This is a genomic window from Nonomuraea purpurea (genome assembly GCF_042650645.1).
Taxonomy (GTDB): Bacteria; Actinomycetota; Actinomycetes; order Streptosporangiales; family Streptosporangiaceae; genus Nonomuraea; species Nonomuraea purpurea.
Genome location: NZ_JBHSBI010000045.1, coordinates 1 through 54,823, shown reverse-complemented (window position 1 = coordinate 54,823; position 54,823 = coordinate 1). Strand labels below are relative to the sequence as shown.

Annotated in this window: 56 protein-coding genes, 1 tRNA gene, 2 pseudogenes and 2 riboswitches (1 of these 61 cut by a window edge); of the genes and pseudogenes, 27 read left to right on the top strand and 32 right to left on the bottom strand. The window is 70.0% G+C overall.

Features of this window, described 5'->3' with window-relative positions; genetic code table 11:
- The 3 genes from ACFOY2_RS50415 to ACFOY2_RS50405 all read left to right on the top strand — a co-directional run.
- A protein-coding gene (locus ACFOY2_RS50415) for a hypothetical protein (RefSeq protein ID WP_379535311.1) crosses the window boundary here: on the top strand, positions 1-826 show its 3' portion. The gene continues 143 nt to the left of window position 1, outside the view; the window shows 826 of its 969 coding nt (coding positions 144-969); the start codon falls outside the window, past its left edge; the stop codon is at positions 824-826.
- Positions 827-955: 129 nt separating this feature from the next.
- Positions 956-2,710, top strand: a complete 1,755-nt coding sequence (locus ACFOY2_RS50410; RefSeq protein WP_379535310.1) for a DEAD/DEAH box helicase — start codon at positions 956-958, stop codon at positions 2,708-2,710.
- Positions 2,711-2,855: 145 nt separating this feature from the next.
- A complete protein-coding gene (locus ACFOY2_RS50405; protein ID WP_379535309.1) occupies positions 2,856-3,236 on the top strand; it encodes an STAS domain-containing protein in 381 nt (126 codons plus the stop codon).
- Here ACFOY2_RS50405 and ACFOY2_RS50400 read toward each other — a convergent pair.
- The 4 genes from ACFOY2_RS50400 to ACFOY2_RS50385 form a co-directional block, all read right to left on the bottom strand.
- Positions 3,233-3,886 (bottom strand): class I SAM-dependent DNA methyltransferase, encoded by a 654-nt coding sequence (locus tag ACFOY2_RS50400; protein WP_379535308.1) that lies wholly within the window; start codon positions 3,884-3,886, stop codon positions 3,233-3,235. The two genes, ACFOY2_RS50405 and ACFOY2_RS50400, sit on opposite strands and share 4 nt — an antisense overlap.
- 19 nt (positions 3,887-3,905) lie before the next feature.
- A complete protein-coding gene (locus ACFOY2_RS50395) occupies positions 3,906-4,325 on the bottom strand; it encodes a hypothetical protein (protein ID WP_379535307.1) in 420 nt (139 codons plus the stop codon).
- Positions 4,326-4,589: 264 nt separating this feature from the next.
- Positions 4,590-5,159 carry a nicotinamidase gene (locus ACFOY2_RS50390; RefSeq protein WP_379535306.1) on the bottom strand — a complete coding sequence of 190 codons (570 nt, stop codon included), beginning with the start codon at positions 5,157-5,159 and terminating at the stop codon, positions 4,590-4,592.
- Positions 5,160-5,174: 15 nt separating this feature from the next.
- Positions 5,175-6,458, bottom strand: coding sequence for a nicotinate phosphoribosyltransferase (locus ACFOY2_RS50385; protein WP_379535337.1), 1,284 nt, complete (start codon positions 6,456-6,458; stop codon positions 5,175-5,177).
- Positions 6,459-6,504: 46 nt separating this feature from the next.
- On the opposite strand from ACFOY2_RS50385, the gene clpS reads away from it, so the two are divergent.
- The 5 genes from clpS (at position 6,505) to ACFOY2_RS50360 (ending at position 9,225) form a co-directional block, all read left to right on the top strand.
- Positions 6,505-6,798 carry an ATP-dependent Clp protease adapter ClpS gene (clpS, locus tag ACFOY2_RS50380; RefSeq protein WP_379535305.1) on the top strand — a complete coding sequence of 98 codons (294 nt, stop codon included), beginning with the start codon at positions 6,505-6,507 and terminating at the stop codon, positions 6,796-6,798.
- A 55-nt stretch (positions 6,799-6,853) separates the two neighbouring features.
- Positions 6,854-7,378: a DUF2017 domain-containing protein gene (locus ACFOY2_RS50375; RefSeq protein ID WP_379535304.1), complete on the top strand. Its 525-nt coding sequence runs from the start codon at positions 6,854-6,856 to the stop codon at positions 7,376-7,378.
- 9 nt (positions 7,379-7,387) lie between these two features.
- Positions 7,388-7,789 carry a Mov34/MPN/PAD-1 family protein gene (locus tag ACFOY2_RS50370; protein WP_379535303.1) on the top strand — a complete coding sequence of 134 codons (402 nt, stop codon included), beginning with the start codon at positions 7,388-7,390 and terminating at the stop codon, positions 7,787-7,789.
- Between the two features lie 214 nt (positions 7,790-8,003).
- On the top strand, positions 8,004-8,276 hold the full coding sequence (locus ACFOY2_RS50365) for a MoaD/ThiS family protein (RefSeq protein ID WP_379535302.1): 273 nt from the start codon (positions 8,004-8,006) through the stop codon (positions 8,274-8,276).
- Position 8,277: 1 nt separating this feature from the next.
- Positions 8,278-9,225 (top strand): PLP-dependent cysteine synthase family protein, encoded by a 948-nt coding sequence (locus ACFOY2_RS50360; protein WP_379535301.1) that lies wholly within the window; start codon positions 8,278-8,280, stop codon positions 9,223-9,225.
- A gap of 46 nt (positions 9,226-9,271) precedes the next feature.
- Here the strand turns inward: ACFOY2_RS50360 and ACFOY2_RS50355 are convergent, their stop codons facing one another.
- Both ACFOY2_RS50355 and ACFOY2_RS50350 read right to left on the bottom strand, forming a co-directional pair.
- On the bottom strand, positions 9,272-11,059 hold the full coding sequence (locus ACFOY2_RS50355) for a DUF3352 domain-containing protein (RefSeq protein WP_379535336.1): 1,788 nt from the start codon (positions 11,057-11,059) through the stop codon (positions 9,272-9,274).
- An 86-nt stretch (positions 11,060-11,145) separates the two neighbouring features.
- Entirely contained in the window at positions 11,146-11,472 is a 327-nt protein-coding gene (locus ACFOY2_RS50350) for a hypothetical protein (RefSeq protein WP_379535300.1), read from the bottom strand.
- Between the two features lie 109 nt (positions 11,473-11,581).
- Between ACFOY2_RS50350 and ACFOY2_RS50345 the strand changes: the two genes are divergently transcribed.
- The 3 genes from ACFOY2_RS50345 to ACFOY2_RS50335 all read left to right on the top strand — a co-directional run bounded on the left by ACFOY2_RS50345 (position 11,582) and on the right by ACFOY2_RS50335 (position 14,049).
- Positions 11,582-12,373 (top strand): thioesterase family protein, encoded by a 792-nt coding sequence (locus ACFOY2_RS50345; protein WP_379535299.1) that lies wholly within the window; start codon positions 11,582-11,584, stop codon positions 12,371-12,373.
- A gap of 102 nt (positions 12,374-12,475) precedes the next feature.
- Positions 12,476-13,300: a glutamate racemase gene (gene murI, locus ACFOY2_RS50340; RefSeq protein WP_379535298.1), complete on the top strand. Its 825-nt coding sequence runs from the start codon at positions 12,476-12,478 to the stop codon at positions 13,298-13,300.
- Complete coding sequence (locus tag ACFOY2_RS50335) at positions 13,297-14,049, top strand: MBL fold metallo-hydrolase (protein ID WP_379535297.1); 753 nt, start codon at positions 13,297-13,299, stop codon at positions 14,047-14,049. The genes murI and ACFOY2_RS50335 overlap by 4 nt, the downstream gene beginning before the upstream one ends.
- Here ACFOY2_RS50335 and ACFOY2_RS50330 read toward each other — a convergent pair.
- Complete coding sequence (locus ACFOY2_RS50330; RefSeq protein ID WP_379535296.1) at positions 14,034-15,272, bottom strand: MFS transporter; 1,239 nt, start codon at positions 15,270-15,272, stop codon at positions 14,034-14,036. The two genes, ACFOY2_RS50335 and ACFOY2_RS50330, sit on opposite strands and share 16 nt — an antisense overlap.
- A 68-nt stretch (positions 15,273-15,340) precedes the next feature.
- Between ACFOY2_RS50330 and rph the strand changes: the two genes are divergently transcribed.
- The 3 genes from rph to ACFOY2_RS50315 all read left to right on the top strand — a co-directional run bounded on the left by rph (position 15,341) and on the right by ACFOY2_RS50315 (position 18,556).
- On the top strand, positions 15,341-16,060 hold the full coding sequence (gene rph / locus ACFOY2_RS50325; RefSeq protein WP_379535295.1) for a ribonuclease PH: 720 nt from the start codon (positions 15,341-15,343) through the stop codon (positions 16,058-16,060).
- Positions 16,057-16,647, top strand: a complete 591-nt coding sequence (gene rdgB / locus ACFOY2_RS50320; protein WP_379535294.1) for an RdgB/HAM1 family non-canonical purine NTP pyrophosphatase — start codon at positions 16,057-16,059, stop codon at positions 16,645-16,647. Before rph ends, rdgB begins: the two co-directional genes overlap by 4 nt.
- Before the next feature lie 67 nt (positions 16,648-16,714).
- On the top strand, positions 16,715-18,556 hold the full coding sequence (locus ACFOY2_RS50315) for a molybdopterin-dependent oxidoreductase (RefSeq protein ID WP_379535293.1): 1,842 nt from the start codon (positions 16,715-16,717) through the stop codon (positions 18,554-18,556).
- Between the two features lie 84 nt (positions 18,557-18,640).
- Here the strand turns inward: ACFOY2_RS50315 and ACFOY2_RS50310 are convergent, their stop codons facing one another.
- Positions 18,641-19,075 carry a hypothetical protein gene (locus tag ACFOY2_RS50310; RefSeq protein WP_379535292.1) on the bottom strand — a complete coding sequence of 145 codons (435 nt, stop codon included), beginning with the start codon at positions 19,073-19,075 and terminating at the stop codon, positions 18,641-18,643.
- Positions 19,076-19,507: 432 nt separating this feature from the next.
- On the opposite strand from ACFOY2_RS50310, the gene ACFOY2_RS50305 reads away from it, so the two are divergent.
- The gene (locus ACFOY2_RS50305) at positions 19,508-20,260 is read left to right on the top strand and encodes a toxin glutamine deamidase domain-containing protein (protein WP_379535291.1); all 753 of its coding nucleotides are present in this window, start codon (positions 19,508-19,510) and stop codon (positions 20,258-20,260) included.
- Complete coding sequence (locus ACFOY2_RS50300) at positions 20,257-20,526, top strand: hypothetical protein (protein ID WP_357823469.1); 270 nt, start codon at positions 20,257-20,259, stop codon at positions 20,524-20,526. The genes ACFOY2_RS50305 and ACFOY2_RS50300 overlap by 4 nt, the downstream gene beginning before the upstream one ends.
- 62 nt (positions 20,527-20,588) lie before the next feature.
- Here ACFOY2_RS50300 and ACFOY2_RS50295 read toward each other — a convergent pair whose 3' ends face one another.
- The 4 genes from ACFOY2_RS50295 to ACFOY2_RS50280 all read right to left on the bottom strand — a co-directional run bounded on the left by ACFOY2_RS50295 (position 20,589) and on the right by ACFOY2_RS50280 (position 25,771).
- Positions 20,589-23,078 (bottom strand): ABC transporter permease, encoded by a 2,490-nt coding sequence (locus ACFOY2_RS50295; protein ID WP_379535290.1) that lies wholly within the window; start codon positions 23,076-23,078, stop codon positions 20,589-20,591.
- A 1-nt stretch (position 23,079) separates the two neighbouring features.
- Positions 23,080-23,832 (bottom strand): ABC transporter ATP-binding protein, encoded by a 753-nt coding sequence (locus ACFOY2_RS50290; RefSeq protein ID WP_379535289.1) that lies wholly within the window; start codon positions 23,830-23,832, stop codon positions 23,080-23,082.
- Between the two features lie 114 nt (positions 23,833-23,946).
- The gene (locus tag ACFOY2_RS50285; RefSeq protein WP_379535288.1) at positions 23,947-24,597 is read right to left on the bottom strand and encodes a response regulator; all 651 of its coding nucleotides are present in this window, start codon (positions 24,595-24,597) and stop codon (positions 23,947-23,949) included.
- 13 nt (positions 24,598-24,610) lie between these two features.
- The gene (locus ACFOY2_RS50280) at positions 24,611-25,771 is read right to left on the bottom strand and encodes a sensor histidine kinase (protein ID WP_379535287.1); all 1,161 of its coding nucleotides are present in this window, start codon (positions 25,769-25,771) and stop codon (positions 24,611-24,613) included.
- A 163-nt stretch (positions 25,772-25,934) separates the two neighbouring features.
- Between ACFOY2_RS50280 and ACFOY2_RS50275 the strand changes: the two genes are divergently transcribed.
- A complete protein-coding gene (locus ACFOY2_RS50275; RefSeq protein ID WP_379535286.1) occupies positions 25,935-26,411 on the top strand; it encodes a hypothetical protein in 477 nt (158 codons plus the stop codon).
- Between the two features lie 6 nt (positions 26,412-26,417).
- On the opposite strand, the gene ACFOY2_RS50270 is transcribed toward ACFOY2_RS50275, so the two are convergent.
- Together ACFOY2_RS50270 and bcp are read right to left on the bottom strand one after the other, a co-directional pair.
- A tRNA-Leu gene (locus tag ACFOY2_RS50270) sits at positions 26,418-26,490 on the bottom strand.
- 152 nt (positions 26,491-26,642) lie between these two features.
- A complete protein-coding gene (gene bcp / locus ACFOY2_RS50265; RefSeq protein WP_379535285.1) occupies positions 26,643-27,116 on the bottom strand; it encodes a thioredoxin-dependent thiol peroxidase in 474 nt (157 codons plus the stop codon).
- Between the two features lie 149 nt (positions 27,117-27,265).
- Here bcp and ACFOY2_RS50260 point away from each other — a divergent pair, with 149 nt between their 5' ends.
- Positions 27,266-27,595 carry a DUF3618 domain-containing protein gene (locus tag ACFOY2_RS50260; protein ID WP_379535284.1) on the top strand — a complete coding sequence of 110 codons (330 nt, stop codon included), beginning with the start codon at positions 27,266-27,268 and terminating at the stop codon, positions 27,593-27,595.
- A 50-nt stretch (positions 27,596-27,645) separates the two neighbouring features.
- Here the strand turns inward: ACFOY2_RS50260 and ACFOY2_RS50255 are convergent, their stop codons facing one another.
- A complete protein-coding gene (locus tag ACFOY2_RS50255; RefSeq protein WP_379535283.1) occupies positions 27,646-28,839 on the bottom strand; it encodes an amino acid deaminase/aldolase in 1,194 nt (397 codons plus the stop codon).
- A gap of 137 nt (positions 28,840-28,976) precedes the next feature.
- Here ACFOY2_RS50255 and ACFOY2_RS50250 point away from each other — a divergent pair, with 137 nt between their 5' ends.
- A complete protein-coding gene (locus ACFOY2_RS50250) occupies positions 28,977-29,576 on the top strand; it encodes a DUF6286 domain-containing protein (protein ID WP_379535282.1) in 600 nt (199 codons plus the stop codon).
- A complete protein-coding gene (locus ACFOY2_RS50245) occupies positions 29,576-30,070 on the top strand; it encodes a hypothetical protein (RefSeq protein WP_379535281.1) in 495 nt (164 codons plus the stop codon). The genes ACFOY2_RS50250 and ACFOY2_RS50245 overlap by 1 nt, the downstream gene beginning before the upstream one ends.
- 37 nt (positions 30,071-30,107) lie before the next feature.
- On the opposite strand, the gene ACFOY2_RS50240 is transcribed toward ACFOY2_RS50245, so the two are convergent.
- From ACFOY2_RS50240 to gcvT, 4 genes are all read right to left on the bottom strand, one after another.
- Positions 30,108-30,257 (bottom strand): hypothetical protein, encoded by a 150-nt coding sequence (locus tag ACFOY2_RS50240; protein WP_379535280.1) that lies wholly within the window; start codon positions 30,255-30,257, stop codon positions 30,108-30,110.
- A gap of 52 nt (positions 30,258-30,309) precedes the next feature.
- The gene (locus ACFOY2_RS50235; protein WP_379535279.1) at positions 30,310-31,686 is read right to left on the bottom strand and encodes an L-serine ammonia-lyase; all 1,377 of its coding nucleotides are present in this window, start codon (positions 31,684-31,686) and stop codon (positions 30,310-30,312) included.
- Between the two features lie 156 nt (positions 31,687-31,842).
- On the bottom strand, positions 31,843-32,232 hold the full coding sequence (gene gcvH / locus ACFOY2_RS50230; protein ID WP_379535278.1) for a glycine cleavage system protein GcvH: 390 nt from the start codon (positions 32,230-32,232) through the stop codon (positions 31,843-31,845).
- On the bottom strand, positions 32,229-33,314 hold the full coding sequence (gene gcvT, locus ACFOY2_RS50225; protein ID WP_379535277.1) for a glycine cleavage system aminomethyltransferase GcvT: 1,086 nt from the start codon (positions 33,312-33,314) through the stop codon (positions 32,229-32,231). The genes gcvH and gcvT overlap by 4 nt, the downstream gene beginning before the upstream one ends.
- A 33-nt stretch (positions 33,315-33,347) precedes the next feature.
- Positions 33,348-33,447, bottom strand: a riboswitch (glycine riboswitch).
- 21 nt (positions 33,448-33,468) lie between these two features.
- A riboswitch (glycine riboswitch) is annotated at positions 33,469-33,566 on the bottom strand.
- A 93-nt stretch (positions 33,567-33,659) separates the two neighbouring features.
- Between gcvT and ACFOY2_RS50220 the strand changes: the two genes are divergently transcribed.
- Complete coding sequence (locus ACFOY2_RS50220) at positions 33,660-34,484, top strand: hypothetical protein (protein ID WP_379535339.1); 825 nt, start codon at positions 33,660-33,662, stop codon at positions 34,482-34,484.
- Between the two features lie 32 nt (positions 34,485-34,516).
- On the opposite strand, the pseudogene ACFOY2_RS50215 reads toward ACFOY2_RS50220, so the two are convergent.
- A pseudogene (locus tag ACFOY2_RS50215) lies at positions 34,517-34,696 on the bottom strand (winged helix-turn-helix transcriptional regulator); the annotation flags it as partial.
- Here ACFOY2_RS50215 and ACFOY2_RS50210 point away from each other — a divergent pair.
- Complete coding sequence (locus ACFOY2_RS50210) at positions 34,695-34,982, top strand: DUF4287 domain-containing protein (RefSeq protein ID WP_379535276.1); 288 nt, start codon at positions 34,695-34,697, stop codon at positions 34,980-34,982. The pseudogene ACFOY2_RS50215 and the gene ACFOY2_RS50210 sit on opposite strands and share 2 nt — an antisense overlap.
- Positions 34,983-35,034: 52 nt before the next feature.
- On the opposite strand, the gene ACFOY2_RS50205 is transcribed toward ACFOY2_RS50210, so the two are convergent.
- The 4 genes from ACFOY2_RS50205 to ACFOY2_RS50190 all read right to left on the bottom strand — a co-directional run bounded on the left by ACFOY2_RS50205 (position 35,035) and on the right by ACFOY2_RS50190 (position 39,305).
- Positions 35,035-35,727, bottom strand: coding sequence for a gamma-glutamyl-gamma-aminobutyrate hydrolase family protein (locus ACFOY2_RS50205; RefSeq protein ID WP_379535275.1), 693 nt, complete (start codon positions 35,725-35,727; stop codon positions 35,035-35,037).
- A 13-nt stretch (positions 35,728-35,740) separates the two neighbouring features.
- The gene (locus ACFOY2_RS50200) at positions 35,741-36,505 is read right to left on the bottom strand and encodes a 3-oxoacyl-ACP reductase (protein ID WP_379535274.1); all 765 of its coding nucleotides are present in this window, start codon (positions 36,503-36,505) and stop codon (positions 35,741-35,743) included.
- Between the two features lie 95 nt (positions 36,506-36,600).
- Positions 36,601-37,944, bottom strand: a complete 1,344-nt coding sequence (locus ACFOY2_RS50195) for an aldehyde dehydrogenase family protein (protein WP_379535273.1) — start codon at positions 37,942-37,944, stop codon at positions 36,601-36,603.
- Positions 37,945-37,946: 2 nt separating this feature from the next.
- The gene (locus tag ACFOY2_RS50190) at positions 37,947-39,305 is read right to left on the bottom strand and encodes a glutamine synthetase family protein (protein ID WP_379535272.1); all 1,359 of its coding nucleotides are present in this window, start codon (positions 39,303-39,305) and stop codon (positions 37,947-37,949) included.
- Positions 39,306-39,425: 120 nt separating this feature from the next.
- Here ACFOY2_RS50190 and ACFOY2_RS50185 point away from each other — a divergent pair, with 120 nt between their 5' ends.
- Positions 39,426-40,130, top strand: coding sequence for a FadR/GntR family transcriptional regulator (locus ACFOY2_RS50185; RefSeq protein WP_379535271.1), 705 nt, complete (start codon positions 39,426-39,428; stop codon positions 40,128-40,130).
- Here ACFOY2_RS50185 and ACFOY2_RS50180 read toward each other — a convergent pair.
- Positions 40,110-41,441, bottom strand: coding sequence for an NACHT domain-containing protein (locus ACFOY2_RS50180; protein ID WP_379535270.1), 1,332 nt, complete (start codon positions 41,439-41,441; stop codon positions 40,110-40,112). The two genes, ACFOY2_RS50185 and ACFOY2_RS50180, sit on opposite strands and share 21 nt — an antisense overlap.
- A gap of 80 nt (positions 41,442-41,521) precedes the next feature.
- Between ACFOY2_RS50180 and ACFOY2_RS50175 the strand changes: the two genes are divergently transcribed.
- Positions 41,522-42,280: a hypothetical protein gene (locus ACFOY2_RS50175; protein ID WP_379535269.1), complete on the top strand. Its 759-nt coding sequence runs from the start codon at positions 41,522-41,524 to the stop codon at positions 42,278-42,280.
- 108 nt (positions 42,281-42,388) lie between these two features.
- Here ACFOY2_RS50175 and ACFOY2_RS50170 read toward each other — a convergent pair whose 3' ends face one another.
- The 3 genes from ACFOY2_RS50170 to ACFOY2_RS50160 form a co-directional block, all read right to left on the bottom strand.
- Positions 42,389-44,005 carry a HoxN/HupN/NixA family nickel/cobalt transporter gene (locus ACFOY2_RS50170; protein ID WP_379535268.1) on the bottom strand — a complete coding sequence of 539 codons (1,617 nt, stop codon included), beginning with the start codon at positions 44,003-44,005 and terminating at the stop codon, positions 42,389-42,391.
- Complete coding sequence (locus ACFOY2_RS50165) at positions 44,002-45,201, bottom strand: tetratricopeptide repeat protein (RefSeq protein ID WP_379535267.1); 1,200 nt, start codon at positions 45,199-45,201, stop codon at positions 44,002-44,004. The genes ACFOY2_RS50170 and ACFOY2_RS50165 overlap by 4 nt, the downstream gene beginning before the upstream one ends.
- Positions 45,202-45,415: 214 nt before the next feature.
- A complete protein-coding gene (locus tag ACFOY2_RS50160; RefSeq protein ID WP_379535266.1) occupies positions 45,416-46,777 on the bottom strand; it encodes a DUF4331 domain-containing protein in 1,362 nt (453 codons plus the stop codon).
- 222 nt (positions 46,778-46,999) lie between these two features.
- Here ACFOY2_RS50160 and ACFOY2_RS50155 point away from each other — a divergent pair, with 222 nt between their 5' ends.
- From ACFOY2_RS50155 to ACFOY2_RS50145, 3 genes are all read left to right on the top strand, one after another.
- Complete coding sequence (locus tag ACFOY2_RS50155; protein ID WP_379535265.1) at positions 47,000-48,706, top strand: ABC transporter ATP-binding protein; 1,707 nt, start codon at positions 47,000-47,002, stop codon at positions 48,704-48,706.
- Between the two features lie 54 nt (positions 48,707-48,760).
- Positions 48,761-50,407 (top strand): urocanate hydratase, encoded by a 1,647-nt coding sequence (gene hutU / locus ACFOY2_RS50150; protein ID WP_379535264.1) that lies wholly within the window; start codon positions 48,761-48,763, stop codon positions 50,405-50,407.
- Positions 50,408-50,475: 68 nt separating this feature from the next.
- Positions 50,476-51,315 carry a MurR/RpiR family transcriptional regulator gene (locus ACFOY2_RS50145; RefSeq protein WP_379535263.1) on the top strand — a complete coding sequence of 280 codons (840 nt, stop codon included), beginning with the start codon at positions 50,476-50,478 and terminating at the stop codon, positions 51,313-51,315.
- Positions 51,316-51,329: 14 nt separating this feature from the next.
- On the opposite strand, the gene ACFOY2_RS50140 is transcribed toward ACFOY2_RS50145, so the two are convergent.
- The 4 genes and pseudogenes from ACFOY2_RS50140 to ACFOY2_RS50125 form a co-directional block, all read right to left on the bottom strand.
- A complete protein-coding gene (locus ACFOY2_RS50140) occupies positions 51,330-52,058 on the bottom strand; it encodes an AAA family ATPase (protein WP_379535262.1) in 729 nt (242 codons plus the stop codon).
- A gap of 2 nt (positions 52,059-52,060) precedes the next feature.
- Positions 52,061-52,906 carry an aminoglycoside phosphotransferase gene (locus ACFOY2_RS50135; protein WP_379535261.1) on the bottom strand — a complete coding sequence of 282 codons (846 nt, stop codon included), beginning with the start codon at positions 52,904-52,906 and terminating at the stop codon, positions 52,061-52,063.
- Positions 52,907-52,918: 12 nt separating this feature from the next.
- Positions 52,919-53,878, bottom strand: a complete 960-nt coding sequence (locus ACFOY2_RS50130; protein WP_379535260.1) for a radical SAM protein — start codon at positions 53,876-53,878, stop codon at positions 52,919-52,921.
- A 538-nt stretch (positions 53,879-54,416) separates the two neighbouring features.
- Positions 54,417-54,823, bottom strand: a pseudogene (locus ACFOY2_RS50125) (hypothetical protein); the annotation flags it as partial.

Below are 54,823 nucleotides of genomic sequence, written 5' to 3'. Positions count from 1 at the left end.
CTCTGATCGCGTCCGCCCGTACGAGCGTGAACGTCCGCAGGAGCCCGCCCGCCCGTCTGAGCCGGCCCGTCCGCGCGAGCGCCTGCGCCCGTACGAGTCGGCGCGCCCGCAGGAACCGGACTGGGGACGCTCGGGGGAGCCCGAGCCGCTGGACCTGAGCCCCGAGGAGCCCCCGTGGAACCCTCGGATGCGCAGCACCGAGGCATGGGACCCGCTGCCCCCGTCCGCCCGGATGCACGTCTCACCGGCCGACCCCGGGGCGCGCGGGCGCGTCGTGGCGAGCCGGGCGTGGGGGCGCTGGGCGGGCGTGCTGGTGGCGGCGCTGGCCGCGGTGGGGCTGGTGGCGGCGGCCACCGTGCTGGTGCTGCGGCTCACCGCGCCGCCGGAGGAGACGGGACGGCTCAACGACTCGCTGGCGGGCGTGACGGCCACGCTGCCGCAGGGGTGGAGCGAGGGCGCGGTGGCGCCGGTGACGGGGTTCACCTCGGTGATCAGGAACGAGGACGGGGCGGTCGTGATGGCCAGGTCCGTGCCGGGGCCCGTACGGGACGTCAAGAAGGCCACGGCGGAGGCGGCGGAGCTGTACTCCAGGCTCCTGCTCAAGGGCGACCGCGTGAGCGTCGTCGAGGACCGGCCGGTGCCCCAGGGACACACCCGGGCGCTGCGGGCCGAGTACCGGGACGTGGTCAACCGCCCGGCGTTCCTGCGGGTGATGCTGCTCACCCGCGACGAGGACGCCGTCATGCTGGTCGGACTGCTCCAACCCGAGGAAGCCGGCCGCAGGCAGGCGCTCGACGCGGTCATGACGAGCATCCGGCGCCGATGAGCGCGGGCTCTTAACACGTGGAGAAGACCTTGGCCACAATCCTCGGCTCACGGCACGTCTTGTCGGTGGGCGCGATTACTCTTGGGTCACTGTGAGAACGCGACGCACACGAACCCCAGAGGTGATGCGGTGAGTACCTTCGCCGCGTCCCACCTATCGCCTTCCTATCCCGACCGCGCCGCCTGGGGCACCGCCCCCAAGCTGCGCGCCTGGCAGCAGGAGGCGTTCGACCTCTACTTCAGGCGCGAGCCGCGTGACTTCCTCACCGTGGCGACGCCGGGCGCGGGCAAGACGACCTACGCCCTGCGCATCGCCAGCGAGTTGCTCGCCAACGGGGTGATCAAGGCGATCACCATCGTGACGCCCACCGAGCACCTCAAGCGCCAGTGGGCCGACGCCGCCAGCCGGGTCGGCATCGGCATCGACCCGGAGTTCAAGAACAGCCAGGGCACGACCTCGCGCGACTACACCGGGGTCGCGGTGACCTACGCGCAGGTCGCCATGCACCCCGCCCTGCACAGGGCGCGCACCGAGGCGCGCAAGACGCTGGTGATCTTCGACGAGGTGCACCACGCGGGCGACGCCAAGTCGTGGGGCGACGGCGTGCGCGAGGCCTTCGAGCCCGCCACCCGGCGGCTCCAGCTCACCGGAACGCCGTTCAGGTCCGACGACAACCCGATCCCGTTCGTCCTCTACGAGGAGGACGCCGAGGGCTTCAAGCGCAGCCGCGCCGACTACTCCTACGGCTACGGCCCGGCCCTCGACGACGGCGTCGTGCGCCCGGTCATCTTCCTGGCCTACTCCGGCGAGATGAAGTGGCGCACGCGCGCGGGCGACGAGATCGCCGCGACGCTCGGCACGCCGCTCACCAAGGACCAGCTCTCCCAGGCGTGGCGGGCGGCGCTCGACCCCAAGGGCGACTGGATCCGCCAGGTCATGCAGGCCGCCGACCGCCGCCTCACCGAGGTGCGCAGGGGCGTCCCCGACGCGGGCGGCCTGGTCATCGCCACCGACCACGAGACCGCCCGCGCCTACGCCCGCCACCTGCGCAACATCACCGGCGAGGGCGCCACCGTGGTCCTGTCCGACGACCCGGGCGCGTCCAAGAAGATCAAGCAGTTCGCGGCCTCGGAGGACCGCTGGCTGGTGGCCGTGCGCATGGTGTCCGAGGGCGTCGACATCCCGCGTCTGTGCGTGGGCGTCTACGCGACCTCCACCTCGACCCCGCTCTTCTTCGCCCAGGCCGTCGGCCGCTTCGTGCGGGCCCGCAAGCGCGGAGAGATGGCCTCGGTCTTCGTGCCCTCGGTGCCCACGCTGCTCGGCCTGGCCAACGAGATGGAGGTCGAGCGCGACCACGTGCTCAACAAGCGGCCTCCAGAGGACGGCCTCGACGACAGCCTGCTGGAGCAGGCCAACCGCAAGAAGGACAATCCCGACGTCCTCGGCGACGAGTTGCCGTTCGAGACGATGGAGACCTCCGCCACCTTCGACCGGGTGCTGTTCGACGGCGGCGAGTTCGGTACGGGCGCGGAGGTCGGCTCGGCCGAGGAGGAAGACTTCATCGGCCTGCCCGGCCTGCTTGAACCCGACCAGGTGGCGACGCTGCTGCGCAAGCGGCAGTCCGACCAGCAGGCCGCCAAGCGCAAGCAGGCGGACGAGGAGCCGCGCGAGCCGGTTCTGGCGCCGCACGAGCAGATCGCGGAGCTCAGACGCGAGCTCAACGGCCTGGTCGGCGCCTGGAACCACCGCACGGGCCAGCCCCACGGCGTCATCCACTCCGACCTGCGCCGCTCGTGCGGCGGCCCGCCGATCGCGCAGGCCACGGCCGAGCAGATCCAGGAGCGCATCGACACCATCCGCCGCTGGGCCACCCAGCGGCGTTAGCGCCAGGCGCCGTAGCCGCCCCCGGGGCGGCTACGGCGCGTGACTGTGTGGATTTGGCCACAGAGCGGTGGCCTTCTGTTAGAAGCTCGGAGGAAGCGGCAAGAACAACCTTGGCTTGGCTCCGGATACGCGGGAGGGCTTGCCCATGTCGTCTGAAGCCACTGGAAAGCCGACCCTGGACGTCGCTTCCGGCGTCTCTCGAAACGCCATTCTCATCAGGCTCGAGGGCGAGCTGGACGTCGACGCGCTGCCGGTGCTGAGAGAGCACCTGCGGCGCGTCTGGGAGCTTCCCCCGAAGAAGTTCCTGATCCTCGACCTCGGCGAGGTCTCCTTCTGCGACTCGATGGGGATGAACGAGCTCGTCGAGATCCTCCACCGCTGCGAGGCCAGGGACACCAGGCTGCTGCTCGGCGGGGTACAGGGTGTCATGGCCAGGGTGTTGTCGATCACCGGGCTGCGGCACGCGTTCGAGGTGTTCGCCCACCTCGACGACGCCCTGCGAACGGCGGTGGCCGCCCCGCCCTAAGCCGGTCTGCGGGCCAGCAGGCAGGCCTGCGGCGTCGGCTCCATGCCCTGCCTGGGCTCGCGGAGCAGCCGCGCCTCCACCGGCAACCCGGCCTCGCCCAGGAGCCGCTCGACGTGGTCCGGCCGCAGGCGGCCGGCGTCGAGCGAGATCTCCCGGCCGAACGCCTCCGTCCTGTGCGTCGTCTCGTCCCCGACCTGGAAGACCACCAGCGCCCGGCCCCCGGGGGCCAGCACCCGGCGGAACTCGCCGAACACCTCGGGCAGCAGCTCCGCGGGGATGTGGATGATCGAGTAGTTGGCCACCAGACCGGCGAGCGAGGCGTCCGGCGCGTCGAGGGCCAGCATCGAGCCCTCCTCGAACCGCAGGCCCGGATACGCGCGGCGGGCCTGCGCCACCATCTCCGGCGACAGGTCCACGCCCGAGACGTCCAGGCCCAGCCCGTGCAGGTGGGCCGTGGCGTGACCGGGGCCCGACCCGACGTCCAGGACCCGGCCTCCGCCGCCGGTCAGGACGAGTTCGGCGAACGCGGCGAACATCGCCCGATCGAGCGGCTTGCCGGCCAGCTCGTCGCGGAAGACCTCGGCGTACTCGGAGGCGATGGCGTCGTAGGACGCGCGGGTGGTACGCAGGTAATCGGGTTCGGTCGTCACGGCGGAGAACCCTAACCGATCAGATCGGCGCCGAAAGCGGGATGCGTCGCCCCGTCCGCCCATCGACCGGGACGTAGCCTGATTTCTCCTTCAACGGGACCTTCAGCGCTGCCGTGTGGCCCTTGACGCTGACCGGCAGCGTGAGCACCGGCCGGTGTGTCCCCGCCGTCGGCCCTTCATGCAGCCACACCAGCACCTTCCTGCCATGCGTCCTGACGACGACGTCGGCGGTCGCGCACTCGTGCGGCGCCGCCGCCCAGGACAGCACGAGCTCCTTGCTGACCGTGGCCGAGGTGGGAACGGGGGTGCGCGCGGCGCACGGCTGCGGCGCCGCATGAGCCGCCGCCGCGGGCCGGGACGGCGAGGCCTGGGGGAGGGCGGCGGAGCTCATCACGATCGTGCCGCCCTCCAGCAGCACCAGCGTCACGATCGCGGTCATGCGCTCGCCCCCTGTGCCCCTGATGAGCAACCACAGGGCGAGGGGGGCAAGGAGGAGCCAGGCCAAGCCAAGGGAGAGGGCCAGCATGAGGAGACCTCCACAAGAGGACGAAGTCGAATCACTCACCGTGTTAGTTCAGTTTCGGAGAGGGTTCGTCCTCTTGGATATCACATGACCGCAGCGTTGTGCACTGCGTACTCTTCGTGATCGAGAGTGGTGAGGCCCCTGTGGAAGGGTGGCGGAAATGAGGTTGGATCCGCGTGGTCAGCCCAGTGCGGGCGCCCCTTGGAGGGTGGTGCCCGCGTCGCGCAGCTGGGCCAGCGCCGCCTCCGTGGTGGTGGGCGACACCCCCGCCGTCAGGTTCAGCAGCACCCGCACCGCCAGCCCGTTCTTGACCGCGTCCAGCGCCGTGGCCTTGACGCAGTGGTCGGTGGCGATGCCGACGACGTCGACCTCGTGGACCCCGCGCTCCCTGAGCCACTCCGCCAGCGGCGCCCCGTCGCTCGACAGGCCCTCGAAGCCGCTGTAGGCGGCCGAGTAGGCGCCCTTGCTGAAGACCTCCTCCACCCCCGACACGTCGAAGGAGGGGTGGAAGTCGGCGCCCGGCGTGCCGGCCACGCAGTGGGCGGGCCAGGTGAAGACGTAGTCGGGGGAGCCGGAGAAGTGGTCGCCGGGCGAGATGTGGTAATCACGGGTGGCGACCACGTGGTCGTAGCCGTGTTCGGCCAGGTGGCGGGTGATCGCCGCCGCGACCTCCGAGCCCCCGGCCACGGCCAGGGAGCCGCCTTCGCAGAAGTCGTTCTGCACGTCGACGACGATCAGCGCAGTGCCCATAGGCAGCACGATACGTCAGGCGAATTCCGTGGGGATGGCCGCGTACCCCCGGCCCAGGTGGAGTGCCTCCTGGGGGAGGGTGGCGACGGCACGCGCATGGCGTTCGCGGGCGGCTGAAAGGGGCTCCCCGCCGACGACCTCCCCGTCGCGGACGAGCTCGTGCAGCAGGGGGACACCGCCCTCGGGGACGAGGCCGCCGGTGGTGATCAGTTCGGTGTCGGCGTGTCCTGCCTCGTCCATGAGCCGGTAGGCGTCCTTGCGGCCCCCGCGTGACGGCTTGCCGACCGAGCGCTTGGCCACAGGCTCCAGCCTGCCCGTGGCCGTCTCCCGAGCCACCAGCTTGTACACCAGCGCCGCCGTCGGCACGCCCGAGCCGGTCACGAGGGAGGTGCCGACGCCGTACCCGTCCACGGGGGCGGCGGCGAGCGCGGCGATGGCGTACTCGTCCAGGTCGGAGGTGACCAGGATGCGGGTGTCGAAGGCGCCGAAGGCGTCGAGCTGCTCCCTGACCTCCTGGGCGGCCGCCGCCAGGTCGCCGGAGTCGATGCGGACCGCGCCCAGCCTGGGCCCGGCCAGTTCGACGGCGGTGCGGACGGCCTCGGCCACGTCGTAGGTGTCGACCAGCAGGGTCGTCTCGGGGCCCAGAGAGGCGATCTGGGCCTCGAACGCCTCCTTCTCGGAGTCGTGCAGCAGCGTGAACGCGTGCGCCGCCGTACCGGCCGTGGGGACGCCGTACACGCGCCCGGCCATCAGGTTGGAGGTCGAGGCGAACCCCGCGATGTAGGCGGCCCGTGCGGCGGCCACCGCGGCGCTTTCGTGCGTGCGGCGCGAGCCCATCTCGATGATCGGCCGCTTGCCCGCGGCGTTGGTCATGCGGGAGGCCGCGGAGGCGATCGCGCAGTCGTGGTTGAGTATGGACAGCGCGAGCGTCTCCAGCAGCACGGCCTCGGCGAACGTGCCCTCCACGACCATGATCGGGGAGGCGGGGAAGTAGAGGTCGCCCTCCCGGTAGCCGTGGATGGTCCCGGAAAACCGGTAATCGGCCAGAAACGCCAGAGTGGAGTCGTCGACGATCTGGTGTTCTCTCAGGTAGGAGAGTTCTTCGTCGCCGAAACGGAAGTTCTCCAGTTCGTCCAGGACACGTCCCGTACCCGCGACCACGCCGTAGCGCCGACCACCGGGAAGATGCCTGGCGAACACCTCGAAAACCGCGCGCCGATGCGCCGCTCCGCTCCGCAGCGCGGCCTGCAGCATCGTCAGCTCATAGTGATCAGTAAGCAACGCAGTGCTCATGGGCATTGTCACGACTCGAAGACTACGGCCCAGATAGGGCAGACTCATGGATGTGGGTAGCACCGCTCCAATCGCCGTTGAGCGTCCGTCATCGGACGTCCGGCCCGATCTGCCATGGGTGACCATCGTCTGGAACGACCCGGTCAACCTGATGTCCTACGTGACCTATGTCTTCCAAACGGTCTTCGGGTACACGAAGGAGAAGGCAGAGAAGCTCATGATGGACGTCCATCACAAAGGCAAGGCCGTCGTGTCCAGTGGCACGCGTGAAGAGATGGAACGCGATGTGCAGATTCTCCACTCCTACGGCCTGTGGGCGACGGTCCAGTCGGATTCGGATAAATGAAGCGAGTGAGGCAAGCTGGGTTCGTGACTTCCAAGGGGACAGTGAGGCGGCACGCGTGACGTCGGGGTTCTCGCCGGGCAGGTCCGGCGGCGTCGTCGCGCGCTTCGAGGCCGCCGAGGTCTCGCTGCTGCGCTCGCTCGTGTCGATGATGCTCGGCCTCGTGGCGCCCGGCCGCGTCGGTGACGACCCGCTTGAGCGGGCCCTCGGCATCGGCGCGGGGGAGGCGCCCTCCGACCCGGTGCTGGCCAGGCTCTTCCCGTCGGCGTACGAGGATGAGAAGGAGGCCTCGGAGTTCCGCCGCTACACCGAGGCGACGCTGCGCGAGGGCAAACGGGCCGACGCCCAGACCGTCTTCGACACCGCCAAGCCGGGCCGCGCGGAGCTGACGCCCGATCAGGCCCAGGCCTGGCTGCGCTCGCTCAACGACGTACGCCTCACGCTCGGCATCAAACTCGAGGTGACCGAGGAGGTCCACGACGAGATCGCCACGATGTCCGAGGACGACCCCCGTTACCCGGCGTACGTCACCTACGACTGGCTGACCTACCTCCAGGACAGCCTGGTCCGGGCCCTCTGGTAGCTTCCGGGCATGCTGTCGATCTCGCAGGAACTCGTGGACAAGATCGTCGCGCACGCCCGGGCCGATCACCCCGACGAGGCGTGCGGCGTCATCGCGGGCAGGAACGGTGTCCCCGAGCGGTTCGTCCCGATGGAGAACGCCGAGCGTTCCCCGACCTTCTACCGGTTCGACTCCAAGGAGCAGCTGCGCGTCTGGAACGAGATGGACGACCGCGACGAAGAGCCCGTCGTGATCTACCACTCCCACACGGCCACCGAGGCCTACCCCTCGCGCTCCGACGTCTTGCTGGCCCAGGAGCCGCAGGCCCACTACGTGCTGGTCTCCGCATGGGACGAGACCGAGGTGGAGTTCCGGTCCTACCGGATCCTCGACGGTGTCGTCACGGAGGAAGAGGTAAGGTTTCTCCCATGATGGTCAGGGCTGTGCAGAGCTTCCTCTTCGCGCACACTCCGGCCGTCGTCGTCTACGACTGTCCCTAGCGGCGCCTGCCGAGCGGCCCGCCGCCACGCCCCTGGAACGCCAGCCGGGCGGCAGCGTGACGCGAGCAGGTTTTTTCGGAATCCCCACCCAGCCGTCGGTGTTGCTGCCGATGGGACGACGACTTGACCTGAGGAGACTGACCGCGATGGCCATCAACGTTCGCATTCCGACCATCCTGCGTACTTACACCGACGGCGCCAAGGCGGTCGAGGCCGAGGGCGCCACCCTCGACGAGCTGATCACCAACCTGGAGTCCCGCCACCCCGGCATCAAGGCGCGCCTGGTCGACCAGGGCGCCCTGCGCCGTTTCGTCAACGTCTACCTCAACGACGAGGACGTGCGCTTCCTGGGCGGCCTCGGCACACCGGTGTCCGACGGCGACACGGTGACCGTGCTCCCGGCCGTCGCCGGCGGATGAGATGCGGTTCGATTCGCTGATCGACTCGGTCGGTCGCACGCCCCTCGTCGGGTTGCCGAGGTTGTCCCCGTCCGGCGACGTACGACTGTGGGCCAAGCTCGAAGACCGCAACCCGACCGGCTCCATCAAGGATCGGCCCGCGCTGTGGATGGTCGAGCAGGGCGAGAAGGACGGCCTGCTCACGCCGGGCTGCACGATCCTGGAGCCCACCAGCGGCAACACCGGCATCTCGCTGGCCATGTCGGCCAAGCTCAAGGGCTACAAGCTGATCTGCGTGATGCCGGAGAACACCTCGCAGGAGCGCCGCCAGTTGCTGCGCATGTGGGGCGCGGAGATCATCTCCTCGCCCGCCGCGGGCGGCTCCAACGAGGCCGTGCGCGTGGCCAAGGAGCTGGCGGAGCGCAACCCGTCCTGGGTGATGCTCTACCAGTACGGAAACCCGGCCAACTGGCGCTCCCACTACGAGAGCACGGGCCCCGAGATCCTCGAGGACCTGCCCACCGTCACCCACTTCGTGGCGGGCCTCGGCACGACGGGGACGCTGATGGGGGTCGGGCGGTTCCTGCGCGAGCGGGTGCCCGGCGTCCAGATCGTCGCCGCCGAGCCCCGCTACGGCGAGTTGGTCTACGGGCTGCGCAACGTGGACGAGGGGTTCATCCCCGAGCTCTACGACGAGTCCGTGCTGACCACCCGCTTCTCGGTCGGCTCCGCCGACGCCCTGCGGCGCACCCGCGAGCTGCTCGCCTCCGAGGGCATCTTCGCCGGGGTGTCCACCGGGGCGGCGCTGCACGCGGCGCTCGGGGTGGCCGCGAAGGCGGTCAAGGCGGGCGAGCGGGCCGACGTGGTGTTCGTGGTGGCCGACGGCGGCTGGAAGTACCTGTCCACGGGCGCGTACGAGGGCACCCTGGACGAGGCGGAAGAGCGCCTGGAAGGCCAGCTCTGGGCGTGAACGAAAAGGGCGGCAGGTCCCCCGACCGGCCGCCCTTTTTCGTGTCCTAGTTGAACAGCACCCGCAGCGAGAACGTCGCCTCGGTGGCGCTCTGCTTGCCGCTCAGCCCGACGGCCCGCAGCACCTGCAGGTTGGCCTTCTCATCGCCCTGCATGGAACCGAGGTAGAAGTTCTCGATCTTGTCCAGGTCCGCGAAGATCGCGAAGTTCGCCCCGTCCCCGTCGGCGATCGCGGTCTGGTACGTCTCGGAGTCGCCGAGCGTGCCCTCCTCCGACAGCTTCTTGGCGTAGTCGTTCGTCGTGCCCAGCGTGAAGACGCCGTCACCGGTGCTCTTGCCGACCTGCGGGCCCTGGCCGCCCTGGCTCATGCCCTGCAGGACCTTGTCGACGATCGCCTGAGCCTTGGCCGGGTCGTCGGTGGCCACGCGCGCGCCGGCCTTGACCGTGTCGCCGCCCAGGCCCTCGCTGTCGACCGCGAGCGTGAAGTTCTTGCCGAGCACCGTGCTCAGGTCGGCGGGAAGCTGCAGGCCGAACTGGGTCTGGGCCTGCTGGATCATCTGGGTGATCTGGTTGGAGCCCGCGGCCGAGGCCTGCTTCTGGATCTCGGCCCACTGCTTGGTGACGGCCTGGTCCATGCCGGAGATCGACACGGCGCCCGCGGTGGTGGCGGGCAGGGTGCCCAGGTTCGCGGGGGGCAGGTCGCCCTCGGGCAGCATGCCGTCCACGCCCCTGACCGTGCCGGCGAGCTCGACGTAGGCGCTGTCGAAGCGCAGGGCGCCGGCGTACCTGGCGTTCTTGACCATGTCGATGGCCGGGCCCTGAGCGGCCGTGAACTCCTTGCCGACCACACTGAGCAGCCCGCCCATGTCGGCCCAGAACGACAGCACGCCCTGCTCGCCGACCGCGCCCATGTCCTCGCTGAACTTGGCGTTGTCGGTCAGGCTGCCCTCTGCGCCGGCGTACTTGTCGGTGAGCTGCTGGGTGGTGCTCAGCAGCGCGTAGTCCTCGCGGAAGCTGAGGCCGTACTTGTCGCCCTTGAGCAGCTTGGCGAGACCGGCCTTGGCCTGCTCCTGGTCCTTGACCTGGATGGCCACCGCGAAGTCGGGCTCCTCCTTGCCGGAGGGCACGGCGGCGACGCCGATCCTGCTGCCCAGCCAGGGGTCGACGTCCTTGGCGAAGTCGACCTTGGTGTCGGCGCTCTCGTTGATCATGTCGAACAGGGCCTTGCGCGGGTCGTCGCCCTTGAAGGTGTCCTTGGTGACCGTGAACTTGCCGGCGAGCTGGAACAGCGCCAGCTTCTGGTTCGCGGCCGGGTCCAGGTCGAGCCGGGCGTAGGCGATCGAGTCGGCGGGCAGCACGTCGTTCGGCTGCGTGCCGCCACCGCCGAGGGCGCCGACGGCCCACACCGCGCCGCCGCCGAAAAGGATCACCGCGAGCGCGGCCGCCGCGGCGATGATCCAGGTCTTACGGCCCTTCTTGTCCGGCTCAGCAGGGCCGAAACCTTCGGGCCCCTGCTGTTGCCAGCCGGACTGGGCGTGCTGGTTCTGCTGCTGCCAACCCTGCTGTGCCTGATCCTGCTGTTGCCAACCCTGTTGCTGCTGGCCCTGCTGACCGTAGGAGGGGGGCTGCTGGCCGTACCCCTGCTGCGGGTTGTAGGGCTGCTGCTGGCCGTAGGAGCCCTGCTGGCCGTACGGCTGCTGCTGTGGTGGGTAGGGCTGCTGCGGCGGGTACGGCTGACCTGTGGGCGGAGGGTGCTCCGGCTGCTGTCCCTGATTCCAGTTGTACGCCGTCGTACGGTCAGGATCCTGACCGTAAGGGGGATTATTGGCAGACATCACTCAACTCACATTGTGGACTTTTGACCACAAAGAAGTTAGCTGATGTTGCTAGACGGGCGCTTGCAATGTACTGAAGTTCGGATTCAGACCCTGGTCAGCTCTTTTCTGAGCACGCCGATGTGCACCTCTCCTCCGCCGTAGTCCGCGACGGCCGCCCAGGGCACGAACGTGCAGCCCACGTACGCCATGCGGGCCAGCGCACGCGAGACCCAGGCGTGGCGGCCCTGACGTTCGCGCGTGAACCCGAGCAGGAACGGCGCGCGCCGGCCCGACACGACGAGACCGTAAACGGTGTGGCTCTGCTGCAGCTCGCCTTTGTGCTGGCGCACGCGGATGTCGACGACATGGCCGACCCACACCCCATTGGAGTCCCAAACGGACTGACCGATGAGTTCGGTGACACTTGCCATGATCGAACTTTCTCAGTCGAATCACGTTTTCGCAGGTAGGCGCGCTGATTAGGGGGATGCCTTAGAGTTGGGGCTCCCAGAACATAGTTCCGGACCAAGGCGGGCGCCGATGACCAAGTTCGACGAGGCCACGCAGGCGATCAGAGTCGACGACAACACCTACGACGTGTGCCTCGACCCCGGATACGCGATCGGCGGACCGCTCAACGGCGGTTACCTGATGGCCGTGATCCTGCGCGCGGCGGTGGACGCCTCGCCGTTCGCGCATCCGGTGAGCACGACCGCGCAGTTCCTCAAGGCGCCGGTCGCCGGCCCCGCGCAGGTGCGGGTGGAGCCGCTCAAGGCGGGCAGGACGGCCGCCTTCGCCAGGGTGAGGCTCGTCCAGGACGGCGTGGCCCAGATCGAGGGGCTGGTCACGACGGCGACGCTGGACGGGGCCGAGCCCCTTTACGCGGAAGGGCCGGCGCACGAGATGCCGCCCATCGAGGACTGCGCCAAGCTTCCCGACCCCAAACCCGAATCGGGCATGAACCTGAACGCCCAGATGGAACTGCTCTTCGACCCGCCCACGATCGGCTGGCTGACGGGCCGGCCCACCGGCAGGCCCGAGTCGCGGGCGTACTTCAGGATGGCCGAACCCCAGGACCCCGACCCGTACGTACTGGCCCTGGCCGTCGACGCGCTGCCGCCCGTCGTGTTCTCCGCCGGCGCGCGCGGCTGGGCGCCCACCGTCGACCTCACCTGGCACCTGCGCGCGCTGCCCGCCCCCGGCTGGCTGACGCTGCTGGGCAGCGGCCGGCTGATCTCCGACGGCTGGTTCGACGAGGAGGTCGAGGTACGCGACCGCGCCGGCCGGCTCGTCGCCCAGGCGCGTCAGCTCGCCCGCGTCGGAAGGGGCTGACGACGCCTTATGTGACGAAGACGACATCGCATCGACATCACGCGTCGCAGTGTGAGCATTCTTACGCAGTGTTGATCGCGCAGGTCGCCTACCCTCTAGAGCGTGCCGGACGCGAGTATTGGGATCTTCGACAGCGGAGTGGGCGGCCTGACGGTCGCCCGGGCGATCATCGACCAGTTGCCCAACGAATCGATCACCTACGTGGCCGACACGGCCCGCCAGCCGTACGGGCCCAGACGCATCGCGGAGGTCCGCGCCTACGCCCTGGAGGTGATGGACCACCTCGTCGAGCACGACGTCAAGATGCTCGTGATCGCGTGCAACAGCGCCAGCGCCGCCGTGCTGCGCGACGCCCGCGAGCGTTATGACGTGCCGGTCGTCGAGGTGATCCAGCCCGCGACCAGGCGTGCGGTGCGCGCCACCCGCACCGGCAGGGTCGGAGTGATCGCCACCAGGGCCACCATCGACTCCATGGCCTATCACGACGCCTTCACCGCGGCGCCCGACGTCCTGCTCACCGGCGTGGCCGCCCCACGCCTGGTGGAGTACGTCGAACGAGGAGAGACGATGAGCGAGGAGCTCATCGAGGTCGTACGCGACTACCTGGAGCCCATCAGGGCTGCCGGGTGCGACACTCTCATCCTCGGCTGCACCCATTACCCGCTGCTCACCGGCGCGATCTCCTACGTCGCGGGTGACGGGGTCACGCTGGTCTCCAGCGCCGAGGAGACGGCCAAGGACGTCTATCGGATCCTGCACGACCGCGATCTGGCGGCAGGAGGCGAGGCCACCCCCCGGCACCGCTTCCGTGCCACCGGCGACTCCCTGCTCTTCGCCCGGCTCGGGCGGCGATTCCTGGGCCCGGAGATCGATGTGGTCGAAGTCGCGCCAGTGGGGGGTACTACCTTTAACGGGAGGCCCACATGAAGGTGACCATCGTCGGATGCTCGGGGAGCTACCCGGGGCCCGACAGTCCAGCGTCCTGCTACCTCCTCGAGTCCGATGGGTTCAGGATGCTGCTCGACCTCGGCAGTGGGTCGCTCGGCGCGCTCCAACGCCACATCGGCCTGTACGACGTGGACGCGATTTGCCTGACCCATCTGCACGCCGACCACTGTCTCGACCTGTGCGGCTATCACGTGGCCCGCACCTACGGGCCCGAGGCGCCGTACCCGGTCGTGCCCGTCTACGCGCCGGCCGACGCGCCGCGCCGGCTGGCGGCCGCGTACGGGATGCCGGAAGAGCCCGGCATGGAGACCGCGTTCGACTTCGTGCCGCTGGCGCCCGGCTCGTTCGAGATCGGCCCCTTCACCCTCACCGCCGGGCTGGTGAACCACCCGGTCGAGGCGTACGGCTTCCGCGTCTCCAACGGAGACACGTGCATGGCCTACTCCGGCGACACCGGCGAGTCGCACGAGCTGGTGAGGCTGGCCTCGGGCGTGGACCTGATGCTGTGTGAGGCGTCCTTCGTCGACGGCCCCGACCTGCCCGCCGACCTGCACCTGACGGGCGGTCAGGCGGCCGAGCACGCCGCCAAGGCCGGTGTGGGCCGGCTCGTGCTGACCCACCTCGTGCCATGGAACGACCAGGCCGTCGTGCTCGACGAGGCCACCAGAGGCGGCTTCGACGGGCCCATCGAGCTGGCCCGCAGCGGCGCGGTCTACGACTTGGCCTGAATCTCCGAGAACTCCCGCATCCGCGGCAGCGGCGAGAACAGCATCGGCAGGAACGCGAGCAGCCGGCCCACCATGAACACCCACAGGGCCTCCCGCACGCCGATCTGCTGGGCGACGAGCCCGCCCAGCAGCGCGCCCAGCGGCATGGTGCCCCAGACCATGAACCGCACCGAGGCGTTGACCCGGCCGAGCATGTGGTCGGGCGTCGAGGACTGCCGGTAGGTGATCTGGCCCACGTTCGACAGCGCCGCGCTCCACGACAACACGATCGAGGTGATCGCGAAGCACACCACCCGCCAGTCGGCCTGCGTCATCGGCAGCAGCAGGCCGAACGGCGAGGCCACGGCGACGGCCAGCCAGGTCATGCGCGCGGTGCCGAGCTTCCTGGCCATCCAGCCGCCGGTCAGGCCGCCGATCAGGCCGCCGACGCCGCCCGACATGAGCAGCAGGCCGATGACGCCGGGCGACAGCTTGACCTCCTGGGCCAGGAACAGCACCGACAGGCCGAGCACCGCGCTCACCGAGAGGTTGATCAGGGCCGAGGTCGCCACGAACACGCGCATCAACCGGTCCCGCCACACGTACGCCAGCCCCTCGCGGATGCCGCGCAGCAGCGGGGTGGGCTCGGTGAGGGCGGGCGGTTTGTCAGGCGCCTTGATCCTGCTCAGGAAGATCACCGAGGCGAGCGCGCCCACCGCGGTGGCGACCAGCGTGCGTGGCGCCGACAGCAGTTGCACCAGCGCGCCGCCCAGACCGGGACCCGACAGGACCGCCGTCGAGCGGACCGCCCCCAGCTTGGCGTTGCCGTCGGCGAGCTGCGTGGTGCCGACCAGCTCAGGCAGGTACGTCTGGTCGGCCACGTCGTTGAAGACCTGCGCCACGCCCACGAGCAGGGCGACCACGTACATCATCTCGATCGATAACAGCCCCAGAGCCGCCGCGACCGGAATGCTGCCCAGCAGCACGAACCTGGCCAGGTCCGAGGCCATCAGCACACGCCGCTTGCGCATCCTGTCGACCCAGACCCCCGAAGGCAGGCCGATCAGCAGGAACGCCGTCGTCTGCAGCGCCGCGAGCACGCCGACCTCTCCTGGGGTGGCGTGCAGTGCCAGCACGGCCACGAGCGGGAGCGCCACGCGGGAGATATTTGCTCCGAGTTCGTTCGCGATGTGCGAACTGAGGAACCGAAGGAAGTCAGGGTTTCGCAACACCCCCGTTGTCATTGCGTAAGGATCCATGTGTCGGACACATTTGGTCAAGAGTGTTGTGGCGCGGAGATAGGGTGATCTGCATGTCCCGACAGGATGGCCGCAACCCTGACCAGCTCCGCCCCATTACGATCACCAGGCGTTGGCTGGCCCACGCGGAGGGCTCGGTGCTGGTGGAGTTCGGCGGCACCCGGGTGTTGTGCGCGGCGTCGGTCCAGGACAGCGTGCCGCGATGGCGCAGAGGCAGCGGCCAGGGCTGGGTTACGGCCGAATACGCGATGCTGCCGCGGGCGACCAATACTCGTAACGATCGCGAATCGGTCCGCGGCAAAATCGGTGGCCGGACGCACGAGATTTCGCGGTTGATCGGGCGCTCGCTGCGTGCGTGCGTCGATTACAAAGCGTTGGGCGAAAACTCCATTTTGCTCGATTGCGACGTGCTGCAGGCCGACGGCGGCACCAGGACCGCCGCCATCACCGGCGCCTACGTGGCGCTGGCCGACGCCGTCGCCTGGATGCGCGAGCGCCGGATGTGCCCGGGAGACCCCCTCGTCGGCTCGGTCTCCGCCGTCTCCGTCGGGGTGGTCGACGCGGTCCCGATGCTCGACCTCTGCTACACCGAGGACGTCGCCGCAGAAACCGACATGAACGTCGTGATGACCGGCACGGGCAGCTTCGTCGAGGTGCAGGGCACCGCCGAAGGCGTCCCGTTCGACCGGGGCGCGCTCGACCAGCTCCTCGACCTGGCCGTGGCCGGCTGCCAGGAGCTCACGCTGATCCAGCAGGAGGCGCTGCGGTCATGAGGATCGTCCTGGCCACGCGGAACAAAGGCAAGATCGCGGAGCTGCGGCGCATCCTCAGCGGGTTCGACATCGTCGGGCTGGAGGAGTTCCCCTCGATCGGCGAGGTCGCCGAGACCGGCGTCACGTTCGAGGAGAACGCCCTGCTCAAGGCGCACGCCGTGGCCAAGGGCTCCGGGCTGCCCGCGGTCGCCGACGACTCCGGGCTCTGCGTCGACGTCCTCAACGGCATGCCGGGCGTCTTCTCCGCCCGCTGGTCGGGGCGGCACGGCGACGACCAGGCCAACCTCTCGCTGCTGCTCGCCCAGATCTCCGACGTGCCCGCCGACAGGCTGACCGCCTACTTCGCCTGCGCCGCCGCGCTGGCGCTGCCGTCGGGGGAGAGCCGCGTCGTCGAGGGCACGCTGGCCGGCCACCTGATCACCACGCCGCGCGGGACCAACGGCTTCGGCTACGACCCGATCCTGGTTCCCGAGGGCGAGACCCGCACCACCGCCGAGATGGCGCCGGAGGAGAAAGACGCCATCAGCCACCGGGGGCGGGCCTTCCGCGCTCTGGCGCCGATCGTGCGCGAACTGCTCGGCTCGTAAGCGTCGCGTAAGGACCCTGGGGTGCCGGGGGACGTACCGTCGCACTGTGCAGAGTAATCATCAGACGGTGCCTGTCTGGGCGGGGGCCCTGGCGGGATTGACGGCCGGGGGCGTGGCCCTCGGGGTGGCGCAGCTCGTGGCCGGGTTCGCCGGGCCGAAGACGTTCCCCGTCGTCGCCGTGGGCGATGCCACGGTCGATCTGGCGCCTCCCGCGGTCAAGGACTTCGCGATCAGCACGTTCGGCGAGAACGACAAGACGGTGCTCATCGCGGGGGTGCTGGTGGTGCTCGCGGGGGTGGCGGCGCTCATCGGGGTGGTGGCTCGGCGGGCGCTCGCGTACGGGTACGCGGGGCTGGGGATCTTCGGGGCCGTCGGGGTCCTCGCCGTCCTGACCCGTCCGGACGCCGGCATCCTGGACGCGCTGCCAACCGTCGTGGGAGTGGGGGCAGGAGCCTGGACGCTCTCGTGGCTGATCCACCGCGCAGGCGGCCCCTCACCCCTCCACACGCCCCCCGACGCCCACCCGGGCACGGCCGCCCGTCCCGGCACGGCCGCCCGCCCCGGCCTCACCCCGCCTCCGCCCATTGCCGGAGCCACGCCCGCCACCGGGCCTTCGCCGACCGCTGGGCCTTCGCCCACCGAGGAGCCTTCGCCGACCGCCGCCCGTGGTGGCGTGCCCGCCGATGGTGCCGCCTCTGAAGGGGCTGAGACGCCCACTGACAGCGGTGCTGGCGGTGGCGGTGTGGGAGATGCCGGTGGGGTCGGCTCGGCTGCTTCTGGTGTGGGGAAGGGCGATGCGGTGGAGCGGCCGGTGGTGATGCGGGCCGGGGCGGAGTTGAGGGGGTTCGACAGGCGGCGGCTGTTGACCGGGGTCGCCGGTGGGGTGGCGGTGGCCGGGGTGGCGGCCGTGCTGGGGCAGCAGCTCAGCGGGCGGCAGGCGGTGAACGCGGCGCGCGGCGGGGTGAGGCTGCCGAGGCCGGCGATTCCCGCCAAGCCGGTTCCGGTGGGGGCGGATCTGCGTATCAGCGGCTTGTCACCGTTCATCACGAAAAATCAGGACTTTTACCGGGTGGACACCGCCCTCGTCGTCCCCCAGGTGGACCCCAGAGAATGGACGCTGCGCATCCACGGCATGGTCCAGCGCCCGATCGAGCTCACGTTCGGCGACCTCCTGAACATGCCGCTCGTCGAAGCCGACGTCACCCTGGCCTGCGTCTCCAACGAGGTCGGAGGACCGTACGTCGGCAACGCCCGCTGGCTCGGCGTCCGCATGCCCGAGGTGCTGCGCAAGGCCGGGCTCCAGTCGGACGCCGACATGCTCCTGTCCACCTCCGCCGACGGTTTCACCTGCGGCACCCCGGTCGACGTGGTGATGGACGGGCGCGACTCGCTGTTCGCCGTGGCCATGAACGGCGAGGTGCTCCCCGTCGACCACGGCTTCCCCGTACGCCAGGTGGTGCCGGGCCTGTACGGGTACGTGTCGGCCACCAAATGGGTGGTGGACATCAAGGTGACCAGGTTCGACCGGGACCAGGCGTACTGGACACCCAGGGGCTGGTCCGCCCGGGGGCCGATCAAGACCCAGTCGCGCATCGACGTCCCCAAGCAGGAGACCGTGCTGAAGGCCGGTCGCACCACCATCGCCGGGGTGGCCTGGGCGCAGCACACCGGGGTGGACGCCGTCGAGGTGCGGGTCGATCGCGGGCAGTGGCGGCAGGCGAAGCTGGCCGAGGTGCCAGGGCCCGACACGTGGCGGCAGTGGTCGATCGACTGGGACGCCACCCCGGGCGAGCACACCCTCCAGGTACGGGCGACGGACGCCGCCGGGCGTACCCAGACCGAGCAGGAAGCGCCGCCCGCGCCCGACGGCGCGACCGGCTGGCACACGGTCACGGTGCGGGTCTCCTGAGCGGTATGGACTGTTTGCGCAGGTACAGCGGGTAGTTCGGGCGGGGAATCTTCCTGACTTCGCCCCCCTGTCACGGTCACGCCTCTACGATCGGTCGTTGAGCATGACAGGAGGCAAGCCGTGTCCCGCGAGCGCAAGCCGAGTGTCCGGTGGGCTCTTCCAGAGGGTCAGTACAACCCCGTGGTGGGGGAAGGGGTGCGGTGGCTCGACTACGAGCGGGCCGCCACCGAGACCGGTGCCACCGCCTCGTCCGACCCTGCCGAGACCGCAGTTCCCGTAAAAACCTCCGCCGATACGCAAGAAGCGCTCGGCGCCGACGACACCACGGCCACCGCCAACCGCGGCGACGCCGCCCACTCCGCTTACTACGGCGGTGCCCACCTTGGCGGTGCGAGTCACGCCGGTGGTGCCGGCCACGTTGGTGGTCATCACGTCGGTGGTGCCGGTCATACCGGTGGTGCCGGTCACGCCGGTAGTGCCGGTCACGCTGGTGGTCATCACGTAAGTGGTGCCGGTCATGCCGGTGGTGCACGCTCCGACGGTGCCGCTGACGCCAGTGGTGTCGCGCGTTCCAGCGGTGCGGCTCGCTCCAACGGCGCGGGCGGCTCCAACGGCGCGGGCGGCCTTGGTGGTGCGGCTTACTCGGGAGACGCGGCTCTCTTCGGCGACCCGGCTCGATTCGGCGGTGCGGCTCGCGGGAGCTGCTCGGCGCTTTTCGGGGGAACAGTGCCTGGAGGCGGCTTGGCCTTCCTCGGTGAGGCGGCTTCCAGGAACGGGACGGCTCCATCCGGCGGCGCGCTGGCGGCCGATGGGGTCAGGTCCGGTGGCGCGCCAGTGGCCGATGAGGTTTGGTCCGGCGGTGGGTCGGTGGCCGATGGGGTTCGGGCTGGTGGTGTGTCGGCGGGTGATGAGGTTTGGTCCGATGGTGGGGTTGGGGTCAGTGGTGGGTCGGTGGGTGATGGGGTCTGGTTCGGCGGCGTGCCGGTGGCCAATGGGGGCTGGGCCGATGGTGGGCTGGAGGGTGGTGGGGCTGCGGCTGATGCCGCGGAGGCGCTTGATGTGCTGGCCAGGATCGCTGCCGAGGGTGACTGGTTCGATGGTCCGAGGCGGCCGCCGCGGTTGGCGGATTCCAGGCCGTACGGTGTGCCGGGCGGGCTCGCGAAGCCCGATCCGCACGTGGAGCGGGACTTGGCCGGCGCGCTGCGTCCCGGAGACCGCTTCCCCGACCCGCGCGGCACCTGGGTTCGGCTGGTGAACGGTGGCGGCCCCGCCGATGACCCGTTCCGGTCGTCCAACGCGGCCGACTGCGCGCTGGCCGTGCTGTCCACCTGGCACGGCGAACCTGCGGCGGCCGCGCCCCGGCTGCCCGAGTACGACAGGATCGGCCGGCCGGTGCTGACCGGCGAGCAGGGGAGCGCGGCCAGGATCGAGCGCTGGATCGGGCAGCTCCTTGAGTACCTGGGCCAGGGGCGGCACGCCTATCCGATGATCGCGCGCCGGCTGCTCGACGCAGGGCACGGGGCGGGCGCCGTCATCGTGGTGCGCTGGCCGGGCGGCGGCTCCCACGTGTGGAACGCCGTCAACTCCAATGGCGAGGTGATCTGGATCGACGCCCAGCGGGGTCACATGTCCGTCGAGCCGCCCTACACGACGGTGACGGGGGTGTTCTGCGCGATAGTCGACAGGAAGGGGCGGCCACGATGAAGCTGGACGAGGCCAGGGCGCTGGCCGAGGAGTACTTCAACGGGGTCAGGCAGCCGGATGAGGCGCTGTCGGTGGGGGTTTTTGGGTTCCTTGATGGATATGTCGCATGGGTACGGGAACTGGACCCCGACGATCCGGCCCAGTTGCCGGAGACGGTGGGAGGCGGCTGCATCGTGATCGACCGGGCCACGGGCGAGGTGGTGGCCCGGCCGCTGCTCGACCCCGAGACGGTAGCCGAGCTCTGGCCGGGCCGCACCCCCCGCTGACGCCCGCAAAGCGCCGGGAAAGGTGCTGCCCGGGTGGGCCGGAAGCGTCCGGGACGCGGTGGTCAGCCTCTTGCCAGTGAGCCGACGATCGACGTCCGGGCGGCGCGGCGGGCGGGCAGGACGGCGGCCAGCACCCCGGCCACCCCCGACAGCGCCACGAACAGCACGATCTGCCCCACGGGCACGGACAGCACGGCCCCGTCGAGCATCGCCATCATCGCGGCCCACCCGAAGACGCCCCCGAGCACGACGCCCACCAGCGCCCCGATCAGCCCGAGCACCAGCGCCTCGACCGAGAGCATCCCGCGCAGTTGCGGCCGGGTCAGCCCGAGGGCCCGCAGCAGGGCCGACTCCCTGGTCCGTTCGTGGACCGACAGGGAAAGGGTGTTGGCGATGCCCAGCAGCGAGATCAGGATCGCCAGCCCCAGCAGCCCAGTGATGATCATCAGCATCATGTCCAGCGTCTCGTCGAACTGCCCGCGTACCTCTGTCGAGCTCGACACCCGTACGACCGGATAGTCCGCCACGGCGGCGTCCACCACCTTGCGGGCCTGCTCGGGCGGCACGCCGTCCTTGACGTTGACCAGCACCCGTGAGTCGGGGACCGCTCCGAAGTACGTCTCGAACGGCTCTTCCGCGACCGTGACGGGCGGCAGCGACGACTGCGACCCGTCGAGCACCGCCACCACCTTCAGCGGCACCGTCCCGGCCTCGGGGGTCTTGAGCGACACCGACGCGCCGACGGCCACGCCGAGCGCCTTGGCCGCGTTCTCGTCCAGCGCCACCTGCCCGGCGCCGAAGCCGTCCATGGAGCCGGAGGTGACGTACGGCCGCATGGGCCCGCTGTAGGTGCCGACGTCGAGAGCCTTGCCCGCCACGGTCGCCTCGGCCTCGCGGATCTGCAGTACGGAGGCCAGTTCGGGCCGCTCGCGCAGCTCCCTGGCGACGGATCTGGGGATGACCGGGTCGCGTTCCTGGCTCGCCAGCAGGTAGTCGACAGGGAACTGCTCGTCCAGTTTGGCCGTCATCGTCAGCCGGGTGGAGGCCGTGACGACCGAGATCAGCGTCATCAGCGTCACGCCGATCGTCAGCGCGACGGTCGTGGTCGCGGCCCGCCGGGGGTTGCGGCCGGAGTTGTCCACCGCCAGCCGCCCTGGCACGCCGAACAGCCTGCGCGGGATCCAGCCGACCAGCGCGCTCAGCGGCTTGACCAGTACCGGGCCGAGGATCAGCACGGCCAGGAACGTCAGCGCGCCCCCGGCCATCACGACGAGGAGCGAGATCTGCTGACCGGGTTCGAGGATCAGCACGCCGGCGCAGGTCGTGCCGGCGCCCGCCAGGAGGAAGAGCGCGGCCGACAGGACGCGCGCCCGCCCCATGCGGAACGTCTGCTCCTCGACCTGGCTGCGTAGCGCGGCGATCGGCGCGACCCGCGTGGCCGACCTGGCCGGCAGCAGGGCCGCGCACATGGTGACGACGAGGCCGACGGCCAGGCCGATCGCGATCGTGGCAGGGCTGAGGGCGACGGCCGCGTCGGTGGGCAGCGGGGCGTCCAGCGCGTTCAGCACCGCCAGTGTGGCCGAGGCCAGGCCGTACCCGACGACCAGGCCGAGCACGGAGGCGAGCGCCCCCACCGCGGCCGACTCCAGCAGGACCGAGCCGAACACCTGGCCACGCGTGGCCCCGATGCACCGCAGCAGGGCCATCTCCCTGGTGCGCTGCGCGATGAGGATGTTGAAGGTGTTGTAGATGACCAGCGCGGCCACCATCATCGCGACCACGCCGAACAGCAGCAGCCCCAGTGTGAACATGCGGGTTTCGACCCCGGCCGCTCTGGCCAGGTCGTCGGCCAGTTCGGCGCCGGTCTTGACCACGTGGCCCGCGCCGACGGCGGCGGCCACGGCCTGCGTGAGGCCGGGCGCCTCGCCCGCGACGTCGATCTCGCTGTAGCCCTTCGCGCCGGTCATGCGCTGTGCCGTGGCCGTGGTGAAGCCGAGCGCTCCGGTGAAGGCCAGCTCCTGGTCCACGCCGGGGTCGAGGAGGCCGACGAGCCTGAAGTCGTGCGGGTTCCGCTCGTGGTCGAGCACGGTGATCGTCTCGCCGACCGTGAAGCCCTGGGCCCTGGCGGTGTTCTCGTCGAGCACGGCGGCCCTGTCGTCGGTTCCCGGGCCGGTGCCGGAGACGATGTCGGCGCGGTCGAGCGGGCCGAGGACGACGGACATGGCCGTGGTGGGGGCATCGCCCACGGTCTTGCCGTCCTTGCCGAGCAGCGGCGCGGGCCCCCTGACCAGGCCCTGAGCCTCGCGCACGCCGTCCAGCGCGCGCACGCGCCGCAACACCCGCTCGTCCAGCAGGCCGCCCGGCTTGCCCGGCAGGACGACGACGTCCACCTTGCCCGCGTCGGCCGTGACCCGCTGGGCGAATCCGGCCTCGACGGTGTCGTTCAGCACGAACGTGCCCGCGATGAACCCCAGCCCCAGCATGATCGCCAGGGCGGTGAGCAGCAACCTGAGCCGGTGGGCGCGCAGCCCGGCCAGCGTCGTCCTCAGCACCTCACGCCTCCAGCCGCACGAGCGTGTCCAGCACGGACTGCGGCGTCGGCGCGTCGATCTCGGTGACGAGCTCGCCGTCGCGCAGGAACACCACCCGGTCGGCGTACGCGGCCGCCACCGGATCGTGGGTGACCATGACGATGGTCTGGCCCAGTTCCCGAACGGACGTGCGCAGGAACGACAGCACCTCGGCACCGCTGCGCGAGTCGAGGTTGCCCGTCGGCTCGTCGGCGAAGATCACCTGCGGCTTGCTGATGAGCGCCCTGGCCACGGCCACGCGCTGCTGCTGCCCACCGGACAGCTCGCTCGGCCGGTGCCCGAGCCGGTCCTTCAGCCCGACGGTCTCGACGACCCGCGTGAACAGCGTTTCGTCGGCCTGGCGGGCGGCGATGTCCAGAGGCAGGCGGATGTTCTGCTCGGCGGTGAGCGTGGGCAGCAGGTTGAACGCCTGGAAGACGAAGCCGATGCGCTCGCGGCGCAGCAGCGTCAGCCGCCTGTCGGTCAGCCCGGTCAGCTGCACCTCGCCGATGTGCACGGTGCCGGACGTGGCGGTGTCGAGCCCGGCCAGGCAGTGCATGAGCGTGGACTTGCCGGACCCCGACGGCCCCATGATCGCGGTGAACGCGCCCGTCGCGAACGCCACGTTCACACCGCGCAGGGCGTGGACGACGGCGTCGCCCTGGCCGTACACCTTGGTCAGGTCGGCGGCCACCACCGCGGGCGGGGCCTGCCGCCGGGTTTCTGTGAGCGTCATATCGGCTCCAAACGTTCGTCGTGCACTTCAAGGCGCGAACCACGCTAGGAGCCGGAAACGCCCGTTCCATGAGCCCTGAGGAGGGACTTCGGGTCAGACCCCGGATGACCCGGATCAGACTTTCGGCCGATGGGACGGCACGACGATGCCCGCCTCGTAGGCGTACACCACGACCTGCGCCCGGTCCCGCAGCCCCAGCTTGGCCAGCACCCGGCCCAGATGCGTCTTCACCGTCGCCTCCGCCACCTCCAGGCCGGCGGCGATCTCCATGTTGGACAGCCCGCGGGCCACCATGAGCAGCACCTCACGCTCGCGCGGCGTCAGCTCGGCCGTCGCCGCCAGCTCCTCGGTCGGCAACTGGGCGGCGAAGCGGTCCAGCATCCTGCGCAGCGTGCTCGGCGAGACGACCGCGTCGCCCGCGTGCACCAGCCGGATGGCGTTGACCAGGTCGTCGGGCGGCACGTCCTTCAGCAGGAACCCGGCCGCGCCGGCCTTGATCGCCGAGAACGCGTACTCGTCGAGGTCGAACGTGGTCAGGATGAGCACCTTCGGCCCCTCGATGCGCCGCGTGGCCTCGACGCCGTCCATCGTGGGCATGCGCACGTCCATGAGCACGACGTCCACCTCGGTGCTTTCGAGCAGCTTCAGCGCCTCGGCCCCGTCACCGGCCTCGGCCACGACCTCGATGTCCGGTTGCGCCCCGAGCACCATCTTGAAGCCGGCCCGCAACAACATCTGATCGTCCACCAGCATGACGCGTATCACCGGGTCTCCTCCTCTATGCCGCCCTGGCCATGGGTAACCTGGCCAGCACCTCGAAACCGCCGCCCCGCAGGGGGCCCGTGCGCACGTCGCCGCCGTACAGGCCGACGCGCTCGCGCATGCCGATGAGACCGTGGCCGTCGGGGCTCTTCGGGGCCGCCGCGCCCCTGCCGTCGTCGGTCACGCGGACGACCAGCGCGGGGCCGGTGTAGTCGATCTCCACGACCGCGCGGACGCCGGGGCCGCCGTGTTTGAGCGCGTTCGTCAGGGCCTCCTGGACGATGCGGTAGACCGCGAGCTGCTGTCCTTCCGGCAGTTCGGCCGGCACGCCGCCGACCCGCAGGCGGGCGGGCAGCCCGGAGCCCTGGACGAGGTCTTCGAGCTGACCCAGCCCGGGCTGCGGGGTGTAGTCGGTGCCGGCGGCCTCGTTCTCGCGCAGGATGCCGACCATCCTGCGCATCTCGGCCAGGGCGGCGCGGCCGGTCTTGGAGATGGTCTTGACGGCCGTACGGGCCTGTTCGGGGTCGCTGTCCATGGCGAAGCCCGCGCCGTCGGCCTGCACCACCATCACGCTGACGTTGTGGGCCACCACGTCGTGCAGCTCCCTGGCGATCCTGGCGCGCTCGGCCGCGGCGGCCATCCTGGCCTGCTGGTCGCGCTCGCGTTCTGCCCGCTCGGCGCGCTCCTCCAGGCTCTCCAGGTAGCGCCTGCGGGTGTTGGCGTACAGACCCGCCAGCCAGATGGTCACCACGAAGATCGTGCTGGTGGTGAACATGCCGATCGTGGCGGAGTCCAGGCCCTCCAGAGCCATGAACGTCCCCAGCTCCGTCACCAGGCACGCCGCCAGCGCCCAGCGGAACGAGCACTGGTGCGCCACCGTCCAGAGCGCCACCAGGACCGCGAGGTTGGCGGGCAGCGGATCGACGCCCGTCAGCCACTGCCCGAAGCTGACCAGGGCGATGGCCGCGAACGACAACAGCGGCCGGTGGCGCCAGACCGCCAGCGGCGCGATCAGCGCGCACGACAGGCCGACGTGCCGGGCCAGGTCCAGGTAGGTGGGGCCCATCGCCGCATAGGGCACCAAGAGGATCCCGCACAGCGCGGCCAAAGGGGCGACCCGGAGCGCACCCACCAGCTTCTCGTGGCGTCTCGACCACACCCGTACCCTGCCGAACACATCATCACGATATGTAGAGCTGATCCGGCATGTGTCCGCCTGAAGGGTGAAGTGGGAGTACGACCCAGGTCTGAGGAGGCGGTGGTCTTACGCAGGTCTTACGGCGCAGGGAGCATCCTTGTCATTGGGAGCGCCCCTTGGGGGCGAGTAAAGGGAGATCGTGATGGCGGATCATGATCGCGACGTTGGGTCGCGCGGTGAAGAGGAAGCACCGCGCGACCCGGCCTCGGACGAGCCGACGGCCCGGCACCACGCCTCCGGCGAAGAGCGGCTGAGGTACGGCCAGGCCGCCTCAGAAGGGCCGCGTTACCCCACGGCGACCACGCCGGCCCCCGCCTGGGACCCGCCAGGACGGCAGGACTCCTTCAGAGGCTTCTTCCGGCAGCGGCCGGCCCAGATCATCGGCGCGGGGCTGCTCGGCCTCGTCGTCGGCGCGCTGCTGGGCGGCACGGCCGTGGCGGTGGCCGGCGAACTCGGCCACCGGAACGAGATGCGCGCAATACCCTGGGAGCACCCGCGCTGGACCGAGCGTGGTTTCCCGTCGCAGTGCTACCCCGTGGACGAGGGCGTGCGCTGCGAGATGGGATCGGACGAGGCCGTGCCGACGCTCGAGATGCCGCCGCCGACGCGGACGGGTTGAACTCTGTAGGGCCGGTGGGATTCGAACCCACACTAACAGCCACCTAAAGACTGCGCCTCTGCCATTGGGCTACGACCCCATGCGGGCACAGGAAGCTCGGATGCCGTCGACTTTGGAGCGAGAGCGGCCTTCCCTGCCACGTCCAGCCAATCTTACAACCTGCCGGACACGGATGAGGGCCCCCGCACGGGGCCTGGTGCGGGCCCATTCACCGGGCCCACGCGGGGGTGGTCAGGCCAGGCCGAGCTTCTTCTTGAGCGAGGCCACGTGGCCGGTGGCCCGCACGTTGTAAAGCGACTGCTCGATCTTGCCGTCGGCGTCGATGACGAACGTCGAGCGGATCACGCCCACGATCTCCTTGCCGTAGGACTTCTTGGGGCCGTAGGCGCCGTAGGCCTTGTGCACGCCCAGCTCGGGGTCGGACAGCAGCGGGAAGGTCAGGGCGTCGTGCTCGACGAACGTGGCCAGCTTCGCCGGCTTGTCCTTCGACACGCCGAGGACGACGAATCCCTCGGCGGTGAGCTGGTCCAGGCTGTCGCGGAAGTCGCAGGCCTGCTTGGTGCAGCCGGGAGTCATCGCGGCAGGGTAGAAATAGAGGATCACCCGCTTGCCGCGGTAGCTCTCGAGCGAGACGGTGCTGCCGTCGGCGGTGGGTAGCGTGAACTCGGGCGCGGCGTCGCCGGGCGCGAGCTTGGTTTCGGTCATTGGGCCCTCCTGAGTTCTCGCCGTCTACTGGGCCAACCTATCGGCCGCGCCGCCGTCCCGTACGGCGGGCCGACCTGACAGACTGATCACGACCACAACGGACGGAGCCCCGCACATGCGCGGCCACGCGTACGGTCGAGAGGAGAGCCATGGCTGACACCGATCCCGACGAGCTGGAACGGCGGATCGCGCGCACGCGCACGGAGTTGGCGCAGACGGTCGACGCCATCGCCGACCGCGTGAGCCCCAAGCGGGTCGCCGAGCGCACGGTGGCCGACGTCAAGAGCAGGGCAGGCCACCTCGTGGCGTCCGTGGGTGACGCGCTGGGGGTGACGCCGCGGCCTGTCGAGTACGCCGCCGACGCCGACCAGGTGTGGGAGGAGGAGCGGCCCAACCTGGCGCCGGTGCTGATCGGCGTCGGGGCCGTGCTGGTGGTGGGGGCGGCCATCGCGCTCTGGCGCCGCCGCCGCAGGCGCTGATCGGCAGGGAGAACACGCGCCTTCGGTGAAAGGCAGGCCCTATCAGCCCGTCAGAGGAATGTCCGTCCTTCACCCCGGTACGTCGGGACCGACTCCACCAGTGTGTCGCCGTCCACGAGGTGGAGGGCGTCGAAGCGTTCGCACAACTCGCCCGCCTTGGCGTGCCTGAACCACACCCGGTCCCCGATCCGCAGATCCTGGGCCGCCTGACCGAGCAGCGGGGTCTGCACCTCGCCCGCGCCCTCGTCGGGCGAGTACCGCAGGCCGGGGGGTAGGTACGGCTGCGGCAGGCGGCTCGGCTCCGGCGCGCCCGAGGCCAGGTAGCCGCCGCCGAGCACCGTCACCGTGCCCTGGGCCGGGCGGCGCACCACCGGCAGGGCGAAGAGCGCGGCCGGATGGCCGGACAAGCGGCGGTAGAAGTCGAACAGCCGGGGATGGAACAGCCCCGACCCGGCCGCCACCTCCGTGATCGCCTTCTCCCTGACCGTGGTCTCGATGGAGCCGGTGCCGCCGCCGTTGACGAACTCCAGGTCGGCGAGGTGGCGGACGGCGTTGACGATGCGTCCGCGCCTGACGAGGAGGTCCCTGGCCGAGCGGGCCTGCATGAGCCGGATGGCGCGGGTGTAGACGGCGTTCCCGGGCGGCGCGTCCCCGAGTCCGGCGATCTGGGCCTCGTACGCCATTAGCCCGGCCAGGCGGAAGCCGGGGCGCTTGGCGATGGCGGCGGCCAGGTCGGCGGCGGCGTCGGGCCCACGGATGGGGGAGCGGAGCGCCCCCGCCCGAAATTTCCCGCCGAAGGCGACATATCCCGCGTCGATGTCGATACATAACCGGATTTCGGCGCGTGGGCGTACTCCGGCCACGGCCGCGTCCACAAACTCCAGGTGGGCCGCGGAATCGATGGTCACGGTGATACGGTCGGCCGCCCGCGTGTCCCCGGCCAGCTCGGCGAGTGCCCGGCGGTCGGCCGTGGGGTAGGCCACGAGCAGGTCCGTGAAGCCGTGCGCGGCCAGCCACAGGGCCTCGGGCAGGGTGAAGGCCATGACGCCGTGGAAGCCGTCCATGGCCAGGACGCGTTCGAGGATCGCACGGCTGCGTACCGACTTGCTGGCCACCCTGATCGGCTTGCCCGCCGCGCGTCGTACGAGGTCGGCGGCGTTGGCCCGCATGGCCGCCACATCGAGGACGGCGAACGGCGCTTCAAGGGCCGCTGTCGCGCGATCGTAGCGCTGGCGGTCGTCCATACGGGCAGCGTAACGGCATATCGGGCAAATGAATATGAGCGCCTTTCATATTTATTTCGGCTGTCGTAATGTTCGGGCAAATAGGCGGCGAGGGCGCGGTTCAGGCACCACGCGCTCCATGTACCTCTGTCGTTGTGATGACCACGCTTCAGCAGATCCTGCCCGGCGCCGCCGTCACCACGCAGCACACCGGGCTGCGCAGGGCGAACAGAGTGCTCAGACCCGCGCGCACCCTCCCGGGCGCCCTCGTGTCGTTCACGCTGGCCGTGGGGCTCGGGGCAACGGCGGCGGAGGTGGTGTCGGCCCTGCTCGGCGCGCCGCTCGGCTGGGTCCCTGTCAACGAACTGGTCGAACTGGCGGGCAAGAACACCTGGAGGCAGACGCCCACCCTGGCCCTGGCACTGGTGGGCGCGGGCACGCTGATGTTGCTGCTGGGCGCGCTGCCCGGCCGTTCCACGACCGTGCCGGTGGAGACGTCCGACCCGCTGATCGTCATCGGCATCACCCGCTCGGGCCTGCGCCGCACCCTGCGCGCGGCCGCCCAGCAGGTCGCCGGGGTCGACAAGGCCCGGGTACGGCTGCGCCGGCGCACCATCGAGGTCACCGTCATGACCAGCGCGGAAAGCTCCGGCTCGATGCTCAGGCAGGTCGGCACCGCCGTAGGAGACCGCCTGGCCGGCGTGGGCACGCTCGGCACCGGCGAGGTCGTGGTCCGGCTGCGCAGAAGGGGGCTGTGATGAGGCAGTACACCGGCAACCGCGTCGGGCTGGCCGTCGTGGGCGGCACGCTCGCGTCCCTGGGAACCTACGCCTGGCTACGCGGCCACGACCGCTTCTTCGACCTGCCCCCCAACGCCAGGGTCCTGCCCGCGCAGACGACCCGCTCCCTGTCCGAGGAGCCGTGGCCGCTGTGGGGCCTGGCCCTGGGCCTGCTGCTCCTGTCGCTGGTGTCGCTGCGCTGGCTGCTGCTCTGCCTCGGCTGGGGCCGCCGCGGCGCCCACAACGGCACGGGCACCGCCATGCTCTTCGTCGGGCTCAAGGGCGTGGACGGGCTGAGCAGAACAGGCGTACGAGTGGGCGAGGACGCCCTGCGCATCACCCTGACCTGCCCTTCGGCAGCGGACGTGGGCGCCGTGGTGAACAAGCTCGACCAGGACATCGTCGGCCGGATCCGCCGCGAGATCCGCGACGACGAGGCGGGCGCCGTCGTCCGCCTCCACGTCCGCCGCTGACCTTCGGCGACCGCACGCCCCGTCGGCCCCTGGTCGTTTACCGAGCGGCCTCTTCATCCAGCAGTTCGTGCCGCTCATAACGCCCTTCGATCGCCTCTCGATAGGACTCGATCAAGCGGCGTGCGTTGGCCGGAGAACGAAGCAGGTAGTCCGTCTCCTGGAGAGCCTCGCCGACGGTGGTGGACACTGATCTCCCTCCTTCGATTGGCACAACTCTACGGTGCCACCCAAAGGGTTGGTCAGCACTCGATTACGTTGACGGCCAGGCCGCCCCGTGAGGTTTCCTTGTACTTGTCCAGCATGTCTCTGCCGGTGTCCCGCATCGTCTTGATGGCCTTGTCCAGGGCCACGTAGTGACGGCCGTCGCCGCGCAGGGCGATTCTGGCGGCGGTGATCGCCTTGTTGGAGGCGACGGCGTTGCGTTCGATGCACGGGATCTGGACGAGACCGCCGATCGGGTCGCAGGTCAGGCCCAGGTTATGCTCGATGCCGATCTCGGCCGCGTTCTCGACCTGCTCCGGCGTGCCCCCGAGGACCTCCGTGAGGGCCGCGGAGGCCATCGAGCAGGCCGAGCCGACCTCGCCCTGGCAGCCGACCTCGGCACCGGAGATGGAGGCGTTCTCCTTGAACAGGACGCCGATCGCGCCGGCCGTGAGGAGGAAGCGGACCACGCCCTCGTCGTCCGCACGGGGGACGAAGCGGGTGTAGTAGGTCAGGACGGCCGGGATGATGCCGGCGGCGCCGTTGGTCGGGGCGGTGACGATGCGGCCCCCGGCCGCGTTCTCCTCGTTGACCGCCAGCGCGAACAGCGCCACCCAGTCCATGACCTGCAGCGGATCCTTCTCGGCCGACTCCGCCTGCAGGCGGCGGTGGAGCTGGTTGGCGCGGCGCTTGACCTTGAGGCCGCCGGGCAGGACGCCCTCCTTGGAGATGCCGCGGTGCACGCACTCCGACATGACCCGCCACAGGCGCAGCAGGCCCGAGCGGATCTCGGCCTCGGTGCGGCCGAAGGCCTTCTCGTTCTCCAGCATGAGCGCCGAGATGGACAAACCCGTGTTCGAGCAGTGCTTCAGCAGCTCCTCGCCCGTGGTGAACGGGTAGGGGAGCACGGTGTCGTCCGGCTTGATGCGGTCGGCGCCGGTGGCCTTCTCGTCCACGACGAAACCGCCGCCGACCGAGAAGTACACCTTCTCCCTGAGCTTCTCGCCCGACGGGGAGAACGCGGTGAAGCGCATGCCGTTCGGGTGCTCGGGGAGGGAGATCTTGCGTTCGAAGACGAGGTCCTCGCCGGTGACGAACGGGATCTCGTGGGTTCCGTAGAGCTTGACCGTGCCCGAGGCGCGCATCTCGGCCAGGCGGTCTTCGACGGAGTCGACGTCGACCAGCTCCGGCTTCTCGCCCGACAGGCCGAGCAGGACGGCCTTGTCGCTGCCGTGGCCCTTGCCGGTCAGGCCGAGTGAGCCGTACAGGATGGCCTCGACGCGCGCGACCTGCCCGAGCAGGCCGTCGTCGTGCAGCCCGCGGGCGAACTTGTGCGCGGCCGCCATCGGGCCTCCCGTGTGGGAGCTCGACGGGCCGATGCCGATCTTGAACAGGTCGAAGACGCTGATCGCCATTGATGTGCGCCTTTCAGGAGAAGGAGGCGGGGCCCAGACCCAGAAGGCTGAGCCCCGGCCGGTCTCGAATTCGCCGGAGTTCCGGCTGTGTCCAATCCGCCGGAGTTCCGGTCCAATGAAATCCGCCGGAACCCTGGTCCAGTCCCGGCGGGGGTGTCAGGATTCGCCGGAGGTCAGGGCCGCGTACTCCTCGGCGGACAGCAGGTCATCCGCGTCGCTCTCCACGCGCACCCGGAACATCCAGCCCTCCCCGTACGGGTCGCTGTTGACCAGGCTCGGGTCGTCCACGACGGACTGGTTCACCTCGACGACCTCGCCGCCGACAGGTGTGTAGATCTCGTTCACGGACTTGGTCGACTCCACCTCTCCGATGGAGTCGCCTCCCTCGACGCTCGCTCCGACCTCGGGGAGCTGCACGAAGACGACGTCACCAAGGGCTTCGGCGGCGAAGGCCGTGATGCCGACGGTCACGGTGATGCCGTCGTCGAGCCCGGCCACCCACTCGTGCTCCTTGGTGTAGCTCAGGTCGTCAGGGATGTTGCTCACTTGTTCCTCCTGTAAAAGGGCAGCTCGACCAGGTCCATAGGTTCATGCCTGCCCCTGATGTCCACAGCCAGGCCTGTTTCGGCTCCGGTGTCCACGTAGGCCATCGCGATGGGTTTGCCCAGGGTCTGGGAGGGGGCACCGCTGGTGACCTCGCCGACGACGGCGCCGTCCTTGGTGACCGGGTAACCGTGGCGCGGCACCCGGCGGCCCCGGGCGACCAGCCCGACGAGGCGGCGTCGCGGCGCGTCGTCCTTGACCGCCTCGAGTGCCGACCTGCCGACGAAGTCGCCCGGCTTGTCGAATTTCACCACTCTGCCCAGTCCCGCGTCGAATGGGGTCAGCTCCGCGCTGAGCTCGTTGCCGTACAGCGGCATGCCGGCCTCCAGCCTGAGCGTGTCGCGGGCGGACAGGCCCGCGGGCTTGAGCCCGTACGGCTCCCCGGCCGCCGTGAGCGCGTGCCAGAGCGGCGCGGCGTCGTCGTTCGCCACGAACAGCTCGAACCCGTCCTCGCCGGTGTAGCCGGTGCGGGCGATGAGCGCCCGCCGCCCGTCCACGATCCCCGGCAGGCCCGCGTAGTACTTGAGCCCGGCCAGGTCGGCGTCGGTGAGCGAGGAGAGGATCTCCTGGGAGTGAGGTCCCTGGACGGCGATCAGCGCGTACTGATCTGATCGATCCTCAACCACCACGTCGAACGACTTAGCGCGATTTTTCAGCTCACCGCCGACTTTTTCGTAGTTCGATGCGTTTGCCACGACCATGAACTCGTCGTCCCCGAGCCGGTACACGATGAGGTCGTCGAGCACTCCGCCGCGCTCATCGACGATCATGGTGTACCTGGCCCGGCCGGGCACCAGCGCCGACAGGTGTCCGACCAGGGCGTAGTCGAGGGCCTGGCCCGCCTGCGGCCCGGTCAGGAAGATCTCGCCCATGTGCGAGAGGTCGAACAGCCCGGCCGCCTCGCGGACGGCCCTGTGCTCCGCGGACTCGCTGCCGTACCGGAGCGGCATGAGCCACCCCGCGAAGTCGGTCAGTGTGGCGCCGAGGCTCTCATGAACGTCTCGTAGCGGTGTCGGTCGGGACATTTGCGCACCTCAAGGCAGGATCGGATGCCAGCATCCTCCCCCTCTGTCATGGATGCCTGAGAGCTTCGCCCGAGTTTTACCGGACTTTCACCTTCGGCGAGGCCCCGCAGGCCTGCTTTCCAGAGGTCACCTCCCGGCAAGCCATCACTTGCCGGGCAGCCGCGCGGTCCTTTGCCTTGAGAGGTTCGCGGGGAGGGCTTGCTCCTTCAGGGGCCCTGACCGGCTGTCAGGGCACTCTCCCGCACGGTTTCGCCGGTGATGTCCGTCAGCCTAGTGCCGTCATGGGGTTGTTGTCGCGTTCTGGCGACCCGTGAACCGCTTTGGCGGCGCTCACGTTGAAAGGGCATGATCCCCCGTACGGCGGCTTTCTGCGCGATCGCCGCCCTCTCCCTGGTGTCCTGCGGCACCGCTCCGCAGACCGCCGCCGCACAGCGTTACGAGACCAGTCTCACGGTGCTCGAAGGCGGCGGGCACGGACCCCAGCTCTGCGCGGTGGTCGCGACTTCGCTCCCGCCTCAGTGCGAGGGCCCCGACGTGGTCGGCTGGGATTGGACCAAGGTGAAGCACGAGTGGCGCGGCGGCGTGAAATGGGGCGAGTACCGGGTCGTGGGCACCTGGGACGGCGCCCGGCTGACGCTCACCGAGCCGCCCGGCCCACCCGGGAAGCCGCCCGCCGCTCGGGAGGTGGACTTCACCAGCCCGTGCCCGGAGCCGCAAGGCGGCTGGCGGGCCGTCGATCCGGCCAGAGCGACGGAGAAGACGCTGGGCAAGGCAATGGAGCGGGCCATGACGGCGGCTGAGTTCGCGGGCGGCTGGATCGACAATTTCGGCCCGGAGCCCGACCCGTCCAAGAACATGGACGCGCGGCAGTACGTGCTCAATCTGAAGTTCACCGGCGACCTGTCGGGCAGGGAGGCGTGGATCCGCGAGGTGTGGGGCGGCGCGCTCTGCCTGAGCGGCGCCCAGCGCAGCGAGGCCGCTCTCAACGCCATCCAGCGGCAGGTCGAGAGCGAGGTGGGCGACGGGCTGATCTCGGCGTCGTCCAGCGTGACCCGCAACGTGCTCGAGGTGTCGGTATGGCTGGCCACTGACGAGTTGCGCCGCGCCGTCGACGCCAAGCACGGGGCGGGCGTCGTGGTGTTCGACAGCGTGCTCCGGCCAGTGAGGTGAGCCGGCGGGTCCGCGCGCCCCAGCGCCGGTTCGAGGTCGCGTCCGTAATCGGTGAGCTCGTAGACGACTACGCGCGCGGGATGGGGCAGCGCGCGACGAGTGGCCAGTCCTGCCTCTTCGAGCTGTTTGAGGCGAGCTGAGAGGTGACAAAGCACGCTTGCAAAGGGCAAACTTGCTGCTCGCGGGGTCCCCCGCGGAATGGAGAAACGCATGTCGTTCCAGGCATACCTCGACAACATCGAGGACAAGACCGGGCTGACACCGCGTGAGTTCATCGCCAAGGCGAAGGAGCGCGGCTTCGATGACCCGTCCGTGAAGGCCGGAGCGATCATCGACTGGCTGAAGCAGGACTACGACCTCGGACGTGGACACGCGATGGCGTTGGTGCACGTGATCAAGAAGGGGCCGAAGATCGACGCCAAACACGTCGGCAGCTCGGGTTCCCATCGCGACGAGTCAGACACGCTGTGGCTGGACGGCAAGAGCAACCGGCCCTGATGAACTGACCGGCTACCCGAGGCCCCGCGCACGTTGGCCTGAGTTCGGCGGGTCAGCAGGCCGCCACGAGGGCCTCGAAGAGGGCGCAGTCGTCGGCCGCCTCCGGGTGCCACTGCACGGCCATGACGAAGGGTTTGGCGTTCAGTTCGACGGCCTCGATCGTGCCGTCGTCGGCGGTGGCGGTGACCGTGAGCCCCGGCGCGAGCCGGTCCACGGCCTGGTGGTGGTAGTGGGGGACCTGCCGGGGGCTCTCGCCCAGCGCCTTGGCCAGGTGGGTGCCCGCGACCGGTGAGATCGGCAGGTGACCGAAGCGGCCGGGCTCGGGAGCGTGCCGCGTGTGGCCGACCACGTCCGGCAGATGCTGGTGGAGGCTCCCGCCGAGTGCCACGTTGAGCACCTGGAGGCCGCGGCAGACGCCCAGGTAGGGCAGCCCGGCGTCGAGGGCGGCGCTGATCAGGCCGAACTCCGCGTCGTCGCGGAACGTCCTGACGTAGCCGGTGTGCTCGTGCGGCCGCGCGCCGTACCGCGCCGGGTCGATGTCGCCGCCGCCGGCCAGGATGAGCCCGTCCAACCTGCCCACGACCTGCGCGGGCTCGCCGGCCGGCGGAAGCAGCACGGGCTGCCCGCCGGCGCGGACGACCTGATCCACGTACATCTGCGGCAGAAGCGCGACCGTCAGATCGCGCCACACCGTGAACGCGGCAGGCTCGACGTAGGTGGTGATGCCGATGATGGGACGTCGCACGTTCGAGACCCCGCTACAGCGGCGTGACGTAGGCGCCGGAGATGCCGCCGTCCACCAGGAACTCGCTGCCCGTGATGAACGAGGCGTCGTCGCTGGCCAGGAACGCCACCGCCGCCGCGATCTCCGACGCCTCCGCGAAGCGGCCCACCGGGATGTGCACCAGCCGCCGCTGCGCCCGCTCCGGGTCCTTGGCGAACAACTCCTGCAGCAGCGGCGTGTTCACCGGCCCCGGGCACAGGGCGTTGACCCGGATGCCCTCCCTGGCGAACTGCACGCCCAACTCTCGCGACATCGCCAGCACCCCGCCCTTGGAGGCGGTGTAGGAGATCTGCGACGTCGCCGAGCCCATGACGGCCACGAACGAGGCGGTGTTGATGATCGAGCCCTTGCCGCGCCGCCGCATGTACGGGATGACGTGCTTGCAGCACAGGTAGACGCTGGTCAGGTTGACCTCCTGGACGCGGCGCCAGGCGTCGATGCCGGTCTCCAGGATCGAGTCGTCGTCGGGAGGTGAGATGCCGGCGTTGTTGAAGGCGATGTCCACGCCGCCGTAGGTGTCGCAGGCCGTGCGGTACATCCGCTCGACGTCGGCCTCGCTGGTCACGTCGGCCTTGACGTACAGGCCGCCGACCTCGCTTGCGGCCTTGGTGCCCGCTTCCTCGTCGATGTCCACGCAGACCACCTTGGCGCCCTCGTCGGCGAACCGACGCGCCGTGGCCAGCCCGATGCCACTGCCCGCACCGGTGATGACGGCCACCCGATCTTGCAACCGCTCCACTGCCCTACTCCCTGCTCATTTGGTCGTTCACCCTTCTCATTCGCTGCGTGAAGGGCTTCGTTCCTCAGCCCTTCACTCCGCTCACTGCGTTGGATTCACTCCCAGTTAATAAAGACGTTCTTGGTCTCGGTGAAGGCCGCCAGGGCGTCCGGGCCGAGTTCTCTGCCGAGGCCGGACTGTTTGAATCCGCCGAACGGGGTCCAGTAGCGGACCGAGGCGTGTGAGTTCACCGACAGGTTGCCGGCCTCGACGGCCCTGGCCACGCGGAGTGCCCGTCCGACGTCGCGGGTCCAGATGGAGCCGCTCAGCCCGTACGGGGTGTCGTTGGCGATCCTGACCGCGTCCGCCTCGTCCTTGAACGGCACCACCGACACGACGGGCCCGAAGATCTCCTCGGTGAAGGCCCGGTCGGTGACCTCGGGGGTGAGCACGGTCGGCGGGAACCAGTAGCCCCTGCCTTGTGGGCACGATCCCTGCAGGTAGGGGGTGCCCTCGACGAAGCCGCGCACGCGGTCGAGGTGTTCCGCGCTGATCAGCGGGCCCATCTCGGTGCTCTCGTCGGCGGGGTCGCCGACCTTGACGTTCCGTACGGCCTCGGCGAGCCGGTCCATGAACGCGTCGTACACCTCGGCCTGGACGAGGATCCTGGAGCGGGCGCAGCAGTCCTGGCCGGAGTTATCGAAGACGGCATAAGGGGCAGTTTTTGCCGCTTTTTCGAGATCTGAGTCCGCAAAGACGATATTTGCGGACTTGCCGCCCAGCTCAAGCGTCAACCGCTTGACGTGCGCGGCCGCCTTGGCCGCGATCTCCTTGCCCACCTCGGTCGAGCCCGTGAACACGATCTTGGCCACGCCGGGATGCTCGACCAGCCGCGCCCCCGCGACCTCTCCTGCCCCAGGCAGCACCTGGAGCACCCCCTCGGGGAGGCCCGCCGCCAAGGCCAGCTCGGCCAGCCTCAGCGCGGTCAGCGGCGTCCATTCGGCGGGTTTGACGATCACCGCGTTGCCGGCCGCCAGCGCGGGCGCCATGCCCCAGGACATGGTCGGCATGGGGAAGTTCCACGGCACGATGACGCCCACGACGCCCAGGGGTTCCTGGAAGGTGACGTCCACGCCGCCGGCCACCGGGATCTGCCTGCCGTGGTTGCGCTCGGGGGCGCCCGCGTAGAAGTGCAGCACGTCGCGGACGTTGCCGGCCTCCCAGCGGGCGTTCCCGATCGGGTGCCCGGCGTTGGTCAGCTCCAGCCGCGCCAGCTCCTCGACGTGCGCGTCCACCAGGTCGGCGAAGCGCCGCAGCAGCCGCGCCCGGTCGCCGGGTGACACCTCGCGCCAGCTCGCGTACGCCTTCCTGGCACGCTCCACGGCCCGGTCGACCTCGGCCGCGTCGGCGAGCTCGACGTCCGCGACGACGTCCTCCGTCACCGGATTAATGATCTTCATGCTCACATCCGCTCGAACCCACGGAACATCTCCCAATCCGTCACCGCCGCGTCGAACGCGGCCAGCTCCACCCTCGCGTTGTTGGCGTAGTGCCCGACCACGTCCTCGCCGAACGCCTCACGCGCCAGCTTCGACCCCTCGAACAGGGCCAGCGCGTCGCGCAGGGTGTGCGGTACGGTCTCGGCGTCCGAGGTGTAGGCGTTGCCCTCGAACGCGCTCTCCAGCGGCAGCTCGTCGTCGATCCCGTGCAGCCCGGCCGCGATCAGCGCGGAGACCGCCAGGTACGGGTTGACGTCGCCGCCCGGCACCCGGTTCTCGATCCGCAGAGACAGGCCGTGGCCGACGAGCCTGAGCGAGCAGGTGCGGTTGTCGACGCCCCATTTGACGGCCGTGGGGGCGAAGCTGCCCGGCACGTAGCGCTTGTAGGAGTTGATGTTGGGGGCGTACAGGAGGGTGAGCTCGCGCATGCGGGCGACCTGCCCGGCGATGAAGCGGGCCCCGAGCGGCGAGAGCCCATAAGGCCCCTCGCCCGCCATGACCGGGTCGCCCTCGGCGCCGCGCAGCGAGATGTGGATGTGGCAGGAGTTGCCCTCGCGCTGGTTCGGCTTGGCCATGAAGGTGATCGACTTGCCCTCCTGGGCGGCGATCTCCTTGGCGCCGTTCTTGTAGATGGAGTGGTTGTCGCAGGTCCGAAGCGCCTCGTCGTAGCGGAAGGTGATCTCGTGCTGGCCCAGGTTGCACTCGCCCTTGGCCGACTCGACGTACAGCCCGGCGCCCTCCATCTCGCGCCTGATGCGCCGCAGCAGCGGCTCGATGCGGGCCGTGCCGAGCAGGGAGTAGTCGACGTTGTAGAGGTTGGCCGGGGTCAGGTCGCGGTAGGCGCGCTTCCAGGCGTCCTCGTAGGCGTCCTCGTAGACGATGAACTCCAGCTCGGTGCCGACGTAGGCGGCCAGGCCGCGCTCGGCAAGGCGGGCGAGCTGCCTGCGCAGGATCTGGCGGGGTGAGGCGGTCACGTCGCCGCCGCTCTCCCAGGCCAGGTCCGCCATCAGCATCGCGGTGCCCTCCTGCCACGGCACCCTGCGTAGCGTCGCCAGGTCCGGCTTCATCACGAAGTCGCCGTAGCCGCGTTCCCAGGACGACATCTCGTACCCGGCGACGGTGTTCATGTCCACGTCGACCGCGAGCAGGTAGTTGCAGCCCTCGGAGCCGTGGTGCAGGACCTCGTCCAGAAAGTAGCGCGCGGACAGCCGTTTGCCCTGCAACCGGCCCTGCATGTCGGCCACGGCGAGCAGAACGGTGTCGATCCGCCCGGCCGCCACGTCGGCGCGCAGCTCACTGACGGACAGGGACCCTTCGCTCACTATGGCGCTCCCATCTGGCCTGACGCATTCCAGTTGATTGGGCTAGTCTTAGACCATTGAGGTGTATAGCGGGATCGCTTGTCAAGACCTGAGGACACGTTGGACGAGTCGGCGCGTTTAATGACGGTGTTGCGCCCGGTCCGGGCGGGCAACGCCTTCGAGGAGACCGTGGAACGGCTGCTCCAGGCCATCAAGCTGGGCGTCGTCGCGCCCGGCGACAAGCTCCCGGCCGAGCGCGAGCTGGCCGTCCGGCTCGGCATCAGCCGGGTGACTCTGCGCGAGGCCATCCGCGCCCTGTCGGAGGCGGGCTACCTGGACGTACGGCGGGGCCGCTACGGCGGGGCCTTCGTCACCTACGTCCCCCCGAAGCCGGATCCGGGCGACCTGCGCGAGGCCGTCGCGGCGATGGGCATGGACGAGCTGTCGGACGCCCTGACCTTCCGGCTGGCGGTGGAGTGCGGGGCCGCCCAGGTGCTGGCCGCCTCGGGCCTGACGGAGGAGAAACGGGCCGTGCTCGTCCGCAGGCTCTCGGAGCTGAACGCGGCCGGCCAGGAGGACTACCGTCGCCTCGACACCGCCTTCCACCTGTCGATCGCCGAGCTGACCGGCTCGACCCTGCTGGCCACGACGTGCGCCGACGCCCGCTCGCGCATCAGCGACCTGCTGAACGCGATCCCGATGCTCCAGGTCAACCTCGACCACGCCGCCGTGCAGCACAGGGCCATCGTGGACGCCATACTCCGCGGCGACCCCGACGCGGCCCGCCGGGCGGTGACCGAGCACCTGGAGGGGACGGCGGCGCTCCTACGGGCGTTCCTGGCCTGAGCTGCGCAGATGCGCGCGCAGCCGTTCGTGACGGAACTGGTAGAGCGGGCCGATGGCGCGCAGCACGCCCAGGCGGTGCATGTCCTCCAGGAACGGCAGCAGGCGGAGCGGAAGACGGCCCGCGGCGGCCAGACGGCTCAGGACGAGAACACGGAGCAGCCCGGCGGCCGGTGACAGCAGGCGGCGCTCGGCGGGTGTGGCGAGCCGCGCGGCCACGCGCCACCGGCTCACGTCCTGGTGGGAGGCGAGCGTGCCGAGCCACCTCGTCGCGGCCTCCGGCGTCCAGCGCACGCGCCGGCCGGCCATGAGGGCGGGGACGACGCGGTCGAGGAGGTGCTGCCACAACTCCGGCTCGGTGGCCGAAGGGTCGGGGGCGCGTTCGGCGTGCACGGTGCGGATCAGCCACAACCCCAGCGGTGTCTCCGCCACGGCCGCCAGGCCAGGGGACGCCCGCGCCCGCAACGCCTCCACCCAGTCGTGCGAGCCGTCCCCCGGCAGGCAGGAACGCAGGTAGTCGGCGGCGACCTGCGGCGTCAGCGCCTGCGGCGCGATGACGGCCGCGCCGGTGAGCCCCCGGCCCCGGCTGACGGCCTCGTCGTACGCCGTCCTGCGGCTGGTGACGATCACCTGGCCCTCCTCGCCCAGGCCGCTGTTGAGCCGCCTGACGACCTCCGCCCTGGCAGCGGCCGGCAGCTCGTCCAGGCCGTCGAGCACGGGCAGCAGATGGCCGCCGCGCGCCAGCAGGCCGGGCGCGTCGTCGCCGAACTGCGGGGCGCGCAGCCCCGGGTAGTACGCGGCCACGCGATCGGCCAGCCAGCCGGTCAGGTCCTGGTGGCCCGAGGAGAGCCAGTCGGCCAGCGACAACATCACCGGCACCGGCTCGCCCTCGGCCGCCGTCTCCACCAGGCCCAGCAGGAGCTGCACCGCCAGGGTGGTCTTGCCGGTGCCCGCGCCACCCGTGATGATCAGCCGCCGGGGCCTGAGCGCGCGGAACCAGGCCACCGGATCGCCGACGGGGCGGCCGTGGGCGTGCCATTCCACCGGTATCGGGCGGGGGTCGTCGAGGGCGCGGGTGCGTGCCTCCAGCCGCCACTGCGCGCGGACGAGCTCGCGCAGCGCCGCCTTCGCGTCGCGGGCGGCCACGGGCGCGCCCGGACGCAGCAGCAAGATCGCCAGCGGCACGCCGAGTGCGACGACGGCGATCAGCGCCTGGGCCGCTCCCGGGACCGGATCGACGGTGCCGATGATCAGGGCGCCGAGCGCCGCAAGAGCGACCAGGGCCGCGATGGCCACGACGGTCCGCCGCTTCACGATCGTGAGCATGTACGACCGCGGTGCTCCCGGCAAGTGAGCTAGAACGGGCAGGCGACTCGTACCATCTCATTAAGGTCATGGGGAGCTGGTTCGACAACACCATCATCGCCACAGGACGGCTGCCGCTGTTCTGTTACTTCGTCACGCTCATCGCCGCCTTCATCGCCACCCGCATCAACGTGCGGCTGATCAGGGCGAAGGTCGGCTGGTTCCGCAACGTGAGCGTGGGCGAGATGCACATCCACCACGTCGTGTTCGGCGTCGTGCTGATGCTGGTGGGCGGCGTCGCCGGGCTCATCGTGTCGTCCACGGCCTCGCAGGCCGGCTACGCCATCGCCGCCTGCGTCTTCGGCATCGGCTCCGCGCTCGTGCTGGACGAGTTCGCGCTGATTCTGCACCTGCACGACGTGTACTGGGAGGAGGAGGGACGCACCTCGGTGGACGCCGTCTTCATCGCCGTCGCCGTCACCGGCCTGCTCCTCATCGGCCTGCGGCCCCTCACCTGGGACTACGGCACCCCGGTCAACCCTGCCGCGCTCATCGTCGCCAACCTCGCGCTGGCCGTCGTCACCCTGCTCAAAGGCAAGATCTGGACGGGGATGGCGGGGCTGTTCGTGCCGCCGATGCTGGTGGTGGGCGCGCTACGGCTGGCGCGGCCCGGCTCGCCGTGGGCCCGCTGGTTCTTCGCGCAGCGCTCGCCACGCAAGATGGCCAGGGCCATTCACCGCGAGGAGCGGTGGCGGCGGCCCGTGATCAGGGCGAAGATCGCCTTCCAGGAGTTCCTGTCAGGACGCCATGATCTGCCTTCCACGCGACGCGGACGTCGGCATACTTGAGTTTCGGCGCCGCCGACTATGACGATCCGGATTTCCCGGAGATCGACTGATCTGTCACCCGTGCGGGCAGGGGCGGAGCGGGCTCGGTGAAGTGGCCGGGCGGACGCGTCAGAGTGCGGCCGCCGCGCGCAGGGCCAGGCCCGCGCCCAGCAGCACGACCATCGCGGCGGTCCCCATCGGGGCCAGGCCCGACACCCGGGCGGCCAGGCGGCGGCCGGCGCAGGCGCGCCGATCCAGGCGGTCCACGAGCTTGACCAGGAGCAGGCCCGTGACCGTGAGGGTGGCCGCCATGCCGACGCCGTAGGCGGTGACCAGCGCCACCCCGAACCACGTCCGGCCCAAGGCGATGGCTCCGAGCAGGACGACCAGGGCCGAAGGACTCGGAACAAGCCCACCCGCGACCCCGAGGCCGACCAGCCCCGCCCGCTTGCCCTCACGCCAATGATCCCCGTTCCCGTTCCCACGCCCGTGCCCACGCCCGTTCCCACGCCCGTGCCCATGCCCGTGGCCGTGCCCGTGCCGGTTCCCATGCCCATGCCCGTGGCCGTGGTCGTGCCCGTGCTCGTGCAGGTTCTCGTGCTCGTGCAGGTTCCCGTGCTTGTGGCTGTGCCCATGGCCGTGCTCGTGTTCGTGGCTGTGGTTGGGGCGGGCGTTCAGGAGGAGACGGAGGCCGATGACGGCGATCATTGCGCCGCTGGCCACCCCCAGCCAGGCCAGCACCGACTCCCCGGCCAGCGCCGTGAACGCGCTCAGCAGCAGCCCCACCACCAGCACCCCGACCGTGTGCGTGGCCGTCACCGTGGCGCCCACGACGAGCGCATCCCTGGGCCGGCCGCGCCGCCCTGCCAGGTACGCAGCCATGATCGTCTTGCCGTGCCCGGGGATCAGGGCGTGCCCGGCCCCGAGCGCCACGGCCAGTCCGACCGCCAGCAGCCCGAGCGGCGCCGTCAGCGAGTCCGACCCGACCAGCCCCATGAACGTCCGGTCCAGGGCAGCCAGCGCATCCCCGACCGGCCCGCCGACCCCGAGCCCGCCTGATCCGAGCTTTCCTGATCCGACGCCGCCTGATCCGAGGCCGTCTGATCCGAGGCCGCTTGGCCCGAGGCTGCCGGTGTTCGTGTTGTCGGTGGTTTCGCCTGGCGCCGGGGTCGACCCCACGGTCATCGTGGCGGTGCGCTGGTTGAGCGGGTCGGTCAGCAGGTCGTTCGGGTACGCCCGCAGTTCACGGCTGACGCTCGTGGCGGGCACCGAGGAGCGCGTCAGCCGGACCCCGTCCCCGACGGCGGTGATCTCCCGCCAGCCGATCCTGTCCTGTTCGAACCCGTCGGCGAACTCCACCGCCCCCGAGGGACGGACTTCGGCGACGAGCCAGCAGGTCAGGCGGCTGGTCTGGAGACCGCCCTGGCCGGGCGCGTAGGCGAGCTCCGAGCTCGTCACCCGCCACGGCACGACCTCCCCGGCGACCTTGAGTTGCTGGGCGGCGGCCAGGGCGGCGCAGCGGCCGGCCGCGTACCCGGCGTTCACCTGCGGCTTGGCCTGCAGGGTCGGCAGCTCGGCCAGGTCCACGATGGCGAGGTTGCCCACGTGGGCGGGGGCGATACGCAGGCCGTTGTAGTGGTTGACGGTGAAGTCGCCGAGCGGGTGCGCCTGGGCCGCGCCGGCCAAAACGGTGCCGACCAGGAGCGACATCAGCAGGCCCGCCGCGACGGAGACCAGCCTTTTCATGAGAACCTCGCCAACGCGGACAGAGACGGATCGAAGGTGGAGTCGACGCGCGTCGGACGGCCGAGGGCCCGCTCGATCGTGGCGCGGTGGTAGGCCGGCAGCGGATTCCGCCAGCCGGTGGCGGTGGCCTGCCGCGCGTACGGCAGCGCCTCCTCCGGCCTGCCCGCCTTGTACAGCGCCCAGGCCAGGGCGTCGGCGGCGACGAGGTTCCTGTTGCGGGCGTACTCGGCCCTGGCGTGTTTCACGGCCGCCGCCGGGTCGCCGTGGTCGGCCTCGAACTCCGCCCACGTCAGGTCGTCCCGCACCCCGGCGGCCTCGAACAGCTTGCGCTGGGCCTTGAGCAGCGTCCAGTCGGCTTTCTCGCCCGCCTTGAGCCGGGTCTCGCCCTGTTCGATGAGGTACTGGGGGAGCGGGAGGCGTTCGACCACGCTGTCGTAGAGGTCGAGCGCCTCGGAGAGCCGGCCGTCGAGCGCGGCGGTCCTGGCCTGGCCGGCGAGGGCCGGGGTGTAGGCGGGGTAGGCGCGCAGGGCCTTGGCGTACCAGTCGGCGGCCTTGGCCAGGTCGCCCGAGTGGAGGGCGAGCTCGCCCAGGTAGTAGCGGACGTAGGCGGTGTCGGCGGGGGAGAAGGCGTCCTCGTGGGCCAGTTCCAGGTACCTGCGGGCCCCGTCCCTGTCGCCCCGGAGTTCGGCCGCGTACGAGGCGCGGGCGAACGCGGCAACCCCGGGGCGCAGGCCCATCATCGTGTCCACGGCCCGCTGCGCCGCGCCCAGCTCGCCGAGCTGCGTCTTCGCGTCGGCCAGCACGCCGTAGGCGGCGGCGCCGTACGGGTTGGCGTCGATGGCCCGCTCGGCCAGGCGGGCCGCGGCGGCGAACTCGTGGCGGCCGGCGGCCAGCGCCGCCTGGCCGGTGACCACCAGGTCGTCGCCGGAGCGCAGCTTGGCGGCCGTCGCCAGCGCGCCTTCCGCCTTGCCGTAGTACGAGGGGTCGCCGGTGACTCTGGCCTGGTCGACGTACTGGGTGGCGAGCTGGGCCCAGCCTCGGTAGTCGCCGGGCAGCCGCTTGAGCCGCGCCTGCAGCGTCTCGGTGACGGGCCGCTCGGCCGCGGGCCCCGGCGTGGGGGCTGCTGATGAGAAGAAGATCGTGTAGACCACGGCCCCGACGAGGGCGAGTCCGGCGAACAACGCGAACGAACGCATGTCAAAGGCTCCAGAGCTGGATGCGGGGGCCGGCCGGCCGCGACGGGGAGCACGGCCGACCGGCCCTCCTGGTGGGCGGCAGACGATGGGAGACGGGTGGTCTGCCGCCGGGGCGGACCTGGCCGGTTGGAGAGGGGCCGGCTGGTCGTGGTCGCCAGTGCTGGTTCACCGCGACGCTCCGTGCGAACGGACTATGGCGCTCCGTGCGAACGGACTACGACGTTGCCGGGAGCGGGATGTACGGGAACGAGCGCAGGAAGGGTTTGTCGTTCGCGTCCACCTTGTCCGTCAGTCCCGGCACGAGCTTGCCGGTCATCGCGGCGCCGGCCACGGCCTGCAGCGCGATGTCCACGACGTCGTCCGACAGACGGCGGCCGTTCGGGAACCCCTGCAGGTCACCGGCCAGCACGCCCAGCCTGTTCGGGTCCTTCGCGGGCGGGATCGACATGTTCAGCCGCAACATCTCGGCGGGCCGCAACTTGCCGGCGTCCTTGTTGAGCACCTGCGAGTTCAGATCGGCCTTGATCGGGCCGTTCCGCTTGGCGATGCCGGTCAGGAAGATCTCGACCAGGTCGTCGCGCGGGGTCGCGGGCGCCTTGATGCCGTAGACGGCCTCAAGCAGCCTGGCCACCTCTGGATCGGTGACCCGCTTGACCAGGGCCGCCACGTCGGCGTCCTTCGACGGGTCCAGCGCGTTGTAGGCGTCCTTGAGCCCGGCGGGTGCGACGACCTCGTTGACCAGCGGGTTGCACAGGCGGGATACCTGCACGTAGGACCTGCCGTTGAACTTGTCGGTGGTCGAGCAGACGCCGATCACGGGGTTGCGCTTCGGGTCGCCCTTGAGTGCGACCTCGGACTGCGGCACCTGCAGGGCCACGGTGTTGACGTTGTAGCCCTTGGCGGTGTCCTGGCCGACCTCGGACAGGTTTCCGCCGTAGAGCAGGTCGAACACGCGCAGGTCCAGGAAGAACGCCTCGTCCGACTGGCCGGCGAACGTCTTGCCGCCGCCGGGCAGGCTCTTGATGGACTGGGCGCGCAGGTTGCCGTAGTTGGGCATGGAGGCGGCGCCGACGTTGCTGGGGGCGACGATGCCGTCGCCGACCAGCGTCTTGGCGCCGCCCGGGGTGATCCGCCTGAGCGTGTAGCGCTGCCGGAAGAGCAGGTTGGGGTCGTCGAGCGAGGTGACGGGGCCGTTGTTGTACAGGAACGTGGTGTTGCCGCGTTTGTCCTCGTTGCGGAACGTCCACTCGTAGGTGATGTCGGTCTTGGCGTCACCGTTGTTGTCGATCTTTATGTTGTAACGCGACCTGGTGGCGAACGGGTAGAAGTTCGGGCCGCCGTTGGGCTCCTCGAACGGGATCCAGTTCGCCAGCAGGGTCACGGTGCCGGCCTTGTCGGGGCTCACGAACGCGTACACGTCCGTGTTGTCGTGCTGGGGGTCCCCCGAGATCATGGGTGCCTCGCGGTGCGAGGAAGCGATGCCGGAGTCGGTGCGGAGCACGGCCGACGACGACACGGCGACCGCCGCGGCGAGGCCGAGTCCGACGAGAGCGCGCCGGTTGATCCGGAGCTCCATCTTCGGTCCTTTCTGAAGGGCTGATCGTGACTGAGGTTCCGGCCGGGGTTCCTCGACGCCCTATTCGTCCGAACGGCGCCCGCGGATGTCCTCCTCCTCAAGAAGGAGGGTCAACCAAAGTTGACATACTTAGGTCGTCAATTTAGGTTGACCCTGTCGTGCGGTGTGGAACGCGCACGTTCGTTCGTTGCACGATCCAGAAATGTCGTGAAAGGAGATGCGGTGATCAAGGAGTTGCTCGCCTACATCCGTCCGCACAGGAAGATCCTCGTCCTGGGCGGGCTGCTGGGCTTGATCGGCTCGGCGGCGGGCCTCGCGATGCCGTTGCTGGCCAAATACGTGGTGGACGCGTTCGGCCAGGACCAGTCGATGGCCGGCCCGCTGCTCGGGTTAACCGTGGCCGTGCTGGTCGGCGCCGTCGTGTCGGCCGGAGGAAGCTACCTGATGGAGCGCACCGGCGAGGGCATCGTGCTCGGCGCCCGGCGCAAGCTCGTCGACCGGATGTTGCGTCTCAAGGTGGCCGACGTGGACCGGCTCAAGCCGGGAGACCTGCTCTCGCGGGTCACCGGCGACACCACGTTGCTGCGTCAGGTGCTGACCAACGGCATCGTCGACTCGATCAGCTCGGCGTTCATGCTGGTGGGGGCCATCATCATGATGGCGACCATGGACGGCGTGCTGCTGCTGGTCACACTGCTCGTGGTCGTGGTGATCGGCGGGCTGGTCGCGCTCATCATGCCGAAGATCCAGCGGGCGCAACTGGCCGCGCAGGAGGCCGTGGGCGAGATGGGCGCGGTGCTGGACCGGGCGCTGCAGGCGTACAGGACGGTAAAGGCGAGCGGCGCGGAGGAGCGGGAGATCGCCGTGGTCGGCGTCGCGGCCACGCGCGCCCGCGACCGGGGCCTGCAGGTCGCGGGATGGTCGTCGCTCGCGGGGGTGGCGACGTGGATGGCGGTGCAGATCGCGTTCCTGGCCGTGCTGGCGGTCGGCGGCGCCAGGGTCGCCTCGGGCACGCTGGACGTCTCGTCGATGATCGCGTTCCTGCTGTACCTGTTCTACCTGGTGCCGCCGATCGGGCAGCTCGTCCAGGGCGGGGTCCAGCTCCAGAACGGCCTGGCCGCGCTGAAGCGGATCAAGGAGATCGAGAACCTGCCCGCCGAGCCGGTCGGCGCCCCGGCCGCGAACACCGCCGAGCCGGTCGGCATCACGTTCGAGGATGTGGTCTTCAGGTACGGCGACGACCGGCCGCTCGTGCACGACGGGGTCAGCTTCGCGGTTCCGCCCGGCGGGCTGACCGCGCTGGTGGGGCCGTCGGGGGCGGGCAAGTCCACGGTCTTCGGGCTGATCGAGCGCTTCTACGACCACCAGAGCGGCACGATCACGGTCGGCGGCCGGGACATCCGCGAGTGGTCCCTGACCGAGCTGCGAGCCGCGCTCGGCTACGTCGAGCAGGACGCGCCCGTGCTGGCCGGCACCCTGCGGGAGAACCTGATGTTCGCCGCCCAGGACGCCACCGAGGAGGACCTGCTGCGTGCCGTGGCCCGCACACGCCTCGACGACCTGGTGGCCAGGCTCCCCGAGGGGCTGGAGACGCCGGTCGGGCACCGGGGCGTGCTGCTGTCGGGCGGTGAGCGCCAGCGCGTGGCCATCGCCAGGGCGCTGCTGCGCAAGCCCAGGCTGCTGCTGCTCGACGAGGCCACCTCGCAGCTCGACGCGGTCAACGAGCTGCGGCTGCGCGAGGTCATCGCCGAGGTCGCGGCCGAGACGACCGTGCTGGTCATCGCGCACCGGCTGTCCACGGTGACCAACGCCGACCGCATCGTCGTCATGGACGCGGGCGGCGTGCGGGCGGTCGGCCGGCACGACGAACTGGTCGGCGAGGACGAGCTCTACCGGGAGCTGGCGGCCACGCAGTTCCTCGTCAGTTGAGGCGTTGTAGTCTGCGGGTGACATGGATGAATGTTGTCATTCAGGAGGGTCACGATGAGCCGCAGCGTGCGCGCGCCGCGAGGCACGACGATCACCGCCAAGGGATGGCCGCAGGAGGCGGCGCTCCGGATGCTCCAGAACAACCTGGACCCGGAGGTCGCCGAGCACCCCGAGCAGCTCGTCGTCTACGGCGGCTCGGGCCGGGCGGCACGTGACTGGGCCTCCTTCGACGCGCTGGTCAGGACGCTCACCACGCTGGAGGGCGACGAGACCCTCCTGGTGCAGTCGGGGCGGCCCGTGGGCGTGTTCCGCACCCACGAGTGGGCGCCCCGGGTGCTCATCGCCAACTCCAACCTGGTGCCCGACTGGGCGAACTGGGAGGAGTTCCGGCGCCTGGAGGCGGCCGGGCTCACCATGTACGGGCAGATGACGGCCGGCTCCTGGATCTACATCGGCACCCAGGGCATCCTGCAGGGCACCTACGAGACGTTCGCGGCGGTGGCGGCCCGCTTCGGCGGGTCGCTGGCCGGGACGATCACGCTGACGGCCGGGCTCGGCGGCATGGGCGGGGCCCAGCCCCTGGCCGTCACCATGAACGGCGGCGTGGTCATCTGCGTCGACTGCGACCCCCGCTCGGTCACCCGCCGCATCGAGCACCGCTACCTCGACGTGCGGGCCGAGTCGGTGGACGAGGCGCTGCGGCTGGCCTACGAGGCCCGCGACGCCCGCCGTCCCCTGTCGATCGGCGTCGTCGGCAACGCCGCCGAGGTCGTGCCCGCGCTGCTGGCCAGGGGCGCCGAGATCGACATCGTCACCGACCAGACCTCCGCGCACGACCCGCTGATGTACCTGCCGCTCGGCGTCGCCTTCGAGGACATGGAGCGCGAGCGCGACAAGGACCCGGCCGCTTTCACCGAGCGGGCCAGGGCCTCCATGGCGCGGCACGTCGAGGCGATGGTCGGGTTCAAGGACGCGGGGGCGGAGGTCTTCGACTACGGCAACTCCATCAGGGGCGAGGCGCGGCTGGCCGGATACGCCCGCGCCTTCGACTTCCCCGGGTTCGTGCCCGCCTACATCAGGCCGCTGTTCTGCGAGGGCAAGGGGCCGTTCCGGTGGGCCGCGCTGAGCGGAGACCCGGCTGACATCGCCGCGACCGACCGGGCCATCCTCGAACTCTTCCCCGAGAACGAGGCCCTGGCCAGGTGGATCAGGAAGGCCGGGGAGAAGGTGCACTTCCAGGGGCTGCCGGCGCGCATCTGCTGGCTCGGCTACGGCGAGCGGAACCTCGCGGGGGAGCGGTTCAACGACATGGTCGCCTCGGGCGAGCTCCAGGCCCCCATCGTGATCGGGCGGGACCACCTCGACAGCGGCTCGGTGGCCTCCCCGTACCGCGAGACCGAGTCCATGGCCGACGGGTCCGACGCGATCGCCGACTGGCCGCTGCTGAACGCCATGCTCAACACCGCCTCGGGCGCGGCGTGGGTGTCGATCCACCACGGCGGCGGCGTCGGCATCGGCCGCTCCATCCACGCCGGTCAGGTCACGGTGGCCGACGGCACCGCGCTGGCGCGGGAGAAGCTGAACAGGGTGCTCACCAACGACCCGGGCACGGGCGTCATGCGGCACGTGGACGCCGGCTACGAGCGGGCCGCCGACGTGGCGGCCGAGCGCGGCGTGCGTATCCCCATGCGGGAGTCCTGACCGGGGGTTTCGGGTGGCCGCCGGCGGTCGCGGGATGAGAATGCCCGGCGGACATTGTTGGAGGTGGCGTGGCGGACGGATATCACGGTGGGCATCGGCTGAGCGTGCTGCTGGATGGCCGGAGGTTGTCGCCCGTGCAGCGCAGGATCGCGCACTACCTCGGCGAACATCTCGATGAGGCCATCTTCCTGTCGAGCGTGGAGCTGGCCGAGCGGGCGGGCGTCAGCCAGCCGTCGGTGACGCGGTTCGCCATGGTGCTGGGGTTCGCGGGCTATCCGGAGCTGCGGCAGGCGCTGCGGCCGATCGTGCTGGGCGGCGCGGTGGAGCAGCCCCAGGAGAGCCTGCTGCGCGGGGCGATCGACTGCGAGATCCGCAATCTCGCCCTGGTGCGGGAGCGGCTGTCGGCGTTCCCGCTCAAGGACCTGGGTGAGCAACTCGCCGCCACCGAGCCGCTGCCCGTGGTGGGGCTGCGGGTCTCCTGCGGGCTGGCCACCACCTTCGCCTACTACGCCCGCCGCATCCATCCCGACGTGCGGCTGCTCACGCACGGGGGCTCCGAGCTGGTCGACGGGCTGCACGCGGCCCGGCGGGCGGGCGCGGAGTGGGTGGTGGCCGTGGTTCTGCCGAGATATCCGGTGGAAGCCGTACAAGCACTGGAGTACGCCGAAAAATTGGGACTTCGGGTGGCAGCTATAACGGATAAATCCGATTTCCCTGCTGAAATCGTCCTGGACGCGCCCGTCGGCGACCGCCTCGTCTTCGACTCGCACGCGGCGCCGCTGGCGCTGGCCATGGCCCTGGTGGAGGCCATGGCCGACGCCGCGCCGCTACGCACGCAAGCCCGCCTGGACGAGTACGAGCGGATGACCGACGAAACCGGCACGTTCCTCACCAGCGATCCGGCGTAGACGCCCCGTGCGTGTCAGTCGCTCTCCACGACGTACCGCAGATAGAAGTCCGGCTTGGCGAGAAAGCGCCGCCAGTCGTCGACCAACTGGAGTTTCTCCCACTCGGTGGTCCGGATGCCATGCTCGCCCAGTTCGATGATCTGCGCTCCTGGAAGGCTGGCCAGGATCGGCGAGTGGGTGGCGCAGATGACCTGGCCGCCTTCGCGCGAGACGCGGTGCATGAGACCGATCAGGCGAAGACAAGACTGGAATGACAGGGCTGCTTCGGGTTCGTCCATCAGATAAAGTCCCGGCCCGGACACCATGCGATCGAGAACCGTGAAGAACCCTTCGCCGTGTGACTGCTCCGTGAGGTCGTCCTCCCAGAATCCATGCATGCCGGACACGTTCTGTCCCAGGTTGAAGAGCGTTTCGGCACGGAGGAAGAATCCCCGCCGCTTGCGCCGGGGACCGCGAAGGAGTTCAAGCCCCATCGCGGTGAGTTCGACGTCAAGCACTTCTCCCAGCGGAGAGGGCGCCCCCGTCGATGCGTATTTTGTACCGGCCTTACCACCTTCGGAGTTGATGCCGCAGACGTCGGCGATGGCCTCTACCAAGGTGGACTTCCCTGATCCGTTTTCACCCACCAGAAACGAAACCCGGTGGGAGAAGGTCAGCCCATATGTCGCAAGATGGCGAACCAGAGGGAGCGCGGCAGACCAGTCAGTTGGGAGACGGGAAACTTCAAGTTGCGTCAGCAGCACGTCTACCGCCTTTCCGCCACGTCGAGAAGCTTATGCGTGTGTTTCCGGACCGGATGTTGCAGCTCGGCATAATCGTCTACGCGATGCGCACGCCCGAGGATATGGGCCGCGGCGCTGAGCTGCGCAACCTGTCCGCCAGGAGCGTCGAGCAGGTCCGCGAACACCTCGTGGACCTTCGCGGCCGTCTCGGGCACGAGCAGACTGTGGCAGTAGAGCAGCGCCGCCCCGTACCCGGCCGGGGCGGCCCCCCAGTACTCCCAGTCCAATATCCACAGGCGTGGAGTGGTCAGGTTGGCCCAATGGAGATCAGTGTGCTCGGTACGCAGGACCGGACGGGGGAGATCCAGACGGCGAGCGTACAAGTCCTCCAGTTCCCGCACCACTGCATCAGGGTCGTGTTCACCCCTGGCGGTACTTTGCGCGGCGAGTTGGTCAAGTGCCGCGCGGAGATCCTGCCACCAGGTCTCGGGAGCGATGAAGGGCTCCAGCAGTTCAGACGTGGGAGAGCACGGCTTGTCCGGAACATAGGTCATCAGCTCGGCGTACATGCCAACCGGCGGTTCTTGCCACTCCACCCGCGCGAGGAGTTCCGGTTTCGGGACACCGGTGATCCCTGCCGCATCGCGGTTACCCGTCCACGGTTCCCCTTGAGCCCAGTCCTGATGCTCTGCGGTGGTCCGGAGCCAGAATCGGCCGCCATGGGTGGTGACGACCGATCCGATGGTTCGGTCTCGCCAGCCGAACACCACATCACCGACAGGGACGACGCCCAGCCGCGTCGCCCCCTCCCGGAGAAGGCGACGTAGGAACGCGCGTTGCCCGTCAGGCTCGTGATGTTCAGCGGTCACGCAAGGATCTTCCTATTTCTTGGGTCGGCACTGATTCGGCTTGCAACTCCTATCAGGGTCGCACAGCCGTTTGTCGGGGTTACACGACCCATAGGAAGGGCTGCATCCTTTGCGTGGGTTGCACGGTGTCCGATATTGCGGCTGGCAGGCGGGGCCACACGACGGCCCGCACTTGGGGTTGCACTCGTCCGGCGCGCACTTGGCCCGAACTTCGAACGTTTCCCGAAGCTGGCCCGTGATCTCCGCGAAGCGCCGACTGACAAGGATGTCTGCGAAAGAGGTCTCCCGAACGTTGCCCATCGGCAACCAACGGGAGAAGACACACGGCCAGACCTCTCCCGTGGGCGAGATGGCGATCTGTCGGTCCCCGCAGTTGCCGCAGAGTTGATCGACGCCCGGTCCGTTCTCCCGGACGCCGCGCCCGACTTCCCGAAGGTCGTCGTATCCGATGTCGGCGATGCCCACTTGTTCAAGCAGGCCGATTGCCTGCTGGCTACGCTGCTCCTCGAGTATGCCGATCACTCCGGCGCGGATGGGTATGCCCAGCTCATGAGCACGGGTGATGTTCTTCGTGGTGACCTTGAAGGAGGGACGCTTGGTGATCGCCTCGTGCTCTTCGGGCTGATCGGAGTAGTAGGAGGTGGCCAGCCGCACCCCTGGTAGTCGGAATAGGTCCCACAACTCCGGCGTGACGTGGACGAGATTGGTGTAAATCTCGACTTGCATGCCGCTATCGAGGGCATACCGGACGAGGCGGGGCAACGCCGGGTGCAGCGTCGGCTCGCCCCCAATGAATTGTCCCAGTGTCGCGCCCGCTTCGCTGCTTTGAGTGATGACGCGCTGCCAGTCGGAGACAGTCATGGTTCCGTGCGTTCCGTCGGGACCTGACGATGCATAGCAGTGATCGCAGGAAAGCTGACACTTACCCGTGATCTCCCACCATACGAAGTCGAGAAGCTTGCCTTCTTGCACGATGCCTCCTTGGAGTTCTAACAGCCCCGGACAGGACCGCAGCTCTTTGTGATCGTGAAGCTCCTTCAGGCATCTCGAACGATGGATGCTCCCGTGCCGCAGCCTCATACGGTTCGAGGGGCAGAACCTGATGCATCTACGACCGTACTGACCGGCCTGGACCTTCTCCCACGTGTCCACCGGAAATCGAAATTGGGTGGGTGGCAACGCGGGCGCTCGACCCTGTACCAGTAGAGGAGCATCAACCGCGTTGCCACCCGCAAGGATGCGATGATGCGGGCGGCAGTTGGCGTCCCCGCGACGCCCCAAAGGGGGACGCCATCACATCACCACACCCCGTCTCATTCGCCGTACGATCACATCAGGCTCCGCGCTCGGGCGGATCATGGGTCCTGGCTCGGAGCGTTCCACACTCCCTTCTCGTAGTGCGATGTCGGCGGGCTGACGTGAGGCCCGCCGCATCCATGCGGTCTGTCAGCGCGACTGCGCCATCTGGCTGCCTCGGGCTGCTCGTGCGGCGGAAACCACCACATCCAGCTCACGCCCCGATCTCTCGCATCAGAACATTGCTGGTCGCCTCGCACAGATGCGCGGCGTTTATCACTGTGGGGAACTCCGCCCAGACCGTGAGGTGCCGCGAGCGGCCCAACTGGCGCAGCCCCCAGGCGGTCGAGATCTGCTCCACCAGCCTCAGGCCCCGCCCACGAGAATCCAGGCCATCGGACAAGCGCGGACGCGGAATGGTGTCCGCCCCGTCATCGGTCACCTCGATCCGAGCCAAGTCAGTGCCGACGCCGACAACATCCACCACGACGAGACCGCCACCGAGACCGGAAGCTGTGTGCTGAAGTACCGGTAGGCCACTGGCGAGGTGTCTGCTGGTGCAGGTCCTTTTCCAGTGGCCCCCGGCCCGAACCCGCCGTGCACCTTTCAATGCAGCGGGCT

Coding starts and splice junctions, on each gene's coding strand:
- ACFOY2_RS50405 (WP_379535309.1), top strand. CDS start 2,856: ATGTCGTCTGAAGCCACTGGAAAGCCGACCCTGGACGTCGCTTCCGGC.
- ACFOY2_RS50395 (WP_379535307.1), bottom strand. CDS start 4,325: ATGACCGCGATCGTGACGCTGGTGCTGCTGGAGGGCGGCACGATCGTG.
- ACFOY2_RS50390 (WP_379535306.1), bottom strand. CDS start 5,159: ATGGGCACTGCGCTGATCGTCGTCGACGTGCAGAACGACTTCTGCGAA.
- ACFOY2_RS50385 (WP_379535337.1), bottom strand. CDS start 6,458: ATGCCCATGAGCACTGCGTTGCTTACTGATCACTATGAGCTGACGATG.
- ACFOY2_RS50370 (WP_379535303.1), top strand. CDS start 7,388: ATGCTGTCGATCTCGCAGGAACTCGTGGACAAGATCGTCGCGCACGCC.
- ACFOY2_RS50365 (WP_379535302.1), top strand. CDS start 8,004: ATGGCCATCAACGTTCGCATTCCGACCATCCTGCGTACTTACACCGAC.
- ACFOY2_RS50360 (WP_379535301.1), top strand. CDS start 8,278: ATGCGGTTCGATTCGCTGATCGACTCGGTCGGTCGCACGCCCCTCGTC.
- ACFOY2_RS50355 (WP_379535336.1), bottom strand. CDS start 11,059: ATGTCTGCCAATAATCCCCCTTACGGTCAGGATCCTGACCGTACGACG.
- ACFOY2_RS50350 (WP_379535300.1), bottom strand. CDS start 11,472: ATGGCAAGTGTCACCGAACTCATCGGTCAGTCCGTTTGGGACTCCAAT.
- ACFOY2_RS50345 (WP_379535299.1), top strand. CDS start 11,582: ATGACCAAGTTCGACGAGGCCACGCAGGCGATCAGAGTCGACGACAAC.
- ACFOY2_RS50335 (WP_379535297.1), top strand. CDS start 13,297: ATGAAGGTGACCATCGTCGGATGCTCGGGGAGCTACCCGGGGCCCGAC.
- ACFOY2_RS50330 (WP_379535296.1), bottom strand. CDS start 15,272: ATGACAACGGGGGTGTTGCGAAACCCTGACTTCCTTCGGTTCCTCAGT.
- rph (WP_379535295.1), top strand. CDS start 15,341: ATGTCCCGACAGGATGGCCGCAACCCTGACCAGCTCCGCCCCATTACG.
- rdgB (WP_379535294.1), top strand. CDS start 16,057: ATGAGGATCGTCCTGGCCACGCGGAACAAAGGCAAGATCGCGGAGCTG.
- ACFOY2_RS50310 (WP_379535292.1), bottom strand. CDS start 19,075: ATGACCGGCACCACTTACGTGATGACCACCAGCGTGACCGGCACTACC.
- ACFOY2_RS50300 (WP_357823469.1), top strand. CDS start 20,257: ATGAAGCTGGACGAGGCCAGGGCGCTGGCCGAGGAGTACTTCAACGGG.
- ACFOY2_RS50290 (WP_379535289.1), bottom strand. CDS start 23,832: ATGACGCTCACAGAAACCCGGCGGCAGGCCCCGCCCGCGGTGGTGGCC.
- ACFOY2_RS50275 (WP_379535286.1), top strand. CDS start 25,935: ATGGCGGATCATGATCGCGACGTTGGGTCGCGCGGTGAAGAGGAAGCA.
- bcp (WP_379535285.1), bottom strand. CDS start 27,116: ATGACCGAAACCAAGCTCGCGCCCGGCGACGCCGCGCCCGAGTTCACG.
- ACFOY2_RS50260 (WP_379535284.1), top strand. CDS start 27,266: ATGGCTGACACCGATCCCGACGAGCTGGAACGGCGGATCGCGCGCACG.
- ACFOY2_RS50255 (WP_379535283.1), bottom strand. CDS start 28,839: ATGGACGACCGCCAGCGCTACGATCGCGCGACAGCGGCCCTTGAAGCG.
- ACFOY2_RS50250 (WP_379535282.1), top strand. CDS start 28,977: ATGACCACGCTTCAGCAGATCCTGCCCGGCGCCGCCGTCACCACGCAG.
- ACFOY2_RS50245 (WP_379535281.1), top strand. CDS start 29,576: ATGAGGCAGTACACCGGCAACCGCGTCGGGCTGGCCGTCGTGGGCGGC.
- ACFOY2_RS50235 (WP_379535279.1), bottom strand. CDS start 31,686: ATGGCGATCAGCGTCTTCGACCTGTTCAAGATCGGCATCGGCCCGTCG.
- gcvT (WP_379535277.1), bottom strand. CDS start 33,314: ATGTCCCGACCGACACCGCTACGAGACGTTCATGAGAGCCTCGGCGCC.
- ACFOY2_RS50220 (WP_379535339.1), top strand. CDS start 33,660: ATGATCCCCCGTACGGCGGCTTTCTGCGCGATCGCCGCCCTCTCCCTG.
- ACFOY2_RS50210 (WP_379535276.1), top strand. CDS start 34,695: ATGTCGTTCCAGGCATACCTCGACAACATCGAGGACAAGACCGGGCTG.
- ACFOY2_RS50195 (WP_379535273.1), bottom strand. CDS start 37,944: ATGAAGATCATTAATCCGGTGACGGAGGACGTCGTCGCGGACGTCGAG.
- ACFOY2_RS50185 (WP_379535271.1), top strand. CDS start 39,426: ATGACGGTGTTGCGCCCGGTCCGGGCGGGCAACGCCTTCGAGGAGACC.
- ACFOY2_RS50175 (WP_379535269.1), top strand. CDS start 41,522: ATGGGGAGCTGGTTCGACAACACCATCATCGCCACAGGACGGCTGCCG.
- ACFOY2_RS50170 (WP_379535268.1), bottom strand. CDS start 44,005: ATGAAAAGGCTGGTCTCCGTCGCGGCGGGCCTGCTGATGTCGCTCCTG.
- ACFOY2_RS50165 (WP_379535267.1), bottom strand. CDS start 45,201: ATGCGTTCGTTCGCGTTGTTCGCCGGACTCGCCCTCGTCGGGGCCGTG.
- ACFOY2_RS50160 (WP_379535266.1), bottom strand. CDS start 46,777: ATGGAGCTCCGGATCAACCGGCGCGCTCTCGTCGGACTCGGCCTCGCC.
- hutU (WP_379535264.1), top strand. CDS start 48,761: ATGAGCCGCAGCGTGCGCGCGCCGCGAGGCACGACGATCACCGCCAAG.